This is a genomic window from Stenotrophomonas sp. 82F1, from assembly GCF_056861525.1.
The window spans coordinates 55,422-112,318 of the sequence record NZ_JBSPUD010000004.1 but is presented as its reverse complement, the minus strand read 5'-3'; the positions used below and the strand labels follow the sequence as shown (position 1 = coordinate 112,318).

General features: G+C 64.9%; 49 protein-coding genes and 1 pseudogene (1 of these 50 only partly in view). 25 read left to right on the top strand and 25 right to left on the bottom strand.

Annotated elements, in window-relative coordinates; genetic code table 11:
• Positions 1-63 precede the first annotated feature (63 nt).
• Positions 64-1,488 (top strand): short-chain fatty acid transporter, encoded by a 1,425-nt coding sequence (locus AC13GI_RS06720; protein ID WP_482995868.1) that lies wholly within the window; start codon positions 64-66, stop codon positions 1,486-1,488.
• A 76-nt stretch (positions 1,489-1,564) separates the two neighbouring features.
• On the opposite strand, the gene AC13GI_RS06715 is transcribed toward AC13GI_RS06720, so the two are convergent.
• Positions 1,565-3,229 carry an AMP-binding protein gene (locus tag AC13GI_RS06715; RefSeq protein ID WP_482995867.1) on the bottom strand — a complete coding sequence of 555 codons (1,665 nt, stop codon included), beginning with the start codon at positions 3,227-3,229 and terminating at the stop codon, positions 1,565-1,567.
• 309 nt (positions 3,230-3,538) lie between these two features.
• On the opposite strand from AC13GI_RS06715, the gene AC13GI_RS06710 reads away from it, so the two are divergent.
• Positions 3,539-3,700 (top strand): hypothetical protein, encoded by a 162-nt coding sequence (locus AC13GI_RS06710; protein WP_164745118.1) that lies wholly within the window; start codon positions 3,539-3,541, stop codon positions 3,698-3,700.
• Between the two features lie 54 nt (positions 3,701-3,754).
• Here the strand turns inward: AC13GI_RS06710 and AC13GI_RS06705 are convergent, their stop codons facing one another.
• Positions 3,755-4,381, bottom strand: coding sequence for a YiiX/YebB-like N1pC/P60 family cysteine hydrolase (locus AC13GI_RS06705; RefSeq protein ID WP_482995866.1), 627 nt, complete (start codon positions 4,379-4,381; stop codon positions 3,755-3,757).
• A gap of 81 nt (positions 4,382-4,462) precedes the next feature.
• Here AC13GI_RS06705 and AC13GI_RS06700 point away from each other — a divergent pair, with 81 nt between their 5' ends.
• From AC13GI_RS06700 to AC13GI_RS06690, 3 genes are all read left to right on the top strand, one after another.
• Positions 4,463-4,975: a hypothetical protein gene (locus AC13GI_RS06700; protein ID WP_482995865.1), complete on the top strand. Its 513-nt coding sequence runs from the start codon at positions 4,463-4,465 to the stop codon at positions 4,973-4,975.
• Positions 4,976-5,047: 72 nt separating this feature from the next.
• Positions 5,048-6,886, top strand: a complete 1,839-nt coding sequence (locus AC13GI_RS06695) for a M3 family metallopeptidase (protein WP_482995864.1) — start codon at positions 5,048-5,050, stop codon at positions 6,884-6,886.
• Positions 6,883-8,295 carry a TPM domain-containing protein gene (locus tag AC13GI_RS06690; RefSeq protein ID WP_482995863.1) on the top strand — a complete coding sequence of 471 codons (1,413 nt, stop codon included), beginning with the start codon at positions 6,883-6,885 and terminating at the stop codon, positions 8,293-8,295. The genes AC13GI_RS06695 and AC13GI_RS06690 overlap by 4 nt, the downstream gene beginning before the upstream one ends.
• 1 nt (position 8,296) lies before the next feature.
• Here the strand turns inward: AC13GI_RS06690 and AC13GI_RS06685 are convergent, their stop codons facing one another.
• The 3 genes from AC13GI_RS06685 to AC13GI_RS06675 form a co-directional block, all read right to left on the bottom strand.
• A complete protein-coding gene (locus AC13GI_RS06685) occupies positions 8,297-8,968 on the bottom strand; it encodes a VOC family protein (RefSeq protein WP_482995862.1) in 672 nt (223 codons plus the stop codon).
• A 119-nt stretch (positions 8,969-9,087) separates the two neighbouring features.
• Complete coding sequence (locus AC13GI_RS06680; protein WP_482995973.1) at positions 9,088-10,149, bottom strand: alpha/beta hydrolase family protein; 1,062 nt, start codon at positions 10,147-10,149, stop codon at positions 9,088-9,090.
• A gap of 34 nt (positions 10,150-10,183) precedes the next feature.
• Positions 10,184-11,011, bottom strand: a complete 828-nt coding sequence (locus tag AC13GI_RS06675; protein WP_482995861.1) for an AraC family transcriptional regulator — start codon at positions 11,009-11,011, stop codon at positions 10,184-10,186.
• Between AC13GI_RS06675 and AC13GI_RS06670 the strand changes: the two genes are divergently transcribed.
• The 3 genes from AC13GI_RS06670 (at position 10,980) to AC13GI_RS06660 (ending at position 15,431) form a co-directional block, all read left to right on the top strand.
• Positions 10,980-11,582, top strand: a complete 603-nt coding sequence (locus tag AC13GI_RS06670) for a hypothetical protein (RefSeq protein ID WP_380654528.1) — start codon at positions 10,980-10,982, stop codon at positions 11,580-11,582. The genes AC13GI_RS06675 and AC13GI_RS06670 overlap by 32 nt on opposite strands.
• Positions 11,583-11,724: 142 nt before the next feature.
• Positions 11,725-14,130, top strand: coding sequence for a TonB-dependent receptor plug domain-containing protein (locus AC13GI_RS06665; protein ID WP_482995860.1), 2,406 nt, complete (start codon positions 11,725-11,727; stop codon positions 14,128-14,130).
• A complete protein-coding gene (locus AC13GI_RS06660; protein WP_482995859.1) occupies positions 14,130-15,431 on the top strand; it encodes an aminotransferase class V-fold PLP-dependent enzyme in 1,302 nt (433 codons plus the stop codon). The genes AC13GI_RS06665 and AC13GI_RS06660 overlap by 1 nt, the downstream gene beginning before the upstream one ends.
• A 152-nt stretch (positions 15,432-15,583) precedes the next feature.
• Here AC13GI_RS06660 and AC13GI_RS06655 read toward each other — a convergent pair whose 3' ends face one another.
• From AC13GI_RS06655 to AC13GI_RS06640, 4 genes are all read right to left on the bottom strand, one after another.
• On the bottom strand, positions 15,584-17,113 hold the full coding sequence (locus tag AC13GI_RS06655; RefSeq protein ID WP_482995858.1) for an aminotransferase-like domain-containing protein: 1,530 nt from the start codon (positions 17,111-17,113) through the stop codon (positions 15,584-15,586).
• A gap of 9 nt (positions 17,114-17,122) precedes the next feature.
• Positions 17,123-17,725 carry a DUF6436 domain-containing protein gene (locus tag AC13GI_RS06650; RefSeq protein ID WP_482995857.1) on the bottom strand — a complete coding sequence of 201 codons (603 nt, stop codon included), beginning with the start codon at positions 17,723-17,725 and terminating at the stop codon, positions 17,123-17,125.
• Positions 17,725-17,985, bottom strand: coding sequence for a hypothetical protein (locus AC13GI_RS06645; protein WP_099819766.1), 261 nt, complete (start codon positions 17,983-17,985; stop codon positions 17,725-17,727). Before AC13GI_RS06645 ends, AC13GI_RS06650 begins: the two co-directional genes overlap by 1 nt.
• Before the next feature lie 72 nt (positions 17,986-18,057).
• The gene (locus tag AC13GI_RS06640; RefSeq protein ID WP_482995856.1) at positions 18,058-19,473 is read right to left on the bottom strand and encodes an aminotransferase-like domain-containing protein; all 1,416 of its coding nucleotides are present in this window, start codon (positions 19,471-19,473) and stop codon (positions 18,058-18,060) included.
• Positions 19,474-19,656: 183 nt separating this feature from the next.
• Between AC13GI_RS06640 and cyoA the strand changes: the two genes are divergently transcribed.
• The 5 genes from cyoA to AC13GI_RS06615 all read left to right on the top strand — a co-directional run bounded on the left by cyoA (position 19,657) and on the right by AC13GI_RS06615 (position 24,311).
• A complete protein-coding gene (gene cyoA, locus AC13GI_RS06635; protein WP_165378346.1) occupies positions 19,657-20,562 on the top strand; it encodes a ubiquinol oxidase subunit II in 906 nt (301 codons plus the stop codon).
• Between the two features lie 5 nt (positions 20,563-20,567).
• A complete protein-coding gene (cyoB, locus tag AC13GI_RS06630) occupies positions 20,568-22,544 on the top strand; it encodes a cytochrome o ubiquinol oxidase subunit I (RefSeq protein WP_100553897.1) in 1,977 nt (658 codons plus the stop codon).
• A complete protein-coding gene (cyoC, locus tag AC13GI_RS06625; RefSeq protein ID WP_482995855.1) occupies positions 22,541-23,176 on the top strand; it encodes a cytochrome o ubiquinol oxidase subunit III in 636 nt (211 codons plus the stop codon). Before cyoB ends, cyoC begins: the two co-directional genes overlap by 4 nt.
• A 1-nt stretch (position 23,177) precedes the next feature.
• Positions 23,178-23,510 (top strand): cytochrome o ubiquinol oxidase subunit IV, encoded by a 333-nt coding sequence (gene cyoD / locus AC13GI_RS06620; RefSeq protein ID WP_025877422.1) that lies wholly within the window; start codon positions 23,178-23,180, stop codon positions 23,508-23,510.
• Between the two features lie 114 nt (positions 23,511-23,624).
• Positions 23,625-24,311, top strand: coding sequence for an SCO family protein (locus AC13GI_RS06615; RefSeq protein ID WP_482995854.1), 687 nt, complete (start codon positions 23,625-23,627; stop codon positions 24,309-24,311).
• A 97-nt stretch (positions 24,312-24,408) separates the two neighbouring features.
• Here the strand turns inward: AC13GI_RS06615 and AC13GI_RS06610 are convergent, their stop codons facing one another.
• From AC13GI_RS06610 to AC13GI_RS06600, 3 genes are all read right to left on the bottom strand, one after another.
• Entirely contained in the window at positions 24,409-24,852 is a 444-nt protein-coding gene (locus AC13GI_RS06610) for a hypothetical protein (protein WP_482995853.1), read from the bottom strand.
• A 213-nt stretch (positions 24,853-25,065) separates the two neighbouring features.
• Complete coding sequence (locus tag AC13GI_RS06605) at positions 25,066-25,647, bottom strand: S8 family serine peptidase (protein WP_099819761.1); 582 nt, start codon at positions 25,645-25,647, stop codon at positions 25,066-25,068.
• Complete coding sequence (locus tag AC13GI_RS06600) at positions 25,647-27,413, bottom strand: S8 family serine peptidase (protein WP_482995852.1); 1,767 nt, start codon at positions 27,411-27,413, stop codon at positions 25,647-25,649. Before AC13GI_RS06600 ends, AC13GI_RS06605 begins: the two co-directional genes overlap by 1 nt.
• A 259-nt stretch (positions 27,414-27,672) precedes the next feature.
• On the opposite strand from AC13GI_RS06600, the gene AC13GI_RS06595 reads away from it, so the two are divergent.
• The 4 genes from AC13GI_RS06595 (at position 27,673) to AC13GI_RS06580 (ending at position 30,256) form a co-directional block, all read left to right on the top strand.
• Entirely contained in the window at positions 27,673-28,098 is a 426-nt protein-coding gene (locus tag AC13GI_RS06595) for a hypothetical protein (RefSeq protein ID WP_380654548.1), read from the top strand.
• Positions 28,095-28,418, top strand: a complete 324-nt coding sequence (locus AC13GI_RS06590) for a hypothetical protein (protein WP_380654551.1) — start codon at positions 28,095-28,097, stop codon at positions 28,416-28,418. Before AC13GI_RS06595 ends, AC13GI_RS06590 begins: the two co-directional genes overlap by 4 nt.
• Positions 28,419-28,512: 94 nt before the next feature.
• Positions 28,513-28,953, top strand: a complete 441-nt coding sequence (locus tag AC13GI_RS06585) for a DUF2231 domain-containing protein (RefSeq protein ID WP_089237509.1) — start codon at positions 28,513-28,515, stop codon at positions 28,951-28,953.
• Positions 28,946-30,256, top strand: a complete 1,311-nt coding sequence (locus AC13GI_RS06580; protein ID WP_099819758.1) for a PQQ-dependent sugar dehydrogenase — start codon at positions 28,946-28,948, stop codon at positions 30,254-30,256. The genes AC13GI_RS06585 and AC13GI_RS06580 overlap by 8 nt, the downstream gene beginning before the upstream one ends.
• A 113-nt stretch (positions 30,257-30,369) precedes the next feature.
• On the opposite strand, the gene AC13GI_RS06575 is transcribed toward AC13GI_RS06580, so the two are convergent.
• Entirely contained in the window at positions 30,370-31,032 is a 663-nt protein-coding gene (locus tag AC13GI_RS06575; RefSeq protein WP_482995851.1) for an exopolysaccharide biosynthesis protein, read from the bottom strand.
• 172 nt (positions 31,033-31,204) lie between these two features.
• Here AC13GI_RS06575 and yidA point away from each other — a divergent pair, with 172 nt between their 5' ends.
• The 3 genes from yidA to AC13GI_RS06560 all read left to right on the top strand — a co-directional run bounded on the left by yidA (position 31,205) and on the right by AC13GI_RS06560 (position 35,218).
• Positions 31,205-32,038: a sugar-phosphatase gene (gene yidA / locus AC13GI_RS06570; RefSeq protein ID WP_482995850.1), complete on the top strand. Its 834-nt coding sequence runs from the start codon at positions 31,205-31,207 to the stop codon at positions 32,036-32,038.
• Between the two features lie 363 nt (positions 32,039-32,401).
• Complete coding sequence (locus AC13GI_RS06565; RefSeq protein ID WP_482995849.1) at positions 32,402-34,717, top strand: TonB-dependent receptor; 2,316 nt, start codon at positions 32,402-32,404, stop codon at positions 34,715-34,717.
• 192 nt (positions 34,718-34,909) lie between these two features.
• Positions 34,910-35,218 (top strand): hypothetical protein, encoded by a 309-nt coding sequence (locus AC13GI_RS06560; protein ID WP_243380029.1) that lies wholly within the window; start codon positions 34,910-34,912, stop codon positions 35,216-35,218.
• A gap of 39 nt (positions 35,219-35,257) precedes the next feature.
• On the opposite strand, the gene AC13GI_RS06555 is transcribed toward AC13GI_RS06560, so the two are convergent.
• The 3 genes from AC13GI_RS06555 to AC13GI_RS06545 form a co-directional block, all read right to left on the bottom strand.
• A complete protein-coding gene (locus AC13GI_RS06555; protein WP_482995848.1) occupies positions 35,258-39,601 on the bottom strand; it encodes an AAA domain-containing protein in 4,344 nt (1,447 codons plus the stop codon).
• A 36-nt stretch (positions 39,602-39,637) separates the two neighbouring features.
• On the bottom strand, positions 39,638-40,081 hold the full coding sequence (locus AC13GI_RS06550; RefSeq protein ID WP_482995847.1) for a hypothetical protein: 444 nt from the start codon (positions 40,079-40,081) through the stop codon (positions 39,638-39,640).
• A 108-nt stretch (positions 40,082-40,189) separates the two neighbouring features.
• Positions 40,190-41,695: a YifB family Mg chelatase-like AAA ATPase gene (locus AC13GI_RS06545; protein WP_482995846.1), complete on the bottom strand. Its 1,506-nt coding sequence runs from the start codon at positions 41,693-41,695 to the stop codon at positions 40,190-40,192.
• Between the two features lie 328 nt (positions 41,696-42,023).
• Here AC13GI_RS06545 and AC13GI_RS06540 point away from each other — a divergent pair, with 328 nt between their 5' ends.
• Positions 42,024-42,752 carry a carbon-nitrogen hydrolase family protein gene (locus tag AC13GI_RS06540; protein WP_482995845.1) on the top strand — a complete coding sequence of 243 codons (729 nt, stop codon included), beginning with the start codon at positions 42,024-42,026 and terminating at the stop codon, positions 42,750-42,752.
• Between the two features lie 172 nt (positions 42,753-42,924).
• Here the strand turns inward: AC13GI_RS06540 and AC13GI_RS06535 are convergent, their stop codons facing one another.
• The 6 genes and pseudogenes from AC13GI_RS06535 to ubiK (AC13GI_RS06510) all read right to left on the bottom strand — a co-directional run bounded on the left by AC13GI_RS06535 (position 42,925) and on the right by ubiK (AC13GI_RS06510) (position 48,056).
• Positions 42,925-43,587 (bottom strand): imm11 family protein, encoded by a 663-nt coding sequence (locus AC13GI_RS06535; protein ID WP_482995844.1) that lies wholly within the window; start codon positions 43,585-43,587, stop codon positions 42,925-42,927.
• Positions 43,587-44,126 (bottom strand): cold-shock protein, encoded by a 540-nt coding sequence (locus AC13GI_RS06530; protein WP_482995843.1) that lies wholly within the window; start codon positions 44,124-44,126, stop codon positions 43,587-43,589. Before AC13GI_RS06530 ends, AC13GI_RS06535 begins: the two co-directional genes overlap by 1 nt.
• A gap of 4 nt (positions 44,127-44,130) precedes the next feature.
• Entirely contained in the window at positions 44,131-44,487 is a 357-nt protein-coding gene (locus AC13GI_RS06525; RefSeq protein ID WP_482995842.1) for a hypothetical protein, read from the bottom strand.
• A gap of 601 nt (positions 44,488-45,088) precedes the next feature.
• Positions 45,089-46,969, bottom strand: coding sequence for a DUF4209 domain-containing protein (locus AC13GI_RS06520; RefSeq protein WP_482995841.1), 1,881 nt, complete (start codon positions 46,967-46,969; stop codon positions 45,089-45,091).
• Positions 46,970-47,245: 276 nt separating this feature from the next.
• Positions 47,246-47,680, bottom strand: coding sequence for an NAD(+)--rifampin ADP-ribosyltransferase (gene arr, locus AC13GI_RS06515; RefSeq protein WP_482995840.1), 435 nt, complete (start codon positions 47,678-47,680; stop codon positions 47,246-47,248).
• Between the two features lie 126 nt (positions 47,681-47,806).
• A pseudogene (gene ubiK, locus AC13GI_RS06510) lies at positions 47,807-48,056 on the bottom strand (ubiquinone biosynthesis accessory factor UbiK).
• Between the two features lie 157 nt (positions 48,057-48,213).
• On the opposite strand from ubiK (AC13GI_RS06510), the gene AC13GI_RS06505 reads away from it, so the two are divergent.
• The 3 genes from AC13GI_RS06505 to AC13GI_RS06495 are packed head-to-tail and all read left to right on the top strand — an operon-like array spanning position 48,214 to position 54,934.
• Positions 48,214-50,652: an RHS repeat protein gene (locus AC13GI_RS06505; RefSeq protein WP_108724212.1), complete on the top strand. Its 2,439-nt coding sequence runs from the start codon at positions 48,214-48,216 to the stop codon at positions 50,650-50,652.
• A complete protein-coding gene (locus AC13GI_RS06500; protein ID WP_482995839.1) occupies positions 50,652-54,497 on the top strand; it encodes an RHS repeat domain-containing protein in 3,846 nt (1,281 codons plus the stop codon). Before AC13GI_RS06505 ends, AC13GI_RS06500 begins: the two co-directional genes overlap by 1 nt.
• Positions 54,494-54,934 carry a hypothetical protein gene (locus tag AC13GI_RS06495; RefSeq protein WP_133119598.1) on the top strand — a complete coding sequence of 147 codons (441 nt, stop codon included), beginning with the start codon at positions 54,494-54,496 and terminating at the stop codon, positions 54,932-54,934. Before AC13GI_RS06500 ends, AC13GI_RS06495 begins: the two co-directional genes overlap by 4 nt.
• Positions 54,935-55,179: 245 nt before the next feature.
• Here the strand turns inward: AC13GI_RS06495 and arr (AC13GI_RS06490) are convergent, their stop codons facing one another.
• Positions 55,180-55,614, bottom strand: coding sequence for an NAD(+)--rifampin ADP-ribosyltransferase (gene arr / locus AC13GI_RS06490; RefSeq protein WP_099819732.1), 435 nt, complete (start codon positions 55,612-55,614; stop codon positions 55,180-55,182).
• A gap of 126 nt (positions 55,615-55,740) precedes the next feature.
• The gene (ubiK, locus tag AC13GI_RS06485; protein ID WP_089237467.1) at positions 55,741-55,992 is read right to left on the bottom strand and encodes a ubiquinone biosynthesis accessory factor UbiK; all 252 of its coding nucleotides are present in this window, start codon (positions 55,990-55,992) and stop codon (positions 55,741-55,743) included.
• Between the two features lie 158 nt (positions 55,993-56,150).
• Here ubiK (AC13GI_RS06485) and AC13GI_RS06480 point away from each other — a divergent pair, with 158 nt between their 5' ends.
• The gene (locus AC13GI_RS06480) at positions 56,151-56,489 is read left to right on the top strand and encodes a P-II family nitrogen regulator (protein ID WP_032977217.1); all 339 of its coding nucleotides are present in this window, start codon (positions 56,151-56,153) and stop codon (positions 56,487-56,489) included.
• A 96-nt stretch (positions 56,490-56,585) separates the two neighbouring features.
• Here the strand turns inward: AC13GI_RS06480 and AC13GI_RS06475 are convergent, their stop codons facing one another.
• Positions 56,586-56,897, bottom strand: the 3' end of a protein-coding gene (locus AC13GI_RS06475; protein ID WP_164280352.1) for an RIO1 family regulatory kinase/ATPase domain-containing protein. Its footprint extends 348 nt past the window's final position; the window shows 312 of its 660 coding nt (coding positions 349-660); its start codon lies off the right edge, out of view — the gene reads right to left on this strand; the stop codon is at positions 56,586-56,588.

Genomic DNA, 56,897 nt, shown 5'->3' with positions numbered 1-56,897 from the left:
AGGTGGCTGACAGCCCGCACCCCACCGCCCAGAATCAGGCCATCGAACCTGGGAGGGTAGGTGATGGCGTCGACCGCGGCAGTACAGGACGGCTGGATGGCGCGCGCAGCGTTGCGCTCGGCCGCCTGGGCGGAAAAATGGTTCCCCGATGCGTATGTGTTCGCGGTGCTCGGCGTGATCATCGTCGCCGTGGCCGCGATCAGCTTTGGCGCGACCCCGCAGGCCACCGCCAGCGCCTTCGGCGACGGCTTCTGGAGCCTGATTCCCTTCACCATGCAGATGGCCTTCGTGGTCATCGGTGGCTATGCCTTGGCCACTGCGCCAGTGGTCGCGCGCTTCATCGACTTCCTCGCCCGCGTGCCGCGCACCGGTCGCGGCGCCGTGGTGTACGTGGGCCTGGTCAGCATGCTGGCTTCGCTGCTCAGCTGGGGCTTCTCGCTGGTGTTCGGTGGTCTGCTGGTGCGCGCGCTGGCCCGCCGCACCGAGCTGCGCATGGATTACCGTGCTGCCGGAGCCTCGGCCTATCTGGGCCTGGGCGCGGTGTGGGCGATGGGCCTGAGTTCGTCGGCGGCGCAGCTCCAGGCCAATCCGGCCAGCATGCCGCCGGGGCTGGTGGAGATCACGGGCGTGCTGCCGTTCACCGAAACCATCTTCCTGTGGCAGTCGATTGTGCTGACCTCGGTGCTGATCCTGGTCTCGTTGCTGATCGCCTGGCTGACCGCACCGGCCGCCGGCAGTGCGCGCACCGCCGAAGATTTCCCCGGCGCCGCCCAGGCCGAACCGGAACCGCTGCAGCGCCGCACCCGGCCGGGCGAGTGGCTGGAATACAGCCCGTTGTTGACCGTGCTGCTTTCGCTGCTGGCCTTCGGCTGGCTGTTCAACGAGTTCGCCAACAAGCCGTTGGTCAGCGCCATCGCCAACCTCAACACCTACAACTTCATGTTCATCTCGCTGGGCCTGCTGCTGCACTGGCGCCCGCGCAGTTTCCTCAACGCGGTGGCCAAGGCGGTGCCGAGCACCACCGGTGTGCTGATCCAGTTCCCGCTGTACGGCGGCATCGCGATGATCCTCACCCACGCCGCCGGTGGTGATGGCGAGACCCTGGCGCACCGGCTGTCGAGCCTGTTCGTGCACGTGGCCAGCACCGATACGTTCGCGCTGGTGATGGGCGTGTACTCGGCAGTGCTGGGCTTCTTCGTACCGTCCGGTGGCGGCAAGTGGATCATCGAAGCGCCGTACGTGATGCAGGCCGCGAACGAGTTGAAGGCGCACCTGGGCTGGGCGGTGCAGGTCTACAACGCGGCCGAAGCGCTGCCGAACCTGATCAACCCGTTCTGGATGCTGCCGCTGCTGGGCGTGCTCGGCCTGAAGGCCCGCGACATCGTCGGCTTCACCTTCATCCAGCTGCTGGTGCATATCCCGCTGGTGCTGGGCCTGCTGTGGCTGCTGGGGATGACCCTGGCGTACGTGCCGCCGGTGATGCCGTAGCGCAAACACGGGGTCATGTGGGGTCAGATCCCGGGGCCAGATCCCTCCGAAGGAAGGGCTCCGACCCCAGACACCCTCAGCCAGCCGCCGCCTGCTTCTCGATCTCCGCCTTGCGCAGCAGGAAGCGCTGCAGCTTGCCGCTGGGCGTCTTCGGCAGTTCCGCCACGAACGCCACCTGTCGCGGGTAGGCATGTGCGGACAACCGGCGCCGCACATGCTGCTGCAGTTCCTGCGCCAGCGTGTCGCTGGCGATGAAGCCATCGCACAGGACCACGAACGCTTTGACGATCTCGGTGCGCTCTGGATCCGGCACGCCGATCACCGCCGTCTCCGCCACCGCAGGGTGTTCCATCAGCACGCTCTCCACATCGAATGGACCAATGCGATAGCCCGACGAGGTGATCAGGTCGTCCGAACGACCGATGAAACTGATCGAGCCGTCGTCCTCGCATTCCACCGAATCGCCGGTGAGGTAGTAGCGATCACCCAGCGCCGGTGTGTCGGCACCGTAGTAGCCGGTGAACCACATGATCGGCGACTGCCGCAGGTCCACGGCGAGGATGCCCGGCGTGCGCGGTGGCAGTTCGTTGCCGGCATCGTCCAGTACCGCCACGCGGTAACCGGGCATCGCAACGCCCGATGACCCCGGCCGCACGGCATGCTCCAGCGCGTGGTGGTTGTTGACCACCATGCCGGTCTCGGTCTGGCCATAGTGATCGAGCACCGTGGTGCCCAGATGGGCAGTGAACCAGCGCGCGATCTCCGGGTTCAGCGGTTCGCCGGCGCTGCTCACCACCCGCAGCTGTCCCTTGATGGCAGCGCTGGCCTCGGGGCCGGCGGCGATGATCTGCCGGTACGCTGTGGGCGAGCCGGCAAGATTGGTGACACCCAGCCGCGCGACAATGTCGTTCAGTCCCTGCACGCTGAAACCGGCTTCGCTGAAGGTGGTGGCCTGGCCCAGCAGCAGTGGGCCGATCACCGCGTAGTACAGCCCATAGGCCCAGCCGGGATCGGCGATGTTCCAGAACACATCGTCTGCGCGCAGGTCTACGGCCAACTGCATGTAACTGGCAAAGGCCAGCAATGCGCGCAGCGGCACCGGCACGCCCTTGGGACTACCGGTGGTGCCGGAGGTGGACAGCAGTGCCATCAACGCATCGCCGCGCAGCATCACCGGCGCGAAGTCGGGCGTGGCATCGGCGCTGCGTGCGCTCCAGTCGATGTCGCCGGCACGCAGCGCCTGTCCGGATGCCAGGGTCGTGGCGACCTGCGGACAGCCATCGACCTCGTCCAGCTTGCTGCGGTTTGCGCTGTCGGTCACCACCAGTGCGGTGCGTCCGGTGTTCAACCGGGTTTCGATGGCCTTGGGGCCGAACGCGGTGAACAGCGGCTGGTAGATCGCGCCCACCCGCCAGGTGCCGAGGATGGTCGCCAGCAGATCCGGTGTACGCGGCAGCAGGCCGGCCACCACATCGCCCCTGCCGATGCCCTGCGCGGTCAGCACCTGGGCAACCCGCGCGGAGGCGTCGCGCAGCTCCTCGAAGGTGTACCGGTGCAGGGCGCCGTGGGCATCCACCCAGCGCAGTGCCAGCGCATTGCGGCCGCAGTGGCGGTCGCAGCACTCCACGCAGGCATTGATGCCGGCCTGCAGGTCACCGTGCAGCTGCCGTTGCCCGTGCTCGATGCTGAAGCCGGCCAGTGCCTGTTCGTAGGTGGGGCGTGCTGCGGTGTCGCGGGCCATGCGCATCTCCGGGGTGATGTCATCCCGACGATAGGCGGCGGCCCGGCATGCTGCAAATGGGACCATAGGCGTAGGCCGTCCCTGCGCGCGCTGCGGGGTGCCGGACGCTGAATGCGTGCGTTTGCGGCTGCGGCATGACCACATGCCAAACCTGCATGAATTCTTCAGTGGCTTGTGCCGCAAGGGCTGCCGCCGGTTCATTCACGCGCGTACACATCGGTGTAGCCCGCTGACAACGCATGGTTAACCAATCGCTGCCGACGATGGCCCCGTCCACCGCATTCCGCGCGTGGCATTTGGAGATCGGACATGGCACAGCAGAACCAGAACCCGAACCAGAAACAGCAGGGCCAGCAGAACCAGCAGGATCAGCAGCAGGGGCGCGGCCGCGACCAGCAGCAGCAACAGCAGCAGGAACAGCAGAAGCGCAACCAGAACCAGCAGCAGGGCGGGCAGGACGAGGAAGAGTGACCCTGGCAGCCGCCATCCATCACCGACGAAGCCCCGCCCCGTGCGGGGCTTCGTTTATTCGAGCACGCCGATCCGCTGCAGCACCGCCGCTGCGGCCATGTCGTTGGGATTGGTACCGGGCAGGCCCTGCGGAACCTCCAGGCCCATGCCGCGATACAGGTCTACCCAGTGCTGGGAGATCTCACCGGTCTGCGGGTTGCGGAAGTTCATCGGCTGCAGCGCGAACACATGGTGCGCACGGAACGCGCGTTCGATGAAGTCCGAGCAGTAGTAACTGTCGTCGTTCAACACGTAGGTGGTGTTGTACGGTTTGCCCAGCATCGTGCGCGCGGTGGCCACTGCATCGGTGATGGCATTCCCTGGCGGTGCGCGCAGGCGATAGACCACGATCTGCCGCTGTTTGCCACGCGCATCCTCGCGGAACTGGTCCAGCGTCTGCCGGCGCGAGCCCTTCTCATCGGCATGCAGCACCTCCCAGCCCTGCGGCACCGACGCCACCAGCGCGACATGGTCGAAGCTGGGCGCACCTTGCTTTCCCGTCGCATCGTCGATGGCCGCGCTCAGGCCGGCATGACCCGCAGTGACGAACAGCAGGTCGCCTTCACGGACCTCGATGGCCATCGCCACGGCTGGCCACAGGGCGGGCAGCAGCAGGCCGATCAGGAGCAGGAGGCGGCGCATGGGCATCTCGGACAGGCGGAAAGGCGCGATTGTAGGCGGCAGGATAGGATGGCGCGACCCAATCGGAATCAGGACGATCCCATGAAGCCCCGCCGTTCCCTTGCGCTGCTGGCGCCCGCCCTTGGCCTGGCGCTGTCCGCCTGCACGCCTGCCCCACAGCCCGCGCCTGCTGAAGCCCCGGCTCCTGCAGCGGCACCTGCCAGCACAGCGACGGCGGTGGAACCCGCGCCCGCAGTGGCGACCGCGGCATGCTCCCATCCGGCGTTCGATACCTTCCTGAAGCATTTCGGCAACGAGATCACCCTGCAGGAAAAGGCCACGGCCGATCCGCTGCTGGACAGCTACGTCGATGCCGGCGCCGAGCCTGAGCCGCGCACAGTGGAACGCCCACTCGCATTGGCCGATGTCGAATGGCCGGTGATGCCCGATCCAGCCGGGCTGGCCGGGCAGGGCCGGGAGATGCAGGTGACGGCCGTGGCCGATGGGCAGATGCAGGTGCAGATCCGCACGCCCGACAGCAGCGACCAGCAGACCTACACCTTCGCGCAGAAGCCGTGCTGGACACTGGTCAAGCGCGAAGACGAGTCGATCTGAGGCCAGATCGGGACAGGCGCGGACTACCGGCGGCTGCTAGGCTCGAAGCCCGATCAAGGCACGGAGACGCCGATGCAGGCCCGCAGGATGCGCACCACTACCGTCGTCATCGCCACGCTGTGGGCGATGACCACCTCCCTCGGCGCGCACGCGCAGTCGCTGCACGCCGATGACCGCGCTTACTTCCCCAGCGCCGCCGCCGAACAGACGGCACGCGTTACGCTGGGCGAGCGCGTTGAGGCATTGCAGCGCGCCACGGCGGGCGAGCCGGCCACCCGCTTCCGCCAGGCCGAAGCGCTGCAGGCACAGTGCCTGCGTCACCATGCGTATCTGCATCTGCAGGCCGCGCGCAATGCACGCGATCGTCGCCCGGCGCAGGCGCTGGACCAGGTGATGGGGCTGTGCAGCCGTATCGCGCGCACCGGCAGGGCCGCCCTGCGTGAGGCGCCGGCGGATGCCCCCTGGCTGGCGTCCTATGGGTTCCTGCGCGCCCGCGCGCTGCAGGAAGGCGCGGCGCCGGCCAATCCGCAGCTGGATGATGCCGTGGATACGCTGGCCGACCCGGCACTGGATACGTTCGCGCGCCTGCGCCGGCAGATCATGCACAGCGCGGAATACCCGCGTATCGAGGGTGCTGGCCGCAGCTGGGATACCGGCGCCGACAAGCAGGCCCTGGCCCAGCATCCGGACCGTGCGCTGCGCGAGGCAGGCTGGAAGGGATACTGGCAGGGCGTGCAGTCGCGCCGCGAGCCGATGGCGTCGGTACTGCTGGGCCTGGTGCAGGTGAATGATGCCGCCGCGCGTCTGCAGGGCGACGGCTCGGCCACCGCACGCGGCTATCGACGCATGGGCATGGATACGCAGACGGTCGACGCGACGCTGGCGGCGATCGAGCGCCACGCGGCAGACCGTCGTGACTACCAGGACATGCTGCTGCAGCATGCCGGGCGCAGCGGTGTGGTGTCGCCGCAGCTGTGGGATACCACCGTGCCGGATGCCGGCTACACCCCACCGGTGCTGACCCTGGAGCAGCTGCGCGATACCGCGGCCGACGCCATGCAGCCGCTGGGGCCGGAGTATGTCGCCGAGCTGCGTGCGCTGCTGGATCCTGCGCACAAGCGCATGGATCTGGCCACCGTACTGGGCAGTCGCAGCCAGGACGCGTTCCATGTGTTCGCACCGGACACGCCGGCGCTGCTGTTCGTGGGGCTGCGCAGCGGCGATCTGGAAAGTGACGTTGAGATCGCCCATGAAGCAGGGCACGCCATGCATGGGCAGTGGATGCTGCGCGGGCATGCCTCGCCATTGCATCTCAATGGCAGTGCGTGGATGACCGAGGCGTTCGCCATCTACAACGAGCTGCGCTTCCGTGACCAGTTGTACCGGCAGGCGCAGGACCCACGCGCCAAGGCGTACTACCTGAAGTCGCTGCTCGACGACATGGTGTTGCAGCTGTTCACCTCCTCCGAGGAAGCACAGCTGGAGCAGTCGATCTACCAGGGCGTGGCCAGCAATACATTGGGCACCGCCGACGATCTGGACGCGCTCACCGGCCAGGTGCTGGCGCGCTACGGCCAGCAGCCGCAGCGCTACCCGCAGCTGCGCAGCAGCTGGATCGGCAAGCGTCTGATGTATGACGACCCGCAGTATCTGGTCAACTATCTCTACGCAGGATTGCTGGCGGTGCAGCTGTATGTGCAGGACCAGCAGGACCCGGAGGGCTTCCGCCAGCGCTATCTGACTGTACTGGGTGAGGGCTTTGACCGCGCACCGCAGGAACAGGTCGCGCAGTTGCTGGGTCATGCACCGGACTGGCCGGCACTGGTCGATGCGGATCTGCAGGTGTTCGCGCAGAACGCTGCCCGGCTGCAGGCGCTGTATGCGCAGATCGAGGCAGGGCAGGGCACATGAGCCGGGTGCCGGAGGCGCGCGTTGCCAGACCGTGGGCATGGCTTGCATTGTTGCTCTGCCTGCTGCCGCTGCTGGCACTGGCGGCAGCCCCGATCCCTGCGTTGAATGACCCGGTGGTGGACACCGCCGATGCGCTGTCGGCCAGCACCCGCGCCACGCTGCGCGAGCAAGCCTTGCAGCTGCAGGCGCGCAAGGGCGCGCAGCTGCAGGTGCTGGTGGTGCCGAGCGCTGGCGAGGAAGGCATCGAAGCCTATGCGCAGCGCGTCTTCGACCAATGGCAGCTGGGCCGCGCCGGTATCGATGATGGCGTGCTGCTGCTGGTGGCGGTGCAGGATCGGCGCGTACGCATCCAGACCGGCTATGGCCTGGAAGGCACCATTCCCGATGCGTATGCCGCGCGCATCATCGACAAGGCGATCGTACCGCGCCTGCGCGAGGGAGACCTGGACCAGGGCGTGCTGGACGGCACCGCGGTGCTGGTGGCGCTGGTCGATGGCGAGCAACTGCCGGCCTGGGAAGATTCGTCGGCACGCAACGTATTGCCGCCGGATTGGCGCACGGGGGATTCGGTCGTTGCGCTGACGTTGCTGGCGGGCTTCCTGGCCGGTCTGTGGCGATCGCCACCGCGTCTGCTGGCGACCCGCACCGAAGCCGATTTCACCGGTAACCGCCGCGAGCGGCGGCGCAAGGCATTGGCAGCCAATGCGGCGATGCCCAGGCCGACGTGGCCGACCTTACCTGCCTGGGGCCGGCCGCTGCTGGTGACGGCGGTGATTGCTGCGGGACTGCTGTCTGCGACGCTGCTGTTGCCGCGCCACGTGCTGCCGGCGCTGTCCTTCGTGCTGCTGCCCGCCGTACCGGTGGCAACCCTGCTGGGCTGGTGCTGGCATCGCAGCCGCGGCGTACGCATCGTGCTGTACGGCATGCTGGCCGTCAGCACCGGCTTCTTCGCGGCGATGCTGGTGCGTGGCCAGTTGCCGCCCAGCCTTGCGCTGCACACGCTGCTGAACCTGGCGGTCGGCATCGCCGCCATGCTGGTGTTCTTCCTGGTGCAGGCCGGTCGCGCGCGTTGGCGGAAGAACCGCAACAGCTTCGCGATCCGCCTGGTGGTGCTGATGCTGCTGACCGCTGGCTATGCGCTGGGCGCACTGCTGGCCATCGACCGTGCCGGCGATGAGAACGCCCGCGTACTGACGACGATCGTGTCCAGCGTCGGCACGCTGTTCCTGTATTTCATCTGGGTGTTCACCCTGCTGCCCGGCGAAAAAGCCCGCGGCGGCCGCGGTTCGTCCAGAGGCTACCGTTCCTCGTCCAGCAGCTCCTCGTCCAGTTCGTCCTCGAGCAGTTCCAGCGACTGGTCCGGTGGGGGTGGCCGCAGCGGCGGCGGTGGCGCCTCGGGCAGCTGGTAGCTCAGGCCGCTCGCACCCGCCAGCCAAGCGCTGCATCATGCAGTTCACCGCTGCCGCTCACATCGCCCACCTGCAGCTGCAGTCCCTGCGCGTTGGGCAGGTCCTTCTGCTCGGGGAACCAACGGCGATCGGCGGCAACCACGATCAGCAGGCCCTCGTCATCGCCCATCGGTGCGAACTGCGGCGACGGCGGGCTGATCGGCTGCAGGCCGAAGCGCTGGCTGGACTGTTCGCGCACCGCATCGACATCGTGGCTGGGCAGGCCAACTTCGCTCAGGCAGGTCAACTCGCTGCCATGGAAGGCGCCCCTGCGGTCGCTGGCCGGCAAGCGCCTGCGGCCGATCAGTTCCAGGATCAGGCCATCGGGTCCGGTGAAGTACACCGACTGCGATTGCCAGCTGCTTTCCAGTGCGAAGTAATCGAGGCCTTCCGGGTTGCGTTGGAAGGGCGTGCGTGCACGCAGCCAGCTCATGGCCTCGGCGAAGCGGTTGTCCGGCACATTGAAGGCCAGGTGCACGCCGCCGACAGGGTGGTCGCCGGCAGGTTGCAGCTGGATCGTGCTCCAGCCGATGCGGACCTGGTCACCAGCCACCTCCAGTTGCAGCACGTCGCGGAAATAAGCGGCAACGCGGGTGACGTCGGATACCGGCAGGGTGAGGTGCAGCAGGCGCATGGTCGATCCTCCGTGTAACGCTGGGTGCAGTGTAGTCCCGCGCACCTTCGCGCCGCGTCATCACCTGCGCAACGAATCGTTGCTGCCAACCGCCGACGTCAAACCGTGCTCGACAGCGTCTACCGCAGTGCCTCACCGAAAAAGCGCACCGCATCTTCCACCACCACGGCGTGCGTCTGCTCCTTCGGTACCGCAGTCATGCACATCGCCTGCAGCCGCTCCTTAGCCAGCGGCGTGCAGGCAGACAGGAAATCATAGTGGCCAACACCGGGCAGCGTGTGCCGCGTTGCCTTCGGAATCAGCGCCGCCGCCACATCACCGTTGGTCACTGGTGGCGCCACCCCATCAGCAGCGCCCAGTACGATCGCCACCGGCTGCTGCAATGCCTTCAGCTGCTCCGGTGCGAATGCCTGCACGATGGCCGGCGCCAGTACGAAGACTGCGCGGACACCGGGAATCGAACGATCATCCTGCGCGCGCTGCACGTAGGGCTGCAGTTGCGGCGATGCCGCTGCAGCAAGACGCGCCTCCATCGTATGTGCGGCCGCTTCCTGCTGCGGTCTGCACACGCCGTCGTCCGCGTGCGTCTGGCAGAACGCCAGCAGCCTCGTCATGTCCGGCCGTGCGCCGGCGCTGAGCAGTGCGGTGAAGCCACCGGCGGAATAGCCGACCACGCCCAGCCGCGACGCATCAATGTGTGGCCCCAACTGCGGGTCGGCCTGCACTGCAGCCAGCGCGGCCTTCAGGTCGTCGGCGCGCAGCCAGGTCAGCACGCTGCCGGCCAGCGTCATCTCGTCGGCGCCATTATTGCCGGGGTGGTCCACGGCGATCACCAGGTAGCCCGAACGCGCAAGCGCAGTGCCCAGCCACCCCATCATGCGCGCGGTGCCGCCATTACCATGCGACAGCAACAGCGTCGGCAGGCGCCCACTGGCGATGGGGGCGTCCTTTGCCGCGCGCCCCACCTCGAACAGCGGCGCATCCGCTGGCCCGATGGTCAGCGGCGTTTCCTGGCTGCCAGGGCTTGCCGGGTACCACACGGTGAAGCGCAGCACATCGCGGTGCGCGCCATCGCGTATCGCCGCGCTTTCCAGCGTTGTCACGCCGTGGCGTTCACCGGCGGTGATGGGCGCGGCCGCCATCGCCATCGGCGCCAGCCAAGCCAGCAGCAGGGCCAGCATCCATCGCGTCGCATGCATCATCAGTCTCTCCGGGTCAGGCAGGGTGTTGCTCGACCGGCAGCCAGATCTCCACGCCACCGTGGCCGCTGTGCTCGTCGAAGCGGGTGTCGTAGCGCTCAAGGTCCGGCGCGTCGGCAAGGCTGAGGTGGTTGGCGGGCAGGTACTGGTCCAGCAGCCAGAACCAGGTCGAGCGGATGGTGGAGATATGGCCGCCATGCCAGGCCGCCAGGTAACGGCGCGCAGGCACGTCCACCCGCTGCCAGTGTGCCGGGACCGACGGCAGGGCATTCACCGGCAGTGCGGCGATGTAATCGAAACCACCCTCGTCGTCGCTGTTGCAGCACACACCGAAACTGACCGGTGCCGGCGTTGGCCATTCGCGATTGAGCTGTGCCCACTGCCCCGGAATCGCACCACCGCTGTCGCGGGTGTGGCGCATGCCGATGCCGGCCACCTGAAACGGTGTGCAGTCGATCAGCCTGGGCGCCTCGCTGCAGGCCTGTGGTGCATCGTCGAGGCGGATCGCGTGCACCAGCGACAGCTCCGCCAGACCGCGCTCGCGCACGCGCTCCGGGGTCTGCCCGAACTGCTCGCAGAAGGCACGGGTGAACGCGGCATGCGTGCTGTAGCCTGCTGCCAACGCCACCTGCAGGATGTCGCCTGCGCCGTTGGCCAGCTGCTGCGCAGCGGCCGTCAGGCGCCGTCCGCGCAGGTAGCGCACCACCGACGTACCGGTGCGGGCCTGGAACAGGCGCGACAGATGGAACGGCGACAGTCTGGCGGCAGCCGCGATGTCGGCCAGCGCCAGCGGCTTGTCCGCATGGCTTTCGATGTACCACAACGCTTTGCCTGCCGCGCTCATCGCGCTGTTCCTTGTTCGAATGCCGGGCAGCGTAACGGATCGACAGGGTGGGGCGCTTAGCAGTTCTTGCGGTGGCGGGGCTTTGCGTTTGCCGTTGTACCGGCAACAATGCGGCCTTCATGGACACGATGAAGGCCAGGGACATGCCAGAAGTCACCGCTATCAGCCAGACCGCGCAGATCGACGCATGGTGATGATCATTGCGATTGCCCTGCTGCCGGCGCTGCTGCCACTGGCGCTGCTGGTGATCATGTGGCGGCGGGCGCCGCGCTGGCGCGGGGACCCCTGGCTGTACCGTGTGATGTTCTCATTGCTGGCAGCACTGCTGGCGCCCACGCTGTTGATGGCAGGCCATGGCGGCCTGCCGTGCCCCACCATCGGTGGCCTTGTGCTGGTACTCATGGACCTCGAGTGGATCGGCCAACTGCAGATGAACCTGATTGCCTTTGGAACCGAAGACACTGCCATCCTCTCCGCGCCTTTCCTGTTCGTTTTCGCGCTCGCACTGTTCATCCCGCTGCGCACGGTGCGGCCAGCCACCTTCGGCTTCGACGACGACGCTGCCGGGTAGCGCACGCCCGGTACGGGCGGCACCCGCACCGTAACCGCTGCAACTGTCGTCTCCACGTCATCGCTGCTTCACATCCCGCCCCGAGACTGCGCGCCTTGTCCAGGTCCCACCTGGCCCTGCCGTGCCTTCCCGGAGTCCTGCCGTGCATCGTTCGAAGCTGTCGCGTTCCATCCTCCTCGCCCTTGGTCTGGTCAGCGCAGGAGGCGCGATCGCAGCAGATGCCGGAACGGCAGACACCAGCAGCAGTAGCAGCCACACCGCACCCACCCAGCTTGACGCGATGCTGGTCACCGGTACCCGTGCCTCCAACCGTACCCAGTTTGAAACCCTGGCGCCGGTGGACGTGTTCACCAAGCAGGACATCCAGTCGGTCGACTCCACCGACCTGAAGGACGTGCTGGCGCAGCTGGTGCCGTCGTTCGTGGTGCAGCGCCTGCCGATGGCCGATGGTCAGGTGTTCGTGCGCCCGGCCACGCTGCGTGGCCTGTCGCCGGATCAGACGCTGGTGCTGGTCAATGGCCGCCGCTTCCATCGCAGTGCCCTGCTTGGCAACCGCGGTGCGCAGGCCGCCGACCTGGCGCAGATTCCGACCAGTGCCATCAAGCGCATCGAAGTGCTGCGTGATGGTGCGTCGGCGCAGTACGGCTCGGATGCCATTGCCGGCGTCATCAACATCATCCTGGAAGACAGCCCCGGCACCGAGATCACCGCCGGTTATTCGCAGTACGCGCAGGGCGATGGCGGCTCGCGCGACTTCAGTGCGCGCACCGGCTGGGCGCTGGGAGACTACGGCAGCCTGGCCCTGTTCGCCGAATCGTCGAATTCCGATGCCACCTCGCGCACCCGCCAGCGTCCGGATGCCATTGCCTTCCAGGCCGCGCACCCCGAACTGCAGGTGCCCAACCCGGTGCAGCGCTGGGGCCAGCCGGAGCTGGAAAGCCGCCGCGTGGGCTTCAACCTGAAGGCCAATGCCAGCGACACCCTGGAGCTGTATGCCTTCGGCCTGTACAGCCACAGCGATGGCGTCAGCGATTTCAACTGGCGCAACCCGGATACCACCACTGGCGCGTACCGTACGACCAGCATCTTCCCCGGCTGGAACCTGCGCTCGATCTACCCGGTGGGCTTCAGCCCGCAGTACGGCAACACGCAGAACGACCTGCAGCTGGTCGCCGGCCTGCGCGGTGAGATCACCCCCAGGCTGCGCTGGGACCTGAGCGCCTCGTATGGCCGCAATGCCATCGACTACAGCCTGGACAACTCGATCAATGCCTCGCTGGGCCCGGACAGCCCGACCTCCTTCGACCTCGGCCGGCTGACCCAGACCGAGAAGAACGCCAATGCGGACTTCAACTACGAATGGGACGTGGCCGCGCTGTCGAAGCCGATCAACGTCGCCTTCGGTGCCGAGTTCCGCCAGGAGACCTACCAGGTGCGCGCCGGCGACCCCGCCTCGTATGCAGTGGGCCGTGGTGCGGCAGCGGGCCTGGAGGCCAACTCCAACGGCGCGCCGGGCTTCTCGGCCAGCCAGGCCGGGCAGTGGAGCCAGCGCAGCAAGGCCGCCTACGTGGACATGGAAGTACCGTTGGGCGAGCGTTGGAGCATCGGCGCGGCGGGTCGCTATGAAGACTTCTCCAGCTTCGGCAGCACGGTGGATGGCAAGCTGTCGGCACGTTTTGCGATCACCCCGGACGTGGCGCTGCGCGGAACGCTCTCCACCGGCTTCCGCGCGCCCACGCCGGCCCAGCTCAACACCACCAGCACCACCCAGGGCCTGGACACGCGTACGCTGCAGATCTTCACCAGCGGCCGCCTGTCGCCCAGTGATCCGTTGGCGCAGCTGCTGGGTGCCAAGCCGCTGACTCCTGAGGAATCGCGCACCGCCTCGCTTGGCCTGACCTGGCGCACCGACATGGGGCTGTCGGGGTCGGTCGACGTCTACCGGATCACGCTCAGCGACCGCTTCAGCCAGTCGGCCAGCTTCGCCATTCCGGCCGGCACGCCCAACCCGCTGGGCTATACCTCGGTGAACTACTTCACCAACGATTTCGACACCACCACCACCGGCGTGGACGTGGTCGGCAACTACCTGCGCGATCTCGGCGCCGGGCGCATGACGCTGACCCTGGCCTACAACTACAACCAGACCCGCGTCGACAACGGCAGCACCTCGGTGGCGACCAACGAGACCCAGCGCGTGCTGTTCGAAGACCGCCTGCCCCAGCACAAGGGCAGCTTCACCGGCAGCTGGGACGTCGGCGCGTGGTCGTTGATGGCACGCGTTCGCTACTACGGCAAGTGGACCGACTCCACCGGCAATGCAACGGGCGATATCTACCAGCAGTTCGGTGCGATGACCTTCCTCGACCTGGCCGTGGGTTATCGCATCAACGAACACCATAGCCTGCGCGTGGGTGCCGACAACGTGTTCGACCGCTACCCGGATGAAGCCACGTTCCAGGCCAGCCGCGGCCTGATCTATTCGCGCAACGCCCCGTATGACACCGACGGCGCCAATGTGTACGCGCAGTACCGGCTGACCTTCTGATGGACAGCCGCCGTCGTTCCCTGCTGCGCGCGGGTGCGCTGCTGCCGGCCAGTGCGACGCTGGCCGCGCTGGCTGCCCCGGCAGCCGCGCGCTACGCTGTGCCGATGGACATTCCCGCACCTTCCACGACGCCGGACGTGCTGGCCCGTGACGAGTCGTACTGGTCCGCCGTCGCCAGCCATTTCGACATCACCGATGAAGTGAACCACCTGGAGAATGGCTACTGGGGCGCGATGGGCAGGGAGACCCTGGCCAGCTACCAGCGGCACACCGCCGAAGTGAATCGCGGCAATGCCTGGTACGGGCGCCATGCGTTTCCCGCGCAGTACATGGCGGTGCATCGGCAGGTGGCCGACATGCTGGGCGTGGGCGCCGATGAGATCGCGCTGACCCGCGGCGCCACCGAGGCGATGCTGGCGCTGATCGGTGGCTACAACCGCCTGCAGCCTGGCGACCAGGTGCTGTACGCCGACATCGACTACGACAGCATGATCAACGCCATGCGTTGGCTGCAGCAGCGCCGTGGCGTGCAGGTCGAGCGCATTGCGTTGCCTGCAGTGCCAACCCATCAGCAGATCCTGCAGGCCTACGATGACGCATTCGCGCGCCTGCCGCGCCTGAAACTGGTGTTGCTGACCCAGGTCAGTCACCGCCATGGGCTGGTGCTGCCGGTGGCGGAGATCGCCGAGCGTGCGCGTGCGCGTGGCATCGATGTGATCGTCGATGCCGCACATGGCTTCGGCCAGATCGACTACGCGGTGCCGCAGCTGAAGGCCGATTTCGTTGGCATCAACCTGCACAAGTGGATCGGCGCACCGGTGGGCGTGGGCGCGATGTACGTACGCAAGGGGCGCGTGGCCGACCTGGATCCGTACATGGGCGAGACCGACGATGGCCGCGTGGGCAGCCGCGTGCACACCGGCACGGTCAACTTTGCCGCGTACCTGGCGCTGCCCGAGGCCATCGCGTTGCACCAGCGCATCGGCGCAGCCAACAAGCAGGCTCGGCTGCGTTACCTGCGCGAGCGGTGGACGGTGCCGGCGCGGCAGATGGCGCATATCGAGGTGCTGTCCTCGCCGGATCCGGCGTTGGCCAGTGCATTGGCCAGCTTCCGCCTGCGTGGCCATGCCTCGGTGGAAGACAACCAGGCGCTGCAGAAACGGCTGCTGGATGAGCATCGGATATTCACTACCCATCGCGATGGCCTGGATTCCGGCGCCTGTGTGCGGGTGACGCCATCGGTGTTCACCCGCCCCGCGCAGATGGATGCGCTGGTGCAGGCGCTGGCCGCACTGGCCTGAACGCCCGCCGCGTTGGTAGATGCCGACCTTGGTCGGCACCGTATCCACGCATGGCGTGGATCTACTGGAATCGGGTGGTAACGATTGGAAATGCACCCATGGACGGCGTGAACGGGCCCAGTAGATCCACGCCATGCGTGGATGCTCTCCGCCTACCGATCGATCGCCGGCAACGCATCGGACAACAACAGCCGATCGATCCGCCGCAGCGCGTTTTCCAGTTGCCGCCGATCCGCAGCCAATCCCAACGACAGCCGCACCCCGCTCGCGAACGCTGCGCCCGGCGGACAGAACGCCGATGAAGGCGCGATCGCCAGGCCCTGCAGCTGCGCCGTACGCACCAGCGTGGCATCGGTCCAGGGTGCGGGCACCCGGCACCACGCATGCAGCCCATCGGCGCGCTCCAGCAATGAAGGCGCCAGCAGATACCGCGCCATCCGCGTGCGCTCGCGTGCTTCCTCGCGCACCTGCACCAGCAGCGCCTGCGCCGAACCATCCAGCAGCAGCTGGCTGGCCAGCGCGGATACCAGCGGATGGCCCATCAACCGCGTGGCACGCAGTGCGGCAGCCATCGCTTCGGCGTGGGCGGCGCTTGGGCATTGCACGAACGCGGTACGCAGGCCGGGGCTGATCACCTTCGACAGCGTGGCTACATGAAACACGTGTCGAGGTGCCAGCGTCGCCAGCGCAATCGGCGCGGTGACGGCCAGATGCCAGTACGGATCGTCTTCGATCGCCAGCAGGCCTTCGCGCTCCAGCACCCGCGCCAGCGCCTCGCGCCGCGAGGTCGGCACGGTCAGCGCCGTCGGGTTCTGGCAGGTGGGGTTGAGGTAGACCAGGCGCGCGCCACATTCCCGCGCCCGGCGGGCCAGCGCCTCCGGGCACATGCCCTGCTCGTCGCCCTCCACCGTGACCAGCCGCCGTCCCAATGCGGCGGCCGCCTGCAGCAGGCCCGGATACACCAAGCGGTCGCAGAGGATCGCATCGCCCTCGCGTCCCTGGCTGACCAGGATCGCCGCCAGGGCCACCTGCGCGCCTTCGGTCAGCAACAGGCGTGCATCGTCCACCGTGCCCAGCATCGGCTGCAGCCAGCGCGCCGCCGCGTGGCGGTCGGTCGGATTACCACCACCCAGGTGATAGGTCATCAGGTTCGGCGCATTGCTGCGCGCGAGCACCGCTGCTGCGCCTCGACGCAGCATGTCCGCCAGTGCATCGGCGTCGGGTACCGGCGGCACGTTCATGCTGAGATCGACGGCCTGATCAAAACCGGCCTTGGGCGGTGCGATGAAGCTGCCCTGTGGCCCACGTGCTTCGATCAGTCCACGCTTGCGTGCTTCATCGAACGCACGGGTTACCGTGGTCAGGTCCACGCCCAGCTGCTGCGCCAGTGCGCGCTGCGAGGGCAGTCGCTGCCCGGGCGCCAGGCCGCCGCGATTGATGGTGCGTTCCAGCGTGTTGACGATGCGCAGGTAGATCGGACCGCTGTGCACGTGCACGTCCTGCACCCAGCCCAGCCCTGCGCCGCCAGGCCCTGCGACATCGGGTCGCGGCATGTACGGAGGATGTCGGGGCGTATCGTTGCTTCCAACGGCGGGAGCCTGTCCATAACCATCGGTCGGTTCGGACAGGCGACCGCCGTTGTTGTTTGTTGCGGCTGCGCCGGCCAGCATCGGTGATGTCATCGCGCGTCCTCAGCGCTTGGCCTGCCAGGGGCAGTAGCAGCCCACGGCAAGCAGTCCTTTCGGGCGCACGGTTTCCCCGCGCACCAGTTTGTCCAGCAACGGTTCGACAAAGCTGTTGGCCGAATTGCAGACCATGCCGATGCTGTACGGGCCGGCATAGGCCAGGTGGCCCTGGCGGTCCCAGATCGCCACCGCCGGGCTGGCCGGAATGTTCTCGATGCCGTCGATGGTCGGCAGGTTGATCACCTTGTTGCGCAGCGGCTCGGGCAGTTCGCCTGCGGTGCCGGGGCGACGGATCGCATAGAAGTCGATGCCGGCGCGGCGGTACATGCTGATCAGGTAGCTGAGGTGCGCGCCGGTTTCGCGGTTGCACACGCCGCAGGCCGGGTCCCAGAAATGCACCACGCGGATGCGGCCGGTGTCGCCGGCCAGTTCCGCCGGCAACCGCAGCTGCGAGTCATCGAAGACGATGGCCTGTTCGGCGAACGTGGACTGCTCGCCATAGCCGAAGTACTGCCACAGGGCCGCTGCCACGCCGGCCATGAACAGGCAGGCGAGGGCGATCATCACCGGCAGCATCGAGCGGCGTGGACGCGGCGCGGCTGCGCCCATCAGGAGCCGTCCTCGCCGAACTTGTGCACGTACTGCTTGCGCATCTCGCGGCACGAATCGGCCTGGGCGCGGCGCTGGATCTCGCTGCGCGCCGCGTCCTCGCTGCGTTGCAGGCACTGTTCGATGGCGTGGCGCTCGGCGGCCTGCACATCCACGGTCTGCGGTTGCAGGCAGACCCAAGCCAGCGCAGCCAGCATCAACACGACGAAGCCGCCGCAGCCGGCCATCACCAGGTGGAACTTCAGTTTGTCGGCGGCCATCGGCGGCACGTCCCTCGGTCCATACATTGCATACAAGATATCATCTTGTATGGTTATGGCTCACGGGGTGGCTCAGACGATCGCCGAATGGCGCGCGTCGGGTGCCTCGGACAGAATCTCGTTCAGCTTGGCCAGCGCGCCGGCCAAGGCCTCCTGGTCCACGGCCCCGCCCAGCGACAGGCGGATGGCGTTGCCCGGTGGCGGTTCCTCCACGCTGAAGGCGTCGGAGCTGGCGATGCCCAGGCCCTGTTCCTGCGCGGCCTGGATCAAGCGGTACTGGTCCAGCCGCGGCGGCAAGGGCAGCCACACATGCAGGCCGGCCGGATGGGCCTGGCGGCGGGCGGGCAGGTAGCGGGCGGCGATGGCCTGGCGCTCGCGCAGTTCCTGCTGGAAGCGCTGCACCATCGCCTGCGCCTGGCCGGTGCGGATCCAGTGCGAGGCCACGGCCACCATCGACTGGGTGGGCATCAGCGCGATCGCGCGCAGGGCGTCCAGCACCGGCTCCATCGGCTGCCCGGCCGGCACCACCAGGTAGGCCGTGCGCAGGCCGGGGGCCAGGCACTTGGACAGGGTGGAGATGTAGTAGACCGGGCAGCCCCCGTCGGCCAGCGCGGCCAGTGGCGGGGCGGCATCCCCGGCCAGCAGCCAGTAGGGATCGTCCTCGACCACGGTCAGTTCGTGCCGCCGCGCCACAGCCAGCAGGGCCTGCCGGCGCTGCGCCGACATCGTCGCCGTGGTCGGGTTCTGGATGGTCGGCACCAGATACAGCAGGCGTGGCCGACGCAGCTGGCAGGCCTCTTCCAGGGCATCGGGCAGCATGCCCTCGGCGTCCATCGCCACCGGCACCACGCCCCGCTGCAGCACCCGCGCGGCGGCCAGCAGGCCCGGGTAGGTCAGCTGTTCGGCGGCGATCAGTTCGCCCGGCTGGGTGCGAGCCAGGATCAGCGCGCACAGCGCGGTCTGCGCGCCGGGGCAGATCACCACCCGCTCGGCGGCGACCGGGCCGAGGATCGGCGCCAGCCATTGCACGGCGGCCGCGCGGTCGTCGCGGCTGCCGGCGCCAACGTGGTAGCTCATCAGCTCGCCTTGGCCCAGCTGCTGGCCCAGCTGCTGGAACCCGGCTTCCATGCCCTGTGCGAACGGCGCGCTGCCCAGCAGCGGCGGGATGTTCATGCTCAGGTCGACCGAGGTGCTGCGGTTGCCGGCGGACATCGCAATGAAGGTGCCGCCCGCGCCCTGCGCGTCCAGCAGGCCGGCCTGGCGCAGTTCGGCGAAGGCGCGGGTGACCGTGGTCAGGTCCACCCCCACCTGCTGGGCCAGGTCGCGCTGCGGTGGCAGGCGATCGCCCGGGCGCAGCACGCCATCGTCCACCGCCTCGCGCACCTGCTGGGCGATCTGCAGGTACAGCGGTCCTGCGCCCTCACGGAACGGGCGGACCCAGGTCCGGTTGGGGTGTTTCAGGCGGCGGCCGGCAGCAGGAGGCGTCATCGGTCGGATTTTTCCATACGTGCAGATGCACAAGTCCATACAATGCTGTATCTTGTATGGACTTGATTGGAGTGGCTCGCCTGTTTGTAGGCGACCTCGTACCCACAGTGTAGCCGCTCCACGCCCGGGCGCTGCGCGCAGGCGAGCCGGTCAAGCGCGCATCTTCAACAGGGTTGACCTCCAATGAATATCTGCTGGAACCGCATCCGCCTGGCGCTGGTCGCCCTGGCCTGCATCGCCCTGACGGGCTGCGACTGGGTGCTGCTGGATTCGAAGGGCATGGTCGGGATCGCACAGCGCGACCTGATCCTGATCTGCATCGGCCTGATGCTGATCGTCGTCGTGCCGGCCATCGTGCTGACCTTCGTGTTCGCCTGGCGCTTCCGCGCCGGTAATACCAAGGCCAAGTACACGCCGGACTGGTCGCACTCCACCAAGGTGGAAGTGGTGGTCTGGGGCGTGCCGTTGATCATCATCGCGGTGCTGGCGGTGATCGTGTGGAAGTCCACCCACGAGCTCGACCCGTACAAACCGCTGGACGTGGCCGGCGAACCGCTGCACGTGGACGTGATCGCCACCGACTGGAAGTGGGTGTTCGTCTATCCGGACCTGGGCATCGCCACGGTCAACCAGCTCAACTTCCCGGCCAACCGTGCGCTGGCGTTCAACATCACCTCCAACTCGACGATGAATACCTTCTTCATCCCGCAGCTGGGTGGGCAGATCTACGCGATGGCCGGCATGCGCACGCAGCTGCACCTGATCGCCAACGAGCCCGGCCAGTTCCGTGGCATGTCCGGCAACTACAGCGGCCATGGCTTCTCGAACATGAAGTTCATCGCCACCGCCAGCAGCAACGAAGACTTCGATCGCTGGGTGGCCGAGGTGCGAAGCGCACCGGATGCGCTCAGCTTCGATCAGTTCAAGGCGCTGGCCGCCCCGTCGAAGAACGCGCCGGTGCAGCACTTCTCCAGCGTCGAACCGCTGCTGTTCAAGAAAGTCATCGACCAGTTCATCGGTGTCGGTGAGAACACCGCTGCTGCGGCCCCGGCCGGTACGGCCGCCGGTGCCCAGGTTTCCCAGGAGTAACGAACATGTTGGGTAAATTGACGTGGGAGGCCGTGCCGCTGCACGAGCCGATCGTGGTGGTCACGCTGGCGGCCATGGTGCTGGGTGGCCTCGCGCTGCTCGGCGCGGTGACGTACTTCAAGCTGTGGGGCGTGCTGTGGCGCGACTGGTTCACCACCGTGGACCACAAGAAGATCGGCATCATGTACGTGGTCGTCGCGCTGGTCATGCTGGTGCGCGGCTTCGCCGATGCGCTGATGATGCGTGCACAGCTGGCGGCCGCCGGGCCGGGCAGTGATGGCTTCCTGCCACCGGAGCACTACGACCAGATCTTCACCGCGCACGGCGTGATCATGATCTTCTTCGTGGCCACCCCGTTCGTGGTCGGCCTGATGAACATCATCGTGCCGCTGCAGATCGGCGCACGCGACATGGCGTTCCCGTTCCTCAACGCCTTCAGCTTCTGGATCTTCGTGGTCGGCGCTGCGCTGATGATGATCTCGCTGGGTGTCGGCGAATTCGCCATGACCGGCTGGGTCGCCTATCCGCCGCTGTCGGGCATCGAGTTCAGTCCAGGGGTCGGTGTCGATTACTACATCTGGGCGTTGCAGGCGTCCGGCATCGGTACGTTGCTGACCGGCGTCAACCTGTTCATCACCATCCTGCGCATGCGTGCGCCGGGCATGACGTTGATGAAGATGCCGGTGTTCACCTGGACCGTGCTGGTCACCAGCGTGATCATCATCGCCGCCTTCCCGATCCTGACCGTGGCCCTGGGTGCACTCACCCTGGACCGCTACCTGGACTTCAACTTCTACACCAACACATTGGGTGGCAACCCGATGATGTACGTGAACCTGGTGTGGGCCTGGGGCCACCCGGAGGTGTACATCCTGGTGCTGCCGGCGTTCGGCATCTTCTCTGAAGTGACCGCCACGTTCTCGCGCAAGAAGCTGTTCGGCTACAAGTCGATGGTCGGCGCCACCCTGGCGATCGGCATCCTGTCCTTCATCGTGTGGCTGCACCACTTCTTCACCATGGGCTCGGGTGCCAGCGTCAATGCCTTCTTCGGCATCATGACGATGATCATCGCCATCCCCACCGGCGTGAAGATCTTCACCTGGCTGTTCACCATGTACGGAGGCCGCGTGGAGTTCAGCGTGCCGATGCTGTGGACCATCGCCTTCCTGGTCACCTTCACCATCGGTGGCATGACCGGCGTGCTGCTGGCCATCCCGGGCGCGGACTTCCTGCTGCACAACAGCCTGTTCCTGGTCGCCCACTTCCACAACACCATCATCGGCGGCGCGCTGTTCGGCTACCTGGCCGGCTTCGTCTACTGGTTCCCGAAGGTGTTCGGCTTCACCCTCAACGAGCGCCTGGGCAAGTGGTCCTTCGCCTGCTGGGTGATCGGCTTCTACCTGGCCTTCATGCCGCTGTACATGCTCGGCTTCATGGGCATGACCCGGCGCATGAACCAGTACGACAACCCGGCGTGGACGCCGTACCTGATCGCTGCGTTCATCGGTGCGCTGTTCGTGTTCGCGGGCATCATCCTGATGCTGGTGCAGATCTACGTCAGCGTGCGCGACCGCAAGCGCAACCTCGACCTCACCGGCGACCCGTGGAATGCACGTACGCTGGAATGGGCCACGCCATCGCCGCCGCCGTTCTACAACTTCGCCGTGGTGCCCAAGGCCGATGAGCTGGATGCCTTCCACGAAGCGAAGAAGCGCGGCCTGCCGCCGCCACCGAAGAAGTACGCGCCGATCCACATGCCGAAGAACACCGGCGTGCCGTTGATCCTCAACGTCTGGATCCTGGTGCTGTGCTTCGCCCTGGTCTGGCACATCTGGTGGATGGCCGGTGCCAGTTTCATCGCGATGATCGTCACCCTGATCGCGCGCTCCTACAACGAGGACGTGGATTACTACGTCAGCTCCGAGGAGGTGGCGCGTACCGAAGCGGCCAACCATGCCAAGCTGCAGGAGGTGCGTGCATGAACCTGTTGACCCGTCCGCAGCTGGACAGCGATGCGCTGGTCCACGACGACCACCATGAGCACGACCACGCCCACGAACAGGGCGGCATGAAAGTGTTCGGCATGTGGGTGTACCTCATGTCCGACCTGGTGCTGTTCGGCTCGCTGTTCGCCTCGTACGCGGTGCTCAGCACCGCCTACGCCGGCGGCCCCACCGGCAAGGAGCTGTTCTCGCTGCCGTTCGTGATGGCCGAGACCTTCATCCTGCTGGTCTCCAGCATCACCTACGGCCAGGCCGTGCTGGCCATGCACCGCCTGAACAAGGCGGCGGTGCTGCGCTGGCTGGGCGTGACCTTCGTGCTCGGTGCCTCGTTCATCGGCATGGAGCTGTACGAGTTCTCGCACCTGATCCATGAAGGTGCCGGCCCCAGCACCAGTGCCTACCTGTCGGCGTTCTTCGCCCTGGTCGCCACCCACGGACTGCACGTGGCCAGCGGCCTGATCTGGATGGCGGTGGTGATGCACCAGGTGTATCGCCGCGGCCTGACCCCGACCAACATCACCCGCGTGTCCTGCCTGAGCCTGTTCTGGCACTTCCTGGACCTGGTGTGGATCTGCGTCTTCACCTTCGTCTACCTGATCGGAGCCTTCTGACATGGCCCACGTCGAAACCTCGCGCGCCGGCAATGCGCACGGTTCCACCAAGTCCTACCTGATCGGCTTCGTGCTGTGCGCTCTGCTGACGGTGGTGCCGTTCGCACTGGTGATGAACCCCGTGTTGTCGCGGCCGGTCACGCTGTTCCTGCTGGTCGGCTTTGCTGTCGCCCAGATCCTGGTGCAGCTGGTGTACTTCCTGCACATGGACCGCAAGTCCGAAGGCGGCTGGAACCTGGCCAGCTTCGTGTTCACCCTGGTGATCCTGTTCATCGTGGTCGCGTTGTCGATCTGGATCATCTGGAGCATGCACTACCACATGATGATCAACTGACCGTGGCCGGGGCGATCGGCAAGGAGTGCGCGATCGCCCTGGCACCTCAGCCCTCTCTCCCCCCAGGGCAGGCCTGACCGAGACCGCGCCCACCTCGTGTTGGTGGTACCCGTGATGCGTGTTGCTTCCGTTGTTCGTTCCCTGCGCCTGCCGCTGCTTGCCGCAGGCCTGGCACTCGGCCTGCTGGCCGGCTGCAGCGCGCAGTCGCGCATGGATTTCTATTCCAAGGACATCGCCTGCGAGGAGCTGGGCCAGCACTGGACCATGCCCGACAGCTCCGGCACCCTGCGTGGCCCGAAGGACCTGCAGGGGCAGGTGACCTACCTGTTCTTCGGCTTCACCAGCTGCCCCGACGTGTGCCCGACCACCATGGTCGAACTGAGCCAGGTCAAGCACCTGATGGGCAAGGATGCCGACCAGCTGCAGGTGGTGTTCGTCAGCGTGGACCCGGCGCGCGATACACCCGAAGTCGCACACACCTACGTGCACGCGTTCGATCCGAAGGCGATCGCGCTGGTGGGTGATGAAGCGCAGCTCTCGGCGATGGCCAGTGACTTCAAGGCGTTCTATGAGAAGGAGCCCGGCCAGCTGCCGGACACCTACACGATGAGCCACATCGCGGGTGGCTACGTGTTCGACCGCCAGGGTCGCCTGCGCCTGTTCGCCCCCTATGGCATGCCGGTGGAACAGCTGTTCTCGGACGTGCAGCGGCTGTTGCTGGAGCCGGAACATCCGGCCGCCGGCAGCGAAGCACTGGCCAGCTGTAGCCTCGCCCATAGCGACTCACTCGCCGCGCGCTGACGCTGGTGGGTGCCAACCGTGGTTGGCGCGTCCGGATCTGCTCCTAGTAGGTGCCAACCTTGGTTGGCACAGCTGTAGAGCCGAGCCCATGCTCGGCTCAGCGCGACCCGTCCCGACAGGGTCGCGGCTGACTCACGGCGCCAAGAGCCGACGTATCGATAGTGGAGACGGTCGGAGTCATCCAAGAACTCGACATGAAGGATGCTTGGTCAGGAATTCCGTCAGCGAACAGTACGCAATCGACAATAACGGTCCCGGCGTTGGCTCGATAGGCATCCACGGGTGGTCGCGAATCCCCCGGAATGGCAGCTATTCCAGTCATCGGAACTGTGAGGACCACTCCTTCGTCAAAATAGTCGTTGATTGCTTCGAAGATCTCGTCGATGACGTCTACTGGAACAAGAAATCGCTCTGACAGCACTTCGCGGTTCCTTGCGGAAATCGCTGCAACGAACTTCTGCAGTGCGGCGTACTGATCTCCAGTGATAGCAACATCCAACGTGCAGCCCCCGCCGAGTACCCGGCTCGATTGAGAGGACATCAGGATACGGCTGGACGCATTTCGTGCCACGTGGCGTTTGCGACATTCACTAGGGACAGCAGCCGAGCATAGGCTCGGCTCTACACGTCCACGGCACGCTCGCGGTGAGGGTCCCCGGTAGGTGTCGACCTTGGTCGACACGATCACCCATGCACCAATCCCCCGGCCGGCCAGGAGAGCCAACCGACCGGGGGCACCACGCAACGCCCTAGATCACTTCTTCTCTTCCCACTGCACCACGTCCGGCTCGGCCGCCTTGACGCCCGCGGTCGACAGCAGCCGGGTGCTCGCATCCAGCGCCGCGTTCACCGACGGGTACTCCACGATGGCCAGGCCTGCGGCCTTGGACACCTTCACCACGGTGCCACCAGTGGCCTTCGCCGCGCGCTGTGCAGACGCCGCATCGGTGAAGAACACCTTCACCCGTGAGGTCGCCACCACAGGCGCACCATCATTGGATACCGCCGCCGCGAACTTGCCGGCACCGGCATCAGCGCCGCCTGCTGCTGCACCATCCAGCGAACGCTTGCTGCGCGCGCTGGTCGTGGTCGCCGCCGCCTGCGGGGTGATCGTGAACTGACCGCCTGCGGCCTGCTTCACGGTGGTCGAAGGAGACAGCTGGAAACGCGCGCCGCCCACATCGAACGAACGGCCGGTGGCGGAGGCTTTCAGTTCCTGCGCATCCACGGTGGACAGGCTCCGGGCCGGTGGGGTCTGCCCCGAGCTCTGTGCCCAGGCAGGGGAGGTCATCGCCGCGAAGGCGAGCGTGCTCAACAGAATGGTCGTCTTCATCATCAGTGCCCCAGAACGCGGATCTTGAAGAATTCGAGGTTGCCGCGCGATGCAGCGTTCGCGGCCTGCCCCATGTCGGTTACTTCCAGCGTCCAGGTGCCGGTGGCGTTTTCATCCAGGAAGGCATTGCTGGACAGCAGATCCCAGTTGGTGAAGTTGCGCTGCACGCCACCGGTACCCGAGCCGATGGCGGTAAACGCCGGCTGCACCACGCTGCGCGTGCCACTGGGCGAAACCAGTACGAACTGCAGCTGGCGGGTGTTGCTGTGGTTGACCCGGAAGCCCAGCTGCACCGATTCGATGTTGCGTGCGCCATTGGCCACCTGGAAGGTCAACCGCGCAGCCGCGTTGGTCGTGTTGCCGATGGCAACGGTGCGCGTGGTGGTGCGCCAGCCGCTGTCCACCAGCGGCCCCAGCGACTGGAAGGTCTCGGCGACCTGCACCGCACGCGCCGCGTTGACCAGACCGAAGCCGTACCAGTTGCTGTACGCGCGGTTGGCAGCGTTCACCGTCCAGCCCGGCACCAGCGTGCGACCGTCGGCCAGCGTCACTGCCGGCTGGTTCGGGTGGTTGCGGGTAGCGGTGGTGGCCAGGATGTACTTCACATCGCGGTAGGACAGGTTCGGATTCGCTTCCAGCACCAGCGCTGCCACGCCCGATACCATCGGCGCCGACGCCGACGTACCGTTCATCTTCGCGGTGTAGTTGCAGGTGCTGTCGATCGCCGACAGGTTGCTGTCCAGTGTGTTCTGGCGGTTGGTGTTCTTGTTGCTGCCCTGGGTGCAGCCGGTCACGTCGGTGGTGACGATGGCCGGATCGTACGCACGTGCCACCAGGTTCGGCGCGTACTGCGCCTGCAGGCCGTACTCGCCGCCAAAGGCCGACACCCACAGTGCCGAACCGGTGGACGAGTACGACGAGCGCACGCCGTCGGCGCGTACTGCACCCACGGTGATCACGTTGAACAGGTTGTTGCGTGGATCGCGACCGGCCGGCACGCAGCCGGTGTTGCGGTTCTTGGTGTCGGTGGTGCAGACGTCCTGGGTCTGGCTGATCGAGGCGTTGTTGAAGTTGTTGCCGGCCGACTTCACGTAGATGCCGCCGCGGCCACCGCGGGTGCCCGACAATGCCTGCTCGTACGAACTCACCGTGTTCTGGCTGTAGGCCACGGGCAGGTTGGGGTTGCCCGGGCCCGCGCCCCAGCTGTTGTTGAACACCTGCACATCGGCCGACTCGGCGCCATCCCACCAAGCGTATTCGATGTTGCTCTGCTGGTTGCCCTGCGCATTGGACGCCAGCACGTTGAAGCCCTTCAGCGTCGCCGCCGGGGCTACGCCGCGCACGCCCAGGTTGTTGGCGCCCACGGCACCGGCGATGCCGCCCACCATCGTGCCGTGGTTGTCGGCATCGGGATTGGACGGGGTGGGATTGTTGGAGCCATTGGCGAAGTTCTTGCCGGCCACCGCCGCCACGTTCGCGGCCAGATCCGGGTGGGCGATCTGCAGGCCGTCATCGACAATGCCGATCACCACGCCCTGGCCGCGGATACCATTGCGGAACAGGCCATCGACATTGAGATCGTTGCCGGCCACCGGCAGCGTATCGGCCGGCACCGTCTGCCCGGTATTGAGCAGATGCCACTGGATACCCGCCAGCGGGTCGGCCTGTTGCGCCTGGGCGGTAAGGGCCAGGCTGCCCAGTACCAGGGCAGTGGCCAGGGCCAGGCGCGCAGAGCGCGGTGGCGCGGAGCGTTGCGTGTGTCGCTTCATACACGAATCCTTCTGTTGTGAATCGGCATGGCAGGACGGCGGGGCGGATCTGCCCCATCGCAACGAGCCAAACGCGACACAACGAACAACCCCCTACCTCTTCACGCAGCCAATGTGCTGATGTGCCAAATGCGTCACAAACACTTATGCCGGCTGGTAATGACGACTGCGCCGGTCAGGCCTGAGTTTCGGTAGATGCCAACCTTGGTTGGCACACCCCCGCCATGCCACCATGCCTGCAGCCCCCTGAGGACAGCGGATGACACGCCCCAATGCCCGCGCCCGTGCCGATCTGGCCCCGCTCACCGTGGCCACCATCCGCAAGGTGGTGCTGTCGATGTATCACCGCCGCCACGACTACTGGACCGACGCCGACATCGCCGAGCTGCTGCCGGAGCTCAGCGCATTCAACATCACCACGGTGAAGCAGCTGCGCCTGCTGATGAAGCGGCACCGCCGTGCGCTGCTGCGGGAGGAGAGGGCGAAGATGCCACGGGCACAGACGCTGGACCTGCTGGCCGAGGGCGGCTGGCGTGGCATCGATGTACACGCCAACACCAGCTGGTACGCGATTGGCGGCCTGGTCCGCATCAGCATGGAACACGAATTCGGCTTCGAGATCATGCTGCCGTTCCATGAGATACGCGACGCTGCCATGCAGCCAGATGCGGAGGCGCAGACGTGAAGACCCTGGCGTGGCTGTTGGCGCTGGCAGCCATGCTTTACGTGGGGGGATGCTCGGCCACTTCCGTCCTGACCGATCGCGGCATCGCTTCCCTGCAGCCCGGGGACCGTCGTGAGGCGGTCATCGATGCACTGGGCGCACCCGATGTCACCGAGCCGCGTGGACAACCGTTTTCCCGCTATGCCAGCACGCCATGCAGCGGCACCTGCGTGGAACGGCTGTGGTACGAAAATCCATTCCTGCCCCATATCGAGGCGTGGTCGGTGGAGCTGGATGGCACTGGCCACGTCATGCGGACTTCGCATTGGGCATCGCCATAGTGTCGAGGCCACCCGATACCCGGATCATCGCACCCCCTCCCGCCCCCCTGTGCTACTACAGCCCGTGCAGCCCTTCCCCGTACGGAGCACGATCATGGTCAACCCTGTCGCCCAGGCCCACCGCGGCCTCGGCACTACACTCTTCAGCCTGTTGAACCCGATACCGTTCGGCTTTTTCGTGGCCGGCCTCATCTTCGACATCCTCTACCTCAACACCGCCGAGGTGATGTGGGGCAAATCGGCCGCGTGGCTGATCACGTTCGGCCTGCTGATCGCCATCCTGCCGCGCCTGATCAACCTGTTCGCGGTCTGGCGCCGCAACGGCACCGCCACCGGCACTGACCGCCTCGATTTCCTGCTCAACCTGGTCGCCATCGTGCTGGCCATCTGGAACGCCTTCGTGCACAGCCGCGACGCCTATGCGGCGGCGGTACCGGGTACCCTCCTGTCCGCGCTGACGGTGGCACTGATCGCGCTCGGTTTCATCCTGCTTTCGCTGCAGCAGCCGGTGCTGCAAGGAGCCCGTCATGGCTAAGCGCATCCTGCCCGTCGTGGGCGTGCTCTCGCTGGCATTGGCGCTGGCCGCCTGTGCCGGCAAAGCCGAGTACCACCCGGCCGATCAATCCGGTGCGCAACCACCGCTGCCTGCGCCGCAGAACTACCTGATGCCACCGATGCAGGTGCCCAAGGGCGTGGGCTGGGCCGAGGGCCAGTCACCGTCGGTAGCCGATGGCCTGAAGATCGAGCGCATCGCCGCCAACCTGCAGCATCCGCGCCGGCTGCTGTCGCTGCCCAACGGCGATGTGCTGGTGGTGGAAGGCAATGGCCCCGGCGAAGAGCCGGTCACCACGCCCAAGCAATGGATCGCCGGCAAGGTGAAGGCGCGCTCGGGCAAGGCCGGCAAGGGCGGCAACCGGGTCACCCTGCTGCGGCGCACGCCGGGTACCAACGCCTGGACCCAGCACGTCTATATCGAAAACCTGCACTCGCCATTCGGTATCCAGCTGATCGGCGACACGCTGTACGTGGCCAACACCGGCAATATCATGAAGTACCACTACGTGCCCGGCGAAACCCGCATGTCCGACAAGGGCAGCGAGTTCACCGACCTGCCCAGCACCATCAACCACCACTGGACCAAGGAACTGCTGGCCAGCCGTGATGGCAGCAAGCTGTATGTGGGCGTGGGCTCCAACAGCAACATCACCGAGAACGGCCTGGCCGTCGAGTACCGCCGCGCGGTGGTGCTGGAAGTGGACGTGGCCACCCGCGGCAGCCGCATCTACGCCTCGGGCCTGCGCAACCCCACCGGCCTGGACTGGGAGCCGAGCACCGGCAAGCTGTGGGCGGTGGTGAACGAGCGCGATGAGATCGGTGCCGACCTGGTGCCGGACTACCTCACCTCGGTGCAGGAGCATGGGTTCTACGGCTGGCCCTACAGCTACTACGGCCAGCACGTGGACGAGCGCGTGCAGCCGCAGCGGCCGGACCTGGTGGCCAAGGCGATCCGCCCGGACTTCGCCATCGGCTCGCACGTGGCACCGCTGGGCCTGCTGTTCTACACCGGCCAGGCGTTGCCGGCGAAGTACCACGGCGGTGCCTTCATCGGCGAGCACGGCAGCTGGGACCGCTCGCCGTTGAGCGGCTACGAAGTGGTGTACGTGCCGTTCAAGGACGGCAAGCCGGCCGGCCGCCCGGAAGCGGTGGTGAGCGGGTTCGCGTCCAAGGATGAGAAGACGCTGATGGGCGCGCCGGTAGGCATGGCCATCGATGCCGAAGGCGCGTTGCTGGTCGCCGACGATGTGGGCGACGTGGTGTGGCGGGTATCGGCGAAGTAGCCGGCCACCCGCACTTCGCAGGCTTTCTGTAGAGCCGAGCCCATGCTCGGCTGACGTGCGCAGCGCGGGGTTTCCACGCCCAGATGGAAGAGCAGCCGAGCATGGGCTCGGCTCTACAGCGCCGATGACCCGCTGCGGAAGCCACTGAACACCGATTCGGCCGCAAACCCTACACCGCCCAGCAGTACGCCGAAGTACACCACCGACGCCACCACGAAGCCGTAGCCGGCCGCCACTGCGGCGCCATCGCGCTGGATGAAGCCGATCGCAAATGACATCAGCGCCAGCGCCGGCAGCGTGTTGCTGAAGGGAATCGGCCCGGCCGGCAGCATCAGCAGGATCGTGGCGAACACCAGCGCCAGATTGTTCAACCGCATCATCTTCTTCGAGCGCACCATCGCTGCCAGCCGCATCGGCCGAGACAGACGCTCCATCCGGTGCACCCATTTCAGGGCACGGCCCAGGTTGGCTTTGAGCTTTTCGGTGGCGATCTGCTTGTCGGCCAACCGCTGCGGCACCCACAACGGGCGATCGCGCACGCGGCTCAGGCCGATCAGCAGGATGGACGCACCGAATACCGTGCTCAGCCCGGGAATCGACACCGGAATCAGGAAGATCGCCGACAGCAGGATCACCACGAGCATCAGGCCCTCGTCGCCCAGTGCATGCAGCAGGGTGCCAACGCGGATATGGTCGCCGGGCAGGCCGTCGATCAGGTCTTCAATCTGCTGGGCAAGCGGGGCGGTGTCGCTGGCGTCGGGCGCTTGGTAGGTCATGCGTCGAAAGAGTGTCCAGGGAAGGGCGGTCGATAGGGCCGTCCTGCGGTGGGGGACGCACAGGACCCATGAGTATCCCCGGCCTGCGCCGCGCGGAGGTGAACGATGCATGAGGTCGGCGTTGTGCGGCGGCCTGGCCTAAAATGGGCATCCCCCGCACTGGTTGAAGATGATGGACATGGGTCGCAGGCAATCGACCATCGAACTGGTCGCCATCGATATGGATGGCACCCTGCTGGACCCCGCTCACAAGCTCACTCCGCGCGTGAAACAGGCCATCGCCGAGGCGCGCGCGCTGGGCGTGCACATCGTGCTGACCAGTGGCCGCCCGGTTCCCGGCCTGGCGCCGTTCCTGCAGGAACTCGGCATCGAGGGCGACGACGATTACTGCATTGCCTGCAACGGTGGCCTAGTGCAGCGCATCGGCCCGCGCGAGACGGTGGTCGAGTATCCGCTCAGCTTCGACGATTTCGTGTACTGCGAACAGGTCGCCCGCGAGATCGGCGTGCATTTCCAGGCGCTGGACGCGCAGCGCATGTACACGCCCAACCAGGACATCAGCATCTACACCGTGGCCGACTCGCATCTCTCGCGCATGCCACTGTCGTACCGCCGCGTGACCGACATGGACCCGGGCATGTCCTTCATCAAGCTGATGATGATCGACGAGCCAGAGGTGCTGGACGCTGCCATCGCGCGCCTGCCGGCTGCGCTGACCGAGCGCTTCGCGGTGCTGAAGAGCGCGCCGTTCTTCCTGGAAGTGTTCGACCGCCGCGCCGGCAAGGGGCCGAGCCTGCAGAAGCTGGCCGAGCACCTGGGCATCGACCGCGCCAACGTGATGGCCATCGGCGACCAGGAAAACGACCTGACCATGCTGCAGTACGCCGGCACCAGCGTGGCGATGGGCAATGCCATCGATGCGGTGAAGGCGACCGCGCGTTTCGAGACCGCGACCAACGCCGATGAAGGCGTGGCCAGGGCGATCGAGCGCTTCGTCCTGCAGTAACCGCACGTCGATCTGCCCAGGTAGTTGCCAACCTTGGTTGGCACACGCAGACGGGAAGCGCCGACCAGGGTCGGCCTCTACCACGCCAGGGCTATACCCACGTATAGCCTGGCCATCCCTATCGCCATTGGCGCTGTACCACGGTGCAATGGCGTATGCGGCAGTGCGATGCAAGAATTCCGCACGTCGAAATCACCCCGCCGCATCACCCGGAAGATCACCGCTTCCATCCGCCTCTGACCGGCGCGCACCGCGCCGTCATTCCTTCATCGCAATCGCCGCCAGCCAGCGCGCCGTACACCGGCGCTGCATCGCGCTGGGCGTGCGCCTGCGCCACTTTTCCCCTGCACCCTGGATCTGGCCATGAACACTCCACCTACGCTTCTTGCCCTGGCGATCGGCACCGCTCTCGTTGCACCACTGCACGCTGCCGAGTCGACCGACGCCGCCCATGAGACCCCCACCACCCTGAACGCGCTGCAGGTCATCGCCACGCCGCGCGGTGCCGCTGGCACGCCCACCCAGGTGGTCGGCCCCAACCGCTACGTCATCAACGCCACCGACCTCGACGCGATGGTGTCGGGCAACAACGGCCTGTCGATGCTGAAGAACGTGCCGGGCGCCAGCTACACCGCCACCGACGGTCTCGGTCTGGATATCTCCGCCACCAGCCTGTTCGTGCGCGGTTTCCGCATGAATGAAATGGGCATCACCTTCGAAGGCGTGCCGCTGAACGACAACGGCTTCCTCTCGCTTACCGGCACCAGCGTGGTCAACGTCGGCGTGCCCGATGGCATCGGCTCGATCACGGTCAGCCCGGGCGGCGCGCCGGTAAGTGTGTTCTCCAGCAGCGTCAATGGCGGCAGCCTCGAGTACCGGCTGGCAGAACTGCAGGACACGCCCAGCCTGCGCATCAAGCAGGGCGTAGGCAGCAACAACACGCTGGTCACCACGGTCTCGGGCCAGAGCGGCCAGCTCGGCGAGCACGGCCCGAAGCTGCTGGTCGACCTGCAGCGCGTGTCGGCCGACAAGTACCAGGGCGCCGGCACGCAGAAGTTCCTGCGCGGCGACCTCAAGGCCCAGCAGGATGTGGCGTGGGGTGACTTCACCGTGTTCCTGTCCGACAGCAAGGCCGCGGTGTGGGGCTACAACAACATCTCCTTCGACATGATCCGCAAGCTCGGCTGGAAGGCCGACAGCTTCTATCCGGACTATGCGTGGGCGTACTACGTAGCCTCGCCGGAGAACGCCGACAAATCCTGCGGCGCCTACACCTGCGGTGAGCTGTCCGAACTGATTCCGTACGACACCGGCCAGGTGACCCGCGACCGCGTCGCCTCGATCAACCACCGTTTCCAGATCACGCCCGCGCTCAGCGGCAACGTGCAGCTGTACAACGCCAACAGCCACACCCAGGCCACCCTGACCGACCCGACCGTGCCGTCACCCAACGGCGCGCCCTTCTCCGAACAGGTGCAGACGCCCCGGCTCAACCGCTTGGGTGGCATGTTCAACCTGCAGTTCGAGACCGGTGCGCACACCATCACCACCGGCTTCTGGCAGGAGAAGAGCAAGGCGGCGGCGAAGACCGAGTGGTACCAGCAGCCGCTGCTGGGCGAGGGCAAGCCCCTGAAGGCCACCGGGCCGTTCGATGTGTACGGGCCGGCGTTCCAGACCGACAACGCATCAAGCTGGGTAACCCGTTCACGGCAGTTCTACCTGCATGACAACTACGCTGTCACCGACACGCTGGTGCTGGGGCTGGGCTTCAAAGCGGTGGACTTCAGCACCACCGGCGGTGGGATCGGCGACGCGCCGGAGCGGCCGGTGAACGGCACGCTGCGCGCCAAGAGCAACTTCCTGCCGCATGTATCGCTGTACTGGAGCCCGACAGAAAAGACCGATGCCTTCATCGACCTGGCCAACACCATGAACGGCTATCGCGTGGCCCAACGCGGCAACATCGGCTACACCGCATCGGCCTGGACCATCACCGACCAGGAAGAGTTCGACCGCGTGGCCGGCACCCTGCGGCCGGAGAAGAACTGGAACCTGACCGTTGGCGCCAGCCACCGTTTCGACCGGCTGACGGTGACGGCGGACGTGTTCTACAACGACATCCGCAACCGCCTGCTGTCGGCGGCGGTCGGCACCCAGTTCGCACAGATCAATACGGTGCGGCTGATGCCGAAGATGCACGTGATCGGCGCCGACCTCGGCATCACCGCCGACCTGACCGATCACCTGCAGTTCTACCAGGGCATCGCACTGGCGCGCTCGTACTACGACAGCGATTTCGTGGTGGGCGATACCGTGTACCCGATCAAGGGCAACGCACAGCCGGGCTATCCGCAGCTGTCGCTGGTCAGCGACCTGTCCGCGCACTTTGGCGGTTGGCGTTTCGGCGCCACCAGCACCTCGTACCTGCGCCAGCCCTTCACCTATGAAAACGACATCCGCGTGCCGACGTTCTGGCAGGTCAACGCGTACACGGCCTACAAGCTGGGGCCGGACAGCCTGCTGCCGGGGCTGGAGCTGCGGCTGGACGTCAGCAACCTGTTCAACCGCAACAACATCGGCACCGCCACCATCGCCGGTTCGTCGTTCTCGGGCGACTACCAGACCCTGCAGCGCAGCGCCCCGCGGCAGGTGATGCTGAGCACGTCGATGTCGTTCTGAGATACGGAACGGGGTCGGATCCCTTTGCCACGCAAAGGGCTCCGACCCCATCCACTGTTTGCACGATCTGCACTGATTTCGTGGCACCAGCGCAAGGTTCCCACAATGTTGCTGGGTCATCCTGTACGCATGGCACAGCAGAACCCCCGTTTTCCTCCGGTCCGCAGACGCGCCCATGGACGTCCGCGTCCGGTGCCGTTCGCCGCACCGACGGTCGACCTGGAGGCCGAGTACCAGTTCTGGCAGGTCTATGACCGCGTGGTCCGCCCCCTGCCCGGGGGCGGCTTCCGTTTGGCCTGGCTGGTGCTGCAGACCGTATACCGTGCGCGGGCGCGCCATCCCGACGACACCCACAAGCGCGCGCTGTCACGCGTGCTGTTCGGCGCGAACATGACCGCCGACCGCGCCGCCGAGCTGGAGGAGCTCTACGCGCTCGTCAGCCGCCGGCTGGCAGCGGTGGCGGTACGCGGCCAGGATCCCCTCCGCATGATGGGATCCTGATCCGCCCCGCATCACCCACCACGCGCGACACCGCCTCCGTCAGCTGACTTTGCAGGGCATGCAGATCCGTCCCACCCCACCAGCACCGGCGCGCAGGTCAGGGTCGAAGAATTCCTCCTGGCTGCGGATCTGCCCGCAGCGGCTGCAGACCTTCTTTTCCTTCGACTCCAGCCCCTGCACCTGCTCGATCACCTGATCGACCGCAGCCGAGCGGATCTCCGTACCGGCCACTTCAATCAGGCGATAGAGCCGGTCGGACAGCGTCTGCACCGGGTCGCTGCCGAGGTTGAAGCGGTTGATGCGCAGGAAGCGATAGCCGTAGCTCTCCAGCGTCAGCTGGCGCTCAACGTCGGCCTCGACCAGATAGCGCTCGTGGTTGCCCACATGCACCGGCTTGTCGCGGCGGAAATGGAACTCGAAGCCGTCGTACTCGATCACGATCTGCAGCGCGCCGCGCACGGTCTGCACGGTCACCAGGAAATCCACGCGCCACGCCGGATGCTGGTAGGTAGGGTCAAGCTGGCGCAGGTAGTCGCCCACCGGGAACTGCGGAATGATCTCGACCGCATCGCCATGTTCCAACACGAAGGGCGTCTGCTGCAGCCACTGCAGCACCTTCGATTCCATCGGGCTGCGCGCATCGGTCTGCGCGGCGTCGGGCGCGGGGCGTTCCAGCTGGCTGGCGTAGTAACGCAGCGCATTGCCGATTGCGCCGCGGAACGCATCGACCGGCATCGAATGGACGAACCAGATCGCCTCCTGCGCACGGGAGAAGCCGACATTCAGGCGCTGCACCTTCAGTTTGTCCTCCACCGCATCCACCGCGCCGGTCAGGCTGACCGGGAAGATGTAGTTCAAGGCATCCTGGCCGGCGGTCGCCACCATCGAATAGAAGATCAGCCCGCGTTCCTCACCCTGGCAGGAGTCGACCGTCATCACCTTCAGCCGCAGCCGCTCTTCGAACTCGCGGCCGCGCGGATGGTTGAACAACGCCTTGGACAACAGCGTCTGCTGCTCGCGGAACGGCGTGATGATGCCCACCGTGGGCGGCGCCTCCGTATCCAGCAGCTCGACCAGGCGCTCGGCAATGAACGCCGCTTCCGCGTCGTTGGTGCTGCGGCTGGTGCGGTACCCGCTGGCATCGACCTGGCTGAAGCGGATCACCTCCTGCAGCGGCCGGCTGCGGATCTTCAATGCCTGCAGCTGGTGGTTGTAGAAGGTGGAGGACGAGAACCCGATCAGTTCCGCATAGCTGCGGAAGTGCTTGCGCAGCATCACCGAATACGAGGCCGAGAGCGAGCAGAACTCCAGCACCGAGCGCTTCACATCGAACATGGCCAGGCGTTCCAGTACATCGGCCTGCTGGCTGACGTTGGCGCGGAAGTAGTTGACCAGGTCCGAGCGGTACTTGTCGTTCAGCGCGATGCTGGCGTTGGCCGCCTTGACGTTGGAGAACTGCTTGGAGTCACCCAGCACCACCACCTTGCGCGCACGCAGCAGCGCCGGCAGCGCCTGCGCCACTGACACCTGCGAGCCTTCGTCGATCACCAGTACGTCGAACAGGTCCGGCGCCAGCGGCATGTACTCGCCGAACTCGCGGATGCTGGCGATCATCACCGGGAACGACTCGCGCACGCTCTCGAACTTGTCCACCGGGAATTTCTGCCGGTTGGCGATCACGCCTGCCAGCGCGCGGGCGTCGGCACGGTGATGGTCCATGAAGCTGATCAGGCGCCCATCCACGTGGGCATTCATCACCGAGGTGTTCAGGCGTTCCAGCTTGGTCTTGGTGCCGACATAGTCGTACTGCGGCGCGTCGACGAAGGCCTTGCGCGTGGCCATCCAGCCCTGCAGGAAGCGCAGGGTCAGCGCCCACAGTGCGGGGTCGTCCTTCGGCTCGGCCAGCAGGGTCTCGACGATGGCCGGATTGAGCCGCGCCAGCAGGGTCATTGCCTGCCGTGCAACCGCCGCACCCGGTCCCGGCGCGGCGCCGTGGGCGATCTGCCGGTAGCTGGCCGGCAGCTGTGCGCCCAGGCCTTCGGCCTCCAGCTTCATGCGCAACGCGTTTGCGCCCTGCACGATGGCCTGCAGCGCCGCTGCATCGTGCTTGAGCAGCAGCGGCCGGGTGGTGCCCAGCTGGTTGAGCTGCAGCTCCAGCCCGCGCACGGCATTGCCGCGCAGCAGATAGCCCAGCACCGGCATTTTCAGCTGCTGGTACTGCAGCAGCAGCGTGCCCAGCAGCCGTACCTGGTCGGCATCCAACGACTCGAACAGGTCCCAGCCGTCGACCGGTCGGTCGGCAAGGAAGGCCGTTGTCACCGCATCGCGACGGATGCGCTCGTCCAGCGATGCAGGGGTGTAGTCGGTGCTGCCGAACAGATCGGCAAGATAGGCTTCAAGCACGTCGGCCTGGGCAGTCACCGCTTCCAGCTCGGCCAGCACGTTGGCATCCATCACCGCGTGCACCTGCTGCAACACCGCAGGCGCGCGTTCGCCCAGTTCCGCCTCCTGCTCGTGCATGGCCTTCACGGCGGCAAGCGAGACACCCCCCAGCGTCTGCACGGTGCTGGAGATGGCCTGCCGCAGCGTCTGCGCCGTGTCCTGGCGCTCGCTCTCAAGTGCAGGCTGGTTGGCCTTCATGGCCTTGGCGAAGGCCGAAATCTGGCTGATCGTGCCGGTGGAAGTCAGGCGCTTGAAGTTGGCTGCCTGCTGGCCCAGCCGCAGGATCGGGTTGGGGAAATCGCGATCATGGCGAACCCGGCTCATCGCATCGGACAGCTTGTCGTACACCACGTCCAGCGCTTCGGTCTTGTCCGACAGCACCAGGCAGCTCTTCTTGTTGAACGCACAGTCGGCGGCGATGGCAGTGATGGTGTGCGACTTGCCGGTGCCGGGCGGGCCTTCAACCACCACGATCCGCCCCTGCGGCTCGCGCACGGCCAGCAGGATCTTGCGCTGTTCCTCGTTCAACGGGATGGGCGAATCGAACACCATGCGCTCGACCAGCGGCAGCGCATCCCAGGCCGATTCCACGCGTTCCCCGATCGGCTCGGGGTTGCGCATCAGTACGCCTTCCACCATGCCGTGGAACAGATCCACCAGCTTCGACCCACCATTGCGGGCCTGGTCGATGATCTCTTCGAAATCATTCAGCAGCGCTTCGTCGGCGCGCTCGAACGCAGCCAGATGCAGGGCAGGCGACAGCGCCACGGTGGCGGTGGACGCCTCGCTGGCAGACGAGGACAGCGAGACCTCGCCGCCCAGATCCACCGCGTTGGCCACCTGCCGGAACAGCGATGCCGCCACTTCAAACAGGCTTTGTGCCGGGTCGAGGTACTGGATGCGCTCCTGGATCGGCGACACCCACTCGCGGGCCATGCCCACGGCCAGCTCCTGCAGCACGAAGTCGATCGCGCGGCGGTTGGCGAACAAGCGGTTGCTGAGCGTCAGCGTATAGCCAGACCCATCCTTGGCCCGCACCACGTCCAGCGGCAGATAGAACACCGGGTACTGCACGCCCGCGTACTTCAGCGTGCCCACGTAGAGATACAGCTGCAGGCCATCGCCGGTGGCGACATAGGTTTCCAGGTCGCGGAATTCATGGAAGGCGTCAGCCGCCACGAAGTTCTCGAAGAACGCCATCAGCGCGCTGATCGTGCCGTCGCGGGTCAGCTGGTGCTCGCAGGCCAGCTGCAGCGGCAGCTCGTCGCCAGTGGCCAGCAAGCGCGCCAGCACTTCCGGCAGCGTCTGGTACAGATCGACAACGGAACGGGTGACCAGGTCCGATTCCGCCGCGTGCAGCGAATCCATCACCCAGTACGCCTGGCCCTGCAGCGGGCCGGCCAGATGCGCGATCAGCGGCCGCACCACCTGCACGCACATCGCATCCACCAGGATGCCCTGCACCGATTCCACCCAGGCTTCCGGGTCTTCCAGTGCACCGGCCACGCTGGCACGTGCCTTGTCCAGCACGGCTACGCGCACCGTGGCGATGGCGGTCTCGGTGATGGCGTTGACCTGCTCTTCGACGATGCGGCGCAGCGTCGCGCTGATCGGCCGGGTATAGCTGCGCGGGCCGATGGTGAACGACAGCTCCTCGCCGGAGGGCCGGCTGAGCAGCTTCCACAGCTCCTTGTCCAACGCCGGGTAGGGCGCGGTGCGCATGCCCGCGCGGAAGCCGGAATCGCTGGTGAGCACGATGCGGCGCCGCGGGGCCTGCGCGCGCTTGAAATCGGACTCGAGGAAATCGCGGAAGTACTGCGAGATCCGCACCGCGATTTCGCGCATCTTCGTTTCACCCAGTGGCCCGCCGCCGGTTGCCGCAGGTGTCAGCGGGGTGGATGCATCGGAGGTCGGCAGGTGCGGCGGCTGGGGAGTGCTCATGAATGGCTGGGCGGGCACCTGGCGAGGCAGGCACCGCTAGGGACTGGGCCCTGCATGGTCGCACGCGTCGCCCGTGGCGGGGAGGGGGACAGCGCCCTCCTGCACCGACGGCAGGATCATGTGCGCCGTCAGCGATCGCCAGAACAGCGACTCGTCGTAGGCATCAAAATCCGTTCTGACCAGAATCGGCGACGGCAGGCCCTGCCCGCGCAGGCGCAGGCGGATGCTGGCGACTTCTTCGCTCAGCCCCATGCCGAACAGCACCAGCTGCACCTTCGCATCGCGCAGCACGAACGACTCCTGCAGGCGCGTGCCGAGGCCAGCCGCCAGGAACGTTCCCACCAGGTCGTAGTTGCGCCACTCCAGCACCGACAGGCCGCTGTCCACGCTGTAGATCGATTCCATGCGGATGAGGCCGCGCCGTCCTATCGTCCGTGATATCCGCTGACGGGCGGCTTCCTGCCCGCCCATGATGAGCATCCTGAGCAAACCGCGTCTCCTTGTGTATGGGCTCGCGGAAATGGTCAGGGCGCAGGTGGCATGGCAGATATCAGATGAATCTGATTCCTTCGGGCATGCGGTGACGTGCTATGTGCCTGGCTTGCCCCGATCCAACTGCCGATACCCAATGGCTTCGGCCAGGTGCGCGGTCTGGATGCTCTGGCTTTCGGCAAGGTCGGCAATCGTGCGTGCTACGCGCAGAATGCGATGCATCGCCCGCGCTGAAAGCTGCAGTCGCTCGATGGCGTGTTCCAGCAGGTCCTGGTCGGCTTCGCCCAAGCGCGTGCAGGCACGCAAGGCGGCAGGCGGCAGGTGCGCGTTGAGGCCGCCACGCGCTTGTTGCCGCGCATGCGCCGCTTCCACCCGCGAGCGCACGCTGGCGCTGGGCTCACCCAACGGTGTGCTCTCACGCAGCTCCACCGCATCCATGCGGCTCACGTTGATGTGCAGGTCAATGCGGTCCAGCAACGGGCCCGAGACCCGCGCGCGGTAGCGGGTGATGCGCTCGTCGCTGCACAGGCAGCGGTTGCTGCGGTCGCCGGCCCAGCCGCAGGGGCAGGGGTTCATCGCCGCCACCAGTTGAAAACGCGCGGGATAGACCACGCTGCGCGCCGCGCGGGAGATGCGGATGTGGCCTGATTCCAGCGGCTCGCGCAGAGTTTCCAGCGCGCTGCGGTTCCACTCCGGCAGTTCATCCAGGAAAAGCACGCCGTGATGGGCCAGCGAAATCTCGCCGGGGCAGGGCGGATTACCGCCACCCACCAACGCCGCCGCGCTCGCACTGTGGTGCGGCGCCCGGAACGGCCGCTGCCGCCAGCGCTTCGGGTCCAGTCCTTCGCCGCTGACCGAGGTAATGGCCGCGAGCTGCAGGGCATCGATCTCTTCGCTATCCGGCAACAGGCTGGGCAGGCGCGAGGCGAGCAGGGTCTTGCCGCAGCCGGGGCTGCCGATCAGCAACAGATGATGGCCACCGGCCGCCGCCACTTCCAGCGCCCGGCGTGCGAGCGCCTGCCCGCGCACGTCGGCCAGATCCGGAAGTGGCAACGGCGTGGTGTCCACGCGTTCCACCTGCGGCAGCAGGCGCGGATTGCCCAGCCCGGCGCAGCATTCCAGCAGGGTACGCGCCACGCGCACATCGGCGTGCTGGGCCAGCGCGGCTTCGGCAGCGTTACCCGGCGGCACGATCAGGATGCGCCCGGCTTCGGCGGCGGCGATGGCGGCGGGCAGCGCGCCGGATACCGGGCGCAGCTCGCCAGTCAGGCCCAGCTCGCCGAGGAACTCGTACTGCAGCAAGGACTGCGGATCGACCTGACCACTGGCAGCGAGGATGCCCAAGGCAATAGCCAGATCGTAGCGTCCGCCTTCCTTGGGTAGGTCGGCCGGGGCGAGGTTCAACGTGATGCGCCGCTGCGGAAAATCGAAGCGCGCGCACAGCAGGGCCGCCCGTACGCGCTCGCGTGACTCACGCACGCTGGTCTCGGCCAAGCCGACAATCTGGGTGACCGGCAGGCCACCGGAGAGATGCACTTCGATCCGCACCAGCGGGGCATCGACCCCGGCGCGGGCACGGCTGTGGACCAGCGCCAGGCTCATGTGTGATTTCCTGCGGAGGGGCGCTTGATGGTGCGGCAGCCGCTCTCCAGGGTGTATCGGGGATTGCTGGTGCAGCAGCTAGGGGGATTCCGGCCAGCGGTGGTCCGGGGCTCCGAACAGGCAGCGCTGCTCATCAGGCACGGACCTGCCGAAGCGCCCAGAGCGCGCCTCGATCCACGATGGCCCGGCATGCAATCACGCTGACTACTCCACAGAGCAACCGTCGATTGAATCAATGAAGCCCGTTGGATACACCCAACTGGCGGTTGCATAATCAGCGTACAAAGCCGCTATCACTTCAGCTTTAGCCTGAGTAGAGAGAATGGGAATGAAGATTGTTGCAGCACAGATGCGATCAGCTCCTGGCGACGTCGATGGCAATATCGAACGGCACGTTCACTTCATTGATCTGGCCGCCTCGTGTGGCGGTGCGGCGGTCTTCTTTCCGGAGATGTCGCTGACCGGGTACGAGCCGCGGATGGCAGAGCAGCTGGCAATGACGGCAGATGATGCTCGTCTGGAAGTATTCCAGTCTCTGAGTGATCGACATCAGATTTTGATCGCAGTCGGCGGGCCATATCGTGGCAGCGATGGGCCGGAGATCGGCATGTTCGTCTTCCGCTGCGGTCTAGCACCCGCTGTCTACACCAAGCAAATGCTCCATGCCGACGAACTGCCTTACTTCAGGGCAGGAACCACGCCCCTGTCAGTAACCATTGGAAAGGAAATTCTGGTCCCCTCCATCTGTTTCGAATCGCTACAGATGGATAGCGCCTTGCGGGCCAAGGAGGCGGGAGCAACGGTCTACATCGCCAGCGTTGCAAAAAACATGGCTGGTATGGCACGTGCCCATCGCCATTACGCAACAGTCGCGCGGGAGCTTGGGATGATCGTAATGGTAGCCAACGGCGTGGGCCATGCCGATGGATTTGAGATGACAGGGGAGTCTGCCGCCTGGGACAACAGTGGTGGGCTGGGATGCAGCGCCGGAAATGGAGACGAGGCATTGCTGGTGTATGACTTGGCGAAACAAAGCGGTAGCACCGTGGCGCTCTAAGCAATGAGCATCGCGGGAGAACGGGCCAACGCCTGGGAGACTTGACTGGCAAGTGACTTCAATAGCTGGCTTTGCTCGAACGGAATCTGTTCGATCAGATGGTGTCCCTAAAAAACCGGTGTGTCGGCCATGCGCACCACCTCATTCAAGAATCCGTTTGAAAGAGCTCGTCTTAAATATCGGCTACATCGCGCAGCCGTACGCCGGAGAAGTTGGCTGCACTCAATGCATCAAACATCGGGCGGTCGCAGATGGGCGGCGCTCCCATGCGATCCTGGCGGAAGATATGGGCATCTCCCACAACATCCTGCTTGAATACCAGGCTCGCTCCGCCGACGAGGCTGTAAAGCTTCTCGTCCTCGCCGGTCTGATAATTGTGGTCGAGCTTGATCCTCACGCGGGAAGCGGCTTCATCCAGGGCATCAAGCCTGCGCAGCACATTGCCCAGGTAGTACCGAGGGCCGGGGTTGCCGTCAGCAAGGCTGAAGTCGCAGGCCACAAATGCAAACGCCTCGGCGTCCAACTGCTCAAACAGCTGCTTCAACGGCTCCGACACAATCCATATGCCAGCGAGCTCTTCCAGATCGCGCGGCAATCCGCCCTTTTCCGGCACATGAACCAGATGGGGGCGCTCCGGATACTGGTCTGGCGTTCCGTCAGGACGCGAGACGACATTCATCCCCGGGTCGATCAGCTTCTCTTCGTTAGCGATCTCTATGCCGGGAACCTTGCCATTGCCCAGGAGGCCGGCGTCGATCAGGAAGAATTCGCCCTTGTGAGATGCGGCTTCGGCTGAAACTTCAATGGGGGGCGATTCGGTCACGGGGGCTTCCATCATGGATTCAGTAGTCCGAGGAATGGACGAAGAGACCAGAGGGAATTCTGCCACCCGCGGCCCGGGCCCTCAAACAGACACCGCTGCTGATCAGGCACCGCCCCGCCGAAGCGCCCGAACCGCGCCTCAAGCCACGATGGCCCAGCACTTTCCACCAACAGCTGCCCCTGGCTCTGGTGGAGATCCAACCAGCGTTCGAAACTGATGCGAAGGCGTTCGATATCCGGCGCCCGCCACCAGGCATCGGCGGGCATCCGGATCAGCACGCGTGAGGGGGCGTTCTCCACGTCCATCACCAGCACGCCTTTGCACCGGATCTCGAAGGACGTCGCCCCGGCATAGCGCGTGTGCAGTTCAAAGCCCTCATCCGCTTTCGCGGTAACGAAGCCGAGTGCATCACTGTGCAGTAGCCGGTAATCGGCCGGGCGCAGCTTCTGGTAGGCCCACACCTGCTCGCCTGCCGGTTCGGGCCAGCCTGCCCACATCGCGCCGATCAGCACGATGCACGCCGCCGCCGCGGCAGAACCGTACTTCTTCATGCGCTCAGTCCTGTGGCCGTACCCGTTCGTGGATGAAGGCGGTAAGTGCGATATCGGCCATCACCAGCCCCTCCATCACCCGGTCGCCCACGTACTGGTCGGGCTCTCCGTTCTGACGCGTGCGCTCGGCTGCCAGCAGGAGTTCCTGCACGATGCGCTGGCCCGTCAGCGCGCAGTCGGCGTCGGACAACTGCATCTGCCGGCTGCGCAGGTGATGGCGCTCGGGCCATGGCTGACCGTCGGCCGCAGCGCCGGCGCCAATGGCGTGCAGGATGGCGATAAGGCTGTTGGGGTCCAGGGCAGGGGCGGGCGAGGGCGCCTCCTGGATGGGGCGCGGGTGAGGGGAGTGCGGCGTGGTCATGGCAGGCTCCGTGCAAGCAGGCAGAAGCCGCCACCGATAGAGGTGGCGGACGATGCGTGGCTCGAAAACCGGTGTGTGATGATCGCCGGCGGGCGCAAGGCCCCCACGCACCGCCCGCCATAGCCGGCAGACGGATTGCCAGCCGGCACCACACGGGGTGGTGCCGGCTGGCAAGCGCAAACTTCATCACAACAACGGGTTTTCGAGTCCCGACCACCGATGCACGGTGGCGCAGTAACGATTACCTGCTGTTGTGAGAAATGCCAAGGGGTTGAGGTCAATGCCGCCAAAGCCCGAGACGTTTTTGGCATTGTCGCATGGGTGGAAGTGCTGCAAGAGCCGTTGGGGGACAAAGCCTTTGGTACCTATGTGGTTTTGTCGACCAGTTCGTCCGACGGGGGATTTGGGACATGGCAAATGCGACATCGCTTGTTTAGCGATATTGCTGGGCCCGCCCATGCGGCCGGACCGGAAGGTACCGCCAACTCACGCGCGTGCCGAGCGGGGCGACGCGATGTCCGCTTCTGGCCGGAAGCGGACATCGGGCCCTGATCGACCGCAGGGAAGGATGTCAATGTCGGCTACCGACCCGAAGCGGACGTTACGGGGCTGCGCCTCTGGCCTCGATAGCCGCTTCATCGTGACTGTTGACTGCACTTCGCCGCTTTTCCTCTATTCGCGCGTGCATCCATTCATGGCCCCAGGGAACGAACAAGACCATACGAAGCAAAACCCACCACAAGTTGTACAACCCGGCGTTGTGAAGAGCATCGTCGCTAAGCAATCCATGGGTGTAGAGATTGCGCAGGTTGAAGCCAGATTTCTCAGTGAGGATCGCACGCAGCTGGAGAACGAAATCCTTGCCAAGAACCTCGTCGGCAGGGGCGCTTTCCAGAAGCTGGTTGAGGGACATCTCCTCTTCAGTGCCGTCGCCGCGGTCGACTAGGGTGTTCTTTCTTTCACGCCTGAAGATGTTGCGCACGATCGCCTCGGCCTGCGGAATCAGGTAAGCGGCAACCTCTAACCAATCATGGTTGAATCCTGCTGTCAGGCCGCGTGCGATCGAGTCTTCATGGCCATCGGGAACGCTCGGGGACTGATGCAGGTAGAGCAAGAGGCTGTTTAGGGACGGCTCGAACTTCTCGTTGAAGATGTCGATGGCCTCGAAGATGCCAGGCATTGCGACCGTGGCGTCGATTTCTCGAACCTGCTCGATCATCTTCTGAAAGACGTGGTCCTCATTCGTTCGGTCGAAGGATTCCCGCCTGGAGACAGGAATCCCATTCTCGTTGTAGCTGATTCGGACAAAGAAGTCGGCGAGCGGGTGACGAGCATTGTTGTCGAGCACAGACTGCCGGACATTGTCGTACGCGGCGCCATGCCCAATCCCATAGGCCAACTGCATTAGTCCTTCGTGGTCGGTGGGGCCGATTACAGTCGCGCGCACGTGCTCGATCAATTCCCCGAAATCCATCGGGAACTCGTGAAGGTGCATCTCTTCCAGGATCGTCCTGCGGACGTCAGCGAGCTCTTCCTGCAGGTCCCGGATTCTGGCGCGGTCTCCGCCGTACTGGCGAAGCTTGGCTATTCCTTCGGCCAGCCAGTCCGCCTTCAGCATCGCCTGGGCCGGTAGCCGCGCCCGTTCAACCAAAACCTCGGCGGCCGCCTGCTGACACCTCCGTGCCGCAGAATCGTCTCGATTCCTTTCCCAGAACCTAGCGGCGATCTCATAACAGGTCTGCGCGTTGTCGGGGTGATAGCCGTCACCTTGCGCGGCAAGGCGGGCTGCGTGATCCTCAAAAGCTGGGGCGAGTTTCAGCCCTAGTGCTCGGTTTCGCCCCCGAACAAGTTCCGAAAGTGGGAAAAAGACACCCGGCCAGCCCTGCGCGAGCGAGTGGTGGATAGCAGCTTCGATCACGCTCCAGTAACTGTTGTGCAGATCCACGTCGCGCTTTGCATACGTGGAAGTAAGCTCAAGACCGCGTTGCATTTCTTCGCGTGAGGCAACAGCGTTCTCGCCGCACATGACCTGCTCGCAATGATCGAGGTAGGCTCTGGCTGCGATCTGTCCGTACTGCCACATCTTCATCCCGAGGCCTTGCCCCGCGACGCATGCGACATCGGCAAGCCTGGCCTTGAGCCAAGGATCTTCGACGGTTTCCGATAGCACCTGGAGGCAGGCGACGTCGTTGGCATCGTAGTCTTCGATCAACGTGCTTACTCTGTCGCCTATTCGGAAAAGCGGGTGGAACAGGTTGCTAGCGGTGCCGGCGCTCAGTCGCATCGAGACGGTCGATGCAAGCAGGCGAACAATCGCCGCTTCAGTGGCACGGCCTTGCGCATCCAGTTCCTGGGTAACGCGGAGCAGATGCGTATAGTGCTGCGACGCGCCTGTCGGCCAATCGCCTAATCCGTCTACGTGACGCACCCAATCGGCCGTTCGCACGGCGTCCTGGGTTAGCGTTTGTCCAAGAATGCCCATGCTATGGAATCCGGTAGGTCATGCGGATTAGCGTATGCGCGTCAGCCTCCTTCTGCAAAGCCCTTCTTCGAACGCGGATGATGAGCTATGGATTAAGGCCGTGTTGGCGACTAGATCCTGGAACATCAAAGAACGGAACTAAGCTCGGTTCTTGCGCACTAACTTAGGGTCGATAGCGGTCGGACACGTTGATGTCCGCTTCTGGCCGAGAGCGGACATCCTCCGAGAATTGCTGCGTTGCTCGTCCGTCAGCCAAAGCAGGAGCCTTCCCCTCCATCAATTGATGATCTCCCCACTCCCCGAAGCAACAAACGCCCTCAACTGCCGAACGAACTCCGCGTCGTAGGCTTCCCACTCCGTAATCTCCCCAACAACCCGCAACGGCTCCGCACTCCGATACGACCGCGTCGGGTTCCCAGGAAACTTCTTGTTGGTGACATTCGGATCGTCTTCAAATGGGCCGGTCGGCTCCACCACATACACGCGCGGTCGCCCCTTACCCTTGGCCATCTCCGCAGCCAACCCCGCGCCCTTGGCAATCGTGGTGAAGTAGATGTGGTTCATCACCACGCTGTCGCGATAGTTGGAGCGGAATCCCGCGCTCAGCAGTTCGCCCACCGCGAGGTCAGCCCGGGTGCCGTGATAAAACGGCCCGGCAACCTGGTCGCAGGTGTCATGCGAAACGGGTGTCCATTCGGTGTCCTGTGCCATCGGCACTACCCCTACCTGTTCTGCCGGATCGACAGGCCGGCGAGTCTAGGGCGCCGGACGGGCCTTGCGGCAAGGCCCCATCAGGGAAATACTCTGTAAGTGGGAGGCGCGGTGCGCCTCCTTTTTTCATTCTGCCTTGCTGCGGCCTTCCAGCTCGCGCACCGCCGTTTCCAGCGCATCCAGCTTCTCGCGGGTCTTCAACAACACCGCACGCTGCACTTCAAACTCTTCGCGCGTCACCACGTCCAGCTTGGCCAGCCCCGCCTGCAGCGCTCTTGAAGGTGGCCTGCAGTTCCTCGCGCGATTCGCGCAGGCCCGGCGGCACCAGGTCGCTGAGGCGACGGGCGAGGTCATCGATTTGGTTCAGGTCGATCATGGGGGGGCTCCGTGAGGTAACAGCCGGTTCGGTCTTCAGCCCGCCAAGTTAAACCGATCGCGAAACCCTGTGACGGCATCTTGAGACCGTTCGGTCGCACTTTTCGAGCACAAACGTAGGGGCTGGTCGGGCCCGTTAAGAAAAAGCCTACAGGGCAATGCGGGTTTTTCTGACGAGTGTGAGAGCGGGTGACCGTGCAAAATCGGCAGCGCTGTATGAACGGATTGTTCATTCTCGCCAGGGGGACATCATGGGATGCAATGGGTGGCGGCTCGCTCCAGTGTTGCTGTGCTTCGCTGCAACGTCGGCTTCGGCGCAGGAATTCGTGGAGGCCGAGTCCGAATACGCCAATCGCGTTGGCAAGGCCCAGCAGCTTGGGAAGCTTGATGCAGGTGCCTTCGGCGAGAGCATTTCTCTGTTCAACGGGCAGTTGAGCTTTTCGGTCACAGACATCGCCATCCCGGGCAACGCTGGACCGCCTGTGGCGCTGAGCCGCAAGCGCAGCATCAGTGAGCGCTATTTGTATCAGGACAGCAAGCCTGGCGACCTTGCCGGCTTCTACGATTGGGATGTCGACGTTCCACACTTGGAGGGTGTTTTCAGCGCCCGCGGATGGGTGGTCGGGCCCGACAACGATGCGAGCCGCTTCCAGCGCTGCACACAGCAGAAGCGGCCCTACATTGGCGATGGCGGCATTTCCTACTACCCGGAAACCGTGTTCTGGAATGGCTACGGTCTGAATCTGCCCGGCCAAGGGAGCGCGCAGATGCTGGTTGCATCAGCCGGCGTCCCGATGCCCACTGACGCGCAGAGCTATCCATGGGTGACAGCCGGCAATGTGCGCGTCCGGTGCTTGCCGCAGACCGAGAACGGAGTGCCTGGCGAGGCGTTCCTGGCGGTCACGCCGGATGGGACGAAGTACTACCTCAACTGGGTCGTGACGCGCGAAATGACCCGGATGAATTACAAGGATAATCCACTGGCACCCACCCGGTCGCTGTCACGAACCCATGTCTTCTTCATGGCTACGCGCGTGGAGGATCGTTTCGGCAACTGGGTCAATTATGGATACAACGGCGACAAGCTGACGTCCATCACCAGCAGTGACGGACGTGCCATCACCCTTGGCTACTCCGGCGACCGCATTACAAGTGCCTCGGCCCACGGTCGAACATGGACCTACCAGTACCGTGAACCCGGCGTACTTGGCTCGCGTATCGATGGTGGACTGGCGGCCGTGGTGCTTCCCGACGGTACGCGGTGGACCTACACCGCGAGCGGCACGCTGCGCCCCCCCAATTTTGGACCTACGCCGGAGGGCTCCGAGTGCGATCCTCGTATGGGAACCGTCTACGGCCCCTACAGCTATGCGGTTGGTCATCCGGCGGGTGCGGTGTCTACCTACTCACTGGCCTATCGCTACTTCTACCGCGCTACCGACATCAGCCCGTGCTCGTCGCCTGAGCAGACGCCCTATATCGGTGTCTGGAACCTGCAGCAGCGGACCATCAGTGGGCCGGGCCTGCCATCAATGACAACCACCTACGGCTTCCAGGATGGCTTTTCAGCCGAGGGTCGCTGGACGACGGTGACCGAGCCTGACGGAAGCGTCACCAGCTATCTGTTCGGCGTGCGGCCGCGCGTCGATGAAGGCAAGGTGCTGGAGACCCGAACCGCCAATGCTGCGGGTGTGACGCTTCAAGGCGTGAAATACCAGTATCTGAGCAAGGAAGAGGCTGCTGGGCAGTTCATTCCTCTGGTGGGGCAATCGCTGAGCATCATGACCCCAACCGAAGGACTCATCGAGCCGCAGAAGCAGGTCGTCACCACGCGCGAGGCCACGGCATATACCGAGCGGGTGGATCTATTCGACCTCTTTGCGAGGCCGGTCCAGACCTACAGTGGAAGTGACCTGGGCGTGGCCAAAGACAGGGTTGTACTTCATGACGATCTCGCAAGCTGGACCTTGGGCCAGAAAGAACGCGTGGAAGATGTCGAGACCGGTGTGGAGCAACAGCGCACCGAGTTCAATGCACAGTCCCTCCCGCAGTCCACATGGGTGTTCGGCAAGCTGAGGCAAACGCTGGCCTATGACCCGTTGGGGAACATCACGCAGGTGGTTGATGGCAACGGCAACGCAACGCAACTGCAGGATTACAAGCGGGGCACGCCTCGGCGCATCCTGTACGCCGATGGCACCAGCATCTCCGCCACGGTGGACGACAACGGTTGGCTGTTGAGCAGAACCGACGAAACCGCGGCGACCACTTCCTACGGCTACGACGCGGTCGGCCGCTTGGCGCTCATCCGGTATCCCGGCGGCGACAACGTGGCGTGGAATGATTCGATCATCAACTACCTGCGGACCACAGGGTCTGAACGGGGGCTGGCAGCGGGGCACTGGCGTCGCACGGAATCAATCGGCAATGCACGGCGCATAACGTGGCACGACGCATTGATGCGTCCTGTACTTACCGAGGAGTACGACACGGCCAATCGCGGTTCAACGCTGCGGCAGGTCATCACATCCTATGACCACGCCGGCAGGACGATCTTCCAGTCCTATCCCGGTCGATATCGCGTGGAGGGGCCCTGATGCGAATTCCGACGATGATGGAATCGGGCATTCAGTCGCGCTGGTTTGGCGCATTGCTGCTGATGATCATGGCGCTTGCGCTTAGTCCAGCAGTGCACGCCCAGGCTTGGGTCAGGCTGACCGGCCCGGCGCAGACCGTCTATACAGCTCCAGCAACTGTGACCATGACGGTTGAGTTCGGGAGTACCAATGCGGGTCCCAAGTCCGAGTACATCGACAACGTCCGGCTGACGCAGAACGGCGCGCTGGTTACCAATTTCGCGTATGGCGCGTACACGGTGCATGGTCTGCCGCCAGGAACGTATCAGTACATGCTGACGGCGCAGGGCATCCGCAACCTCAACGGAGAGGAGATTGTCAGGTCGCTGCAGAGTGGGCCTGTAGTCATTACTGTCAATGCCCCTCCGGAACCTGTTAACTCGGCCGAGATGGTGTCTGCCTCTCTGTCAACAAATCGCGTGGTGGCCGGCCAGCCGTTCGTGGCGACGGTCACGATGAGGAATACAGGGGAAACTACATGGACGCCGGAAGGCGGATATGCACTCAGCATGCCCAACGACAATCCGGCGTACTGGCAGTCCTCAAGCCTATCCGTCCCAGGAACAGTGCCGCCGGGAGCAACAGCGACCTTCAACATCACTCTAGTTCCCAGCACGGGCGCGGCCAATGGAGGCTGGTATGGCGTGGCATTCCAGATGCACAGGAATGGGAACTGGTTTGGGCTTGCTTCAGGCCAGATCGGCTTCTTTATTTGGCAACCGGTCAACGGCGCTGAGTACCACAGTCAATTCGTAGCCAATGAAATGAAGACTGCGGGAAGTCAATCCGCCGTAGTAAGCATGAAGAACACCGGCGACACCACGTGGTATCCGGGTAGCCACTGGTTGGGGGCCCAGAACCCTACCGATTCAACACTTTGGGGCAGCGCGCGCATTGCGCTCCCTCGTGCGGTAGCGCCTGGGGAAACAGTTGATATTCCAGTGCCGATGCAAGCGCCTACAGCGCCGGGGATCTATAACTTCCAGCGGCAGATGTGGGCTGATGGGAAGGGCTGGTTTGGGCCCGCCACGCCGAATGTGGCGGTGAGCGTAACGGCACCTGTGAACAACGCGCGAACCGAAGAGGGGGGCGGTTTCCCGATCGGTATGGAGACAGGTAGCACGATGCAGATGCGGCTGCGCTTCCGCAACACAGGCGAGACGACGTGGAGCAGCGGAGCGGGATACGCACTGGCGACCGAGAATCCTGCCGACAATACCGTGTGGAGCGCCGCGCGTATTCCCCTGCCCTATGATGTGCCGCCCAATGGCATTGTCGAATTTCTATTTACGATCACCGCACCTTCGGTCGCCGGGCAGTACCCGTTGCAGTGGCGGATGAACCAGGAAGGGGTAGGTCGATTTGGGGATGCTACAGCCAATACCAACACCCGCGTAACGCTGCCGCCATTGAAGGGTACTTGGACCGAGTACGATGCATTGGGACGCCCCACATCGGTTTCCCAGGATACCGAGTCCGGAGTGGCAACGAGCGTCATCACCTACGAGGCGGGCAATCGACGCACCACGGTGGATCCGCGAGGCTATACCACCCGCGTGCAGTACGTTGCGTTCGGTACACCGGCGCAGTCTGATGCAATTGCCATCAGCGCGCCCGAAGGGGAATTTACCGATATTCCACGGGATCGCTATGGGCGGCCGGCGGCGATCGTACGTCGCAATGCAGACGGCAGCGTGCGCTTGCAACGCACGCTTGTGTACGGCGCTGGCGGGGAACTGTGCAAGGCCATAGAGCCAGAGTCTGGGGCTACGGTCATCGCCCAGGATGGCGCTGGCAACACTCTCTGGACTGCCAGTGGTTTGAACCTTCCGGATGCCGCCAACTGTGATCTGGCGGCGGCCCAAGGATCCGGGCGACGTATTGATCGGGCGTACGATGCGCGTAACAGGATTTCGACGCTGACGTTCCCCGATGGGAATGGAAACCAGACTTGGAGTTACGCCGCAGATGGGCTTCCAACTCAGATAGTCACGCTCAACGACGGTGGGGCGAACCAGACTACCAATGCGTACAGCTACAACAAGCGAAGGCTGATGACGGGCGAATCCACATCACAGCCCGGCTGGTTCACTTGGGGGCTCGGCTATTCTTACGACGCCAACGCATCGCGTTCCGGCATCCAGTACCCGAGTGGTATGTTCATTGCATTGGATCCGAATGCTCTGGGCCAGCCAAGCCGCGTCGGCAGTTACGTGAATGGCGCTGAGTATCATGCAAATGGCAGCATTCGCATGTTCACATATGGCAACGGCATTCAGTTCGAGCAGGTGCTCAACACCCGGCAGCTTCCCTCCCGCATCGCTGCATCGCCCAATGTGATCGGCCTGAATTACAGCTACGATGCGGTTGGCAACCTGAACTCGATTCTCGACACAATAGATTCCGGTCGCAACCGGCAGATGGCCTATGATGGTCTCGGTCGCCTTACGCAGGCGGCTTCGGCCGCCTTTGGCGGCGATGGCACTGTCCGCTATGCCTATGACGTATTGGACAACATCAAGAGCGCCAGACTGCTGGGCCGCAAGGATCATTTCTATGCCTATGATGGTGCCAACCGGCTGACCAACGTGATGTCGAGCGACGGCGCGACTACGATGGGACTGGCATATGACGCACAGGGAAATCTCTCGATGCGGAATGGGCAGGCCTTCGTGTTCGACATGGGAAATCGACTGCGTTCAGCCCCAGGACCGGAAAACTACCGTTATGACGGTCATGGGCGTCGTGTTCTGGCATGGTTGCAGGGCAGCGGATCGATCCTTTCCATGTATGACAGCCAAGGTAAGATTCGTAGGCAGCAAAGCGAGCGCGATGGGAAAATTCGGGAGTATCTTTACTTAGGTGCGATGCTTGTTGCTACTTTGGAATCAGGGCCGGAAGGAATAACGCTTCTGAAGTACTCGCATCCGGATTTGTTGGGTTCACCTGTCGCAGTTACTGACGCTTCGGGCAGTGTGGTCGAGCGCAGTTTTTATGATCCATATGGCGAGCTTCTGAATCGGCCACTGAATGACGGGATCGGCTACGCGGGGCATGTCAGCGACAGTCAGAACAGCCTCTCCTATATGCAGCAGCGCTACTACGATCCACAGGTGGGCAGGTTCCTGTCTGTGGATCCAGTAACCGCCTACGGAGGTCCGCTTGGAGCATTCAATCGATACTGGTATGCGGATGACAATCCGTATCGATTCAGGGACCCTGACGGAAGACTTTCCCGTGGCTCTGGTTTTTCAGACAGGGAATGGAAAGGATTTGACAAAGCGCAGCAGAGTGCCGCCAAGAGCCTTGAGAAGGCGGCGGATAGAATTACAGGCGCGCTGTCGAGTGGGAAGGGTCTGAAAAGCCTTACTCGAGCATTTGAGCGCAACTTTGGCGAAGGTTCCGGTACAGTCGAGAACATGACAAAAGTTGCGTCTGACATGTCGAGCATGGCAGCTGCGCTCCGGGATACCGGGGCGGGCGCGATTCCTGCCAACGGAATGACGACCGCTCAAATTGATGCCAAGTACGGAGGTAATAATGCCGGAACATTGGCTGCTGTCCCCACGAGTGGTTCGGCACAAGTAATCGTGAATACAAGTCATGCCGAGTTCAGGAGCCAATCGACTCTTGCTTGGGCGGCCGGGCATGAGACCGCGCATGCTGTGTTTGGATACAAAGACACGCTGTTCAATGGTGAGAAGGGATACAAGTTTGGCTCGCCGGCGGAGAGGGATAGCTTTGAGCAGTTCCCCAGTTCACAGCGACTGATCAATCCAGATCATCTAATGGACTTTGCCCGATGAAGAATTTATTTGGATTTTCCCTTGTGGTTTTTCTGGCAGGAGGCTTGTGCTCCTGCTCGCATGGAATCATCCGCCCTGCCGCGGAAAATTATAGGGTGGATGTTGTCGATAGGGCCGAAGAGCGCCGCTTTGATGTTTCACTCGTCTCGAATGACGACCGCGCGTTGTGCGTCTCAAAGGAGAGCTGGCCGGACGCCACAGGTGGCTTTTCTGTAGCCAGAGATGACACGTTTGTGCTGGCGGGAGGAGATCGGCTGCAGGCCCGTAGTGGGCTGATGAGCGCCTATTGCCCAGGGGGCTGTGGGGAGCACCGCGTTGAACCGCACGGTGCATTGAGAGGATTCATTTCCTATGAAGCATTTGCAGGCTCCAAGGTGCTTGCAGGCGAAGGACGAAAGGAACTCCATTTTTCAGTTTCGCCATACTACTGTCGCTGATGATCTCGTGCACGAGAACCGCCGCGACTGGGCCTGCGATTGCGAGAGGGTTCTTGCCTCTAAGCGTCGCTTATATGGTGAGCGGAAGCGCATCTGCTTGTGATGTTCAACGCTCGGTTGCGTGCAGCGCCCACTGCCTTTCGTGCAGGCATTTGGAAGGATTCGGCACGTGCCCGGCTAGGTGTTACCAGCTTAAGTCCCTACGGCAGAGTCCCCCGAAATGCCGCGTCAGCGCCTGCCCCCCATCAATTGATGATCTCCGCGCTCCCCGAAGCAACGAACTCCCTCAACTGCCGAACGAACTCAGCGTCGTAGTGCTCCCACTCCGCAATCTCACCAACAATCCGCAACGGCTCCGCACTCCGATACGACCGCGTCGGATTCCCAGGAAACTTTTTGTTGGTCACATTCGGATCGTCCTCAAACGGCCCGGTTGGCTCCACCACATACACACGCGGCCGCCCCTCACCCCGCGCCATCTCCGCAGCCAACCCAGCGCCCTTGGCAATCGTCGTGAAGTAGACGTGCTTCGTCACCACACTGTCGCGATAGTTGGAGCGGAATCCCGCGCTCAGCAGTTCGCCTACCGCGAGGTCAGCCCGGGTGCCGTGATAGAACGGCCCGGCGACCTGGTCGCAGGTGTCATGCGAAACGGGTGTCCATTCGGTGTCCTGTGCCATCGGCACTACCCCTACCTGTCCTGCCGGATCGACAGGCCGGCGAGTCTAGGGCGCCGGGCGGGCCTTGCGGCAAGGCCCCATCAGGGAAATACTCTGTAAGTGGGAGGCGCGGTGCGCCTCCTTTTTTCATTCTGCCTTGCTGCGTCCTTCCAGCTCGCGCACCGCTGTTTCCAGCGCATCCAGCTTCTCGCGGGTCTTCAACAACACCGCACGCTGCACTTCAAACTCTTCGCGGGTCACCAGGTCCAGCTTGGCCAGCCCCGCCTGCAGCGCGCTCTTGAAGGTGGCCTGCAGTTCCTCGCGCGATTCGCGCAGGCCCGGCGGCACCAGGTCGCTGAGGCGACGGGCCAGGTCATCGATTTGGTTCAGGTCGATCATGGGGTGCTCCGTGGGGTGGTGGGCCTGCGCATCCGGCGCGGCCACAGCTGTTCGGCAGTAAGGATACTGCTGGCCCCGGGCTGCCGGACAGGCGCTGCGGGTTTCGCACCGGCCGCGTTCAGGCGCTATCCTCCACGCCGGAATACAGGAGATAGACGATGAAGATGGTCATGGCGGTGATCAAGCCGTTCAAGCTCGACGACGTGCGCGAAGCGCTGGCCGAGCGCGGGGTTACCGGGATCACGGTGACGGAAGTGAAGGGCTTCGGTCGCCAGAAGGGCCATACCGAGCTGTACCGCGGCGCCGAGTACGTGGTCGACTTCCTGCCGAAGGTGAAGCTGGAAGTGGCGGTGACCGACGATCAGGTGGAGGTGGTGGTGGAAGCCATCGTGAAGGCGGCGGGCACCGGCAAGATCGGCGACGGCAAGGTGTTCGTGTACGACCTGGGCAGCGTGGTGCGTATTCGTACCGGTGAGCTGGACGCGGACGCGTTGTAAGCCGCTTTTGTAGAGCCGGGCCCACGCTCGGCGGGTGCAAAGAGCAGCCGAGCGTGGGCTCGGCTCTACAGAAAGGCGGTCGAGCGAGCTCGACCTCTACCGGCGCTTCGCCCACTTGTAGAACCGCTTCCAGCCCTGCCGCACGGCGGCCACCCAACCCGGGTCGGCCACCATGGCGGCCTGCGCAGCACTCGGCGCCTGGCCGGTCACGCGCTGGCGCATCTTCAGCAGGTTCTTCATGTCGCTGCGGCTCAGCTGCCGGCTCAGCGGGTTGCGGCGCAGCCAGCGCGGTACGCGCCAGGCCGAGGTGAAATCCAGCAGTACCGGCACGCCGGCGCTGACCACCACGTTGGTGCCATGCAGGTCGTTGTGGGTGATGCCGGCGGCGTGCAGGCGGCTCAGCGCGTG

Excerpts from the sequence above, each read along its gene's own strand:
- AC13GI_RS06720 (WP_482995868.1), top strand. The coding sequence starts at position 64 with ATGGCGTCGACCGCGGCAGTACAGGACGGCTGGATGGCGCGCGCAGCG.
- AC13GI_RS06715 (WP_482995867.1), bottom strand. The coding sequence starts at position 3,229 with ATGGCCCGCGACACCGCAGCACGCCCCACCTACGAACAGGCACTGGCC.
- AC13GI_RS06710 (WP_164745118.1), top strand. The coding sequence starts at position 3,539 with ATGGCACAGCAGAACCAGAACCCGAACCAGAAACAGCAGGGCCAGCAG.
- AC13GI_RS06705 (WP_482995866.1), bottom strand. The coding sequence starts at position 4,381 with ATGCGCCGCCTCCTGCTCCTGATCGGCCTGCTGCTGCCCGCCCTGTGG.
- AC13GI_RS06700 (WP_482995865.1), top strand. The coding sequence starts at position 4,463 with ATGAAGCCCCGCCGTTCCCTTGCGCTGCTGGCGCCCGCCCTTGGCCTG.
- AC13GI_RS06695 (WP_482995864.1), top strand. The coding sequence starts at position 5,048 with ATGCAGGCCCGCAGGATGCGCACCACTACCGTCGTCATCGCCACGCTG.
- AC13GI_RS06690 (WP_482995863.1), top strand. The coding sequence starts at position 6,883 with ATGAGCCGGGTGCCGGAGGCGCGCGTTGCCAGACCGTGGGCATGGCTT.
- AC13GI_RS06685 (WP_482995862.1), bottom strand. The coding sequence starts at position 8,968 with ATGCGCCTGCTGCACCTCACCCTGCCGGTATCCGACGTCACCCGCGTT.
- AC13GI_RS06680 (WP_482995973.1), bottom strand. The coding sequence starts at position 10,149 with ATGCTGGCCCTGCTGCTGGCTTGGCTGGCGCCGATGGCGATGGCGGCC.
- AC13GI_RS06670 (WP_380654528.1), top strand. The coding sequence starts at position 10,980 with ATGTACCACAACGCTTTGCCTGCCGCGCTCATCGCGCTGTTCCTTGTT.
- AC13GI_RS06675 (WP_482995861.1), bottom strand. The coding sequence starts at position 11,011 with ATGAGCGCGGCAGGCAAAGCGTTGTGGTACATCGAAAGCCATGCGGAC.
- AC13GI_RS06660 (WP_482995859.1), top strand. The coding sequence starts at position 14,130 with ATGGACAGCCGCCGTCGTTCCCTGCTGCGCGCGGGTGCGCTGCTGCCG.
- AC13GI_RS06655 (WP_482995858.1), bottom strand. The coding sequence starts at position 17,113 with ATGACATCACCGATGCTGGCCGGCGCAGCCGCAACAAACAACAACGGC.
- AC13GI_RS06650 (WP_482995857.1), bottom strand. The coding sequence starts at position 17,725 with ATGGGCGCAGCCGCGCCGCGTCCACGCCGCTCGATGCTGCCGGTGATG.
- AC13GI_RS06645 (WP_099819766.1), bottom strand. The coding sequence starts at position 17,985 with ATGGCCGCCGACAAACTGAAGTTCCACCTGGTGATGGCCGGCTGCGGC.
- AC13GI_RS06640 (WP_482995856.1), bottom strand. The coding sequence starts at position 19,473 with ATGACGCCTCCTGCTGCCGGCCGCCGCCTGAAACACCCCAACCGGACC.
- cyoA (WP_165378346.1), top strand. The coding sequence starts at position 19,657 with ATGAATATCTGCTGGAACCGCATCCGCCTGGCGCTGGTCGCCCTGGCC.
- cyoB (WP_100553897.1), top strand. The coding sequence starts at position 20,568 with ATGTTGGGTAAATTGACGTGGGAGGCCGTGCCGCTGCACGAGCCGATC.
- cyoC (WP_482995855.1), top strand. The coding sequence starts at position 22,541 with ATGAACCTGTTGACCCGTCCGCAGCTGGACAGCGATGCGCTGGTCCAC.
- cyoD (WP_025877422.1), top strand. The coding sequence starts at position 23,178 with ATGGCCCACGTCGAAACCTCGCGCGCCGGCAATGCGCACGGTTCCACC.
- AC13GI_RS06615 (WP_482995854.1), top strand. The coding sequence starts at position 23,625 with ATGCGTGTTGCTTCCGTTGTTCGTTCCCTGCGCCTGCCGCTGCTTGCC.
- AC13GI_RS06610 (WP_482995853.1), bottom strand. The coding sequence starts at position 24,852 with ATGTCCTCTCAATCGAGCCGGGTACTCGGCGGGGGCTGCACGTTGGAT.
- AC13GI_RS06605 (WP_099819761.1), bottom strand. The coding sequence starts at position 25,647 with ATGATGAAGACGACCATTCTGTTGAGCACGCTCGCCTTCGCGGCGATG.
- AC13GI_RS06600 (WP_482995852.1), bottom strand. The coding sequence starts at position 27,413 with ATGAAGCGACACACGCAACGCTCCGCGCCACCGCGCTCTGCGCGCCTG.
- AC13GI_RS06595 (WP_380654548.1), top strand. The coding sequence starts at position 27,673 with ATGACACGCCCCAATGCCCGCGCCCGTGCCGATCTGGCCCCGCTCACC.
- AC13GI_RS06585 (WP_089237509.1), top strand. The coding sequence starts at position 28,513 with ATGGTCAACCCTGTCGCCCAGGCCCACCGCGGCCTCGGCACTACACTC.
- AC13GI_RS06580 (WP_099819758.1), top strand. The coding sequence starts at position 28,946 with ATGGCTAAGCGCATCCTGCCCGTCGTGGGCGTGCTCTCGCTGGCATTG.
- AC13GI_RS06575 (WP_482995851.1), bottom strand. The coding sequence starts at position 31,032 with ATGACCTACCAAGCGCCCGACGCCAGCGACACCGCCCCGCTTGCCCAG.
- yidA (WP_482995850.1), top strand. The coding sequence starts at position 31,205 with ATGGACATGGGTCGCAGGCAATCGACCATCGAACTGGTCGCCATCGAT.
- AC13GI_RS06565 (WP_482995849.1), top strand. The coding sequence starts at position 32,402 with ATGAACACTCCACCTACGCTTCTTGCCCTGGCGATCGGCACCGCTCTC.
- AC13GI_RS06555 (WP_482995848.1), bottom strand. The coding sequence starts at position 39,601 with ATGAGCACTCCCCAGCCGCCGCACCTGCCGACCTCCGATGCATCCACC.
- AC13GI_RS06550 (WP_482995847.1), bottom strand. The coding sequence starts at position 40,081 with ATGCTCATCATGGGCGGGCAGGAAGCCGCCCGTCAGCGGATATCACGG.
- AC13GI_RS06545 (WP_482995846.1), bottom strand. The coding sequence starts at position 41,695 with ATGAGCCTGGCGCTGGTCCACAGCCGTGCCCGCGCCGGGGTCGATGCC.
- AC13GI_RS06540 (WP_482995845.1), top strand. The coding sequence starts at position 42,024 with ATGAAGATTGTTGCAGCACAGATGCGATCAGCTCCTGGCGACGTCGAT.
- AC13GI_RS06535 (WP_482995844.1), bottom strand. The coding sequence starts at position 43,587 with ATGGAAGCCCCCGTGACCGAATCGCCCCCCATTGAAGTTTCAGCCGAA.
- AC13GI_RS06530 (WP_482995843.1), bottom strand. The coding sequence starts at position 44,126 with ATGAAGAAGTACGGTTCTGCCGCGGCGGCGGCGTGCATCGTGCTGATC.
- AC13GI_RS06525 (WP_482995842.1), bottom strand. The coding sequence starts at position 44,487 with ATGACCACGCCGCACTCCCCTCACCCGCGCCCCATCCAGGAGGCGCCC.
- AC13GI_RS06520 (WP_482995841.1), bottom strand. The coding sequence starts at position 46,969 with ATGGGCATTCTTGGACAAACGCTAACCCAGGACGCCGTGCGAACGGCC.
- arr (WP_482995840.1), bottom strand. The coding sequence starts at position 47,680 with ATGGCACAGGACACCGAATGGACACCCGTTTCGCATGACACCTGCGAC.
- AC13GI_RS06505 (WP_108724212.1), top strand. The coding sequence starts at position 48,214 with ATGCGGGTTTTTCTGACGAGTGTGAGAGCGGGTGACCGTGCAAAATCG.
- AC13GI_RS06500 (WP_482995839.1), top strand. The coding sequence starts at position 50,652 with ATGCGAATTCCGACGATGATGGAATCGGGCATTCAGTCGCGCTGGTTT.
- AC13GI_RS06495 (WP_133119598.1), top strand. The coding sequence starts at position 54,494 with ATGAAGAATTTATTTGGATTTTCCCTTGTGGTTTTTCTGGCAGGAGGC.
- arr (WP_099819732.1), bottom strand. The coding sequence starts at position 55,614 with ATGGCACAGGACACCGAATGGACACCCGTTTCGCATGACACCTGCGAC.
- ubiK (WP_089237467.1), bottom strand. The coding sequence starts at position 55,992 with ATGATCGACCTGAACCAAATCGATGACCTGGCCCGTCGCCTCAGCGAC.
- AC13GI_RS06480 (WP_032977217.1), top strand. The coding sequence starts at position 56,151 with ATGAAGATGGTCATGGCGGTGATCAAGCCGTTCAAGCTCGACGACGTG.